At 65.5% G+C, this 57,391-nt stretch carries 51 protein-coding genes and 1 other RNA gene (2 of these 52 running past the window's edge); 25 read left to right on the top strand and 27 right to left on the bottom strand.

The genetic code is table 11. The features are described from left to right. The 3 genes from GPL20_RS19860 to miaA form a co-directional block, all read right to left on the bottom strand. Positions 1–928, bottom strand: partial view of a threonine dehydratase gene (locus GPL20_RS19860; RefSeq protein WP_157331192.1) — the 5' portion only. The gene continues 44 nt to the left of window position 1, outside the view; only the first 928 of its 972 coding nucleotides appear in the window; it begins with the start codon at positions 926–928; the stop codon falls past the left edge of the window. 154 nt (positions 929–1,082) lie between these two features. Beyond that, entirely contained in the window at positions 1,083–2,858 is a 1,776-nt protein-coding gene (locus GPL20_RS19865; RefSeq protein WP_157331193.1) for an acetolactate synthase 3 large subunit, read from the bottom strand. Positions 2,859–3,210: 352 nt separating this feature from the next. After that, positions 3,211–4,128: a tRNA (adenosine(37)-N6)-dimethylallyltransferase MiaA gene (miaA, locus tag GPL20_RS19870; protein WP_254126048.1), complete on the bottom strand. Its 918-nt coding sequence runs from the start codon at positions 4,126–4,128 to the stop codon at positions 3,211–3,213. 11 nt (positions 4,129–4,139) lie between these two features. On the opposite strand from miaA, the gene serB reads away from it, so the two are divergent. Then, positions 4,140–5,045 (top strand): phosphoserine phosphatase SerB, encoded by a 906-nt coding sequence (serB, locus tag GPL20_RS19875; RefSeq protein ID WP_157331194.1) that lies wholly within the window; start codon positions 4,140–4,142, stop codon positions 5,043–5,045. A gap of 95 nt (positions 5,046–5,140) precedes the next feature. Here serB and GPL20_RS19880 read toward each other — a convergent pair whose 3' ends face one another. The 12 genes from GPL20_RS19880 to GPL20_RS19935 form a co-directional block, all read right to left on the bottom strand. After that, a complete protein-coding gene (locus GPL20_RS19880) occupies positions 5,141–6,646 on the bottom strand; it encodes a Do family serine endopeptidase (RefSeq protein WP_157331195.1) in 1,506 nt (501 codons plus the stop codon). A gap of 144 nt (positions 6,647–6,790) precedes the next feature. Further along, on the bottom strand, positions 6,791–6,997 hold the full coding sequence (locus GPL20_RS19885; protein WP_157331196.1) for a DUF2065 domain-containing protein: 207 nt from the start codon (positions 6,995–6,997) through the stop codon (positions 6,791–6,793). Positions 6,998–7,069: 72 nt separating this feature from the next. Continuing rightward, positions 7,070–7,966: a protease modulator HflC gene (gene hflC, locus GPL20_RS19890; protein ID WP_157331197.1), complete on the bottom strand. Its 897-nt coding sequence runs from the start codon at positions 7,964–7,966 to the stop codon at positions 7,070–7,072. Further along, entirely contained in the window at positions 7,963–9,105 is a 1,143-nt protein-coding gene (gene hflK, locus GPL20_RS19895; protein ID WP_157331198.1) for an FtsH protease activity modulator HflK, read from the bottom strand. The genes hflC and hflK overlap by 4 nt, the downstream gene beginning before the upstream one ends. A 159-nt stretch (positions 9,106–9,264) precedes the next feature. Further along, on the bottom strand, positions 9,265–9,774 hold the full coding sequence (locus GPL20_RS19900; protein WP_157331199.1) for a dihydrofolate reductase: 510 nt from the start codon (positions 9,772–9,774) through the stop codon (positions 9,265–9,267). After that, on the bottom strand, positions 9,774–10,259 hold the full coding sequence (locus GPL20_RS19905; RefSeq protein WP_157331200.1) for a GNAT family N-acetyltransferase: 486 nt from the start codon (positions 10,257–10,259) through the stop codon (positions 9,774–9,776). The genes GPL20_RS19900 and GPL20_RS19905 overlap by 1 nt, the downstream gene beginning before the upstream one ends. Further along, positions 10,260–11,054, bottom strand: a complete 795-nt coding sequence (locus tag GPL20_RS19910; RefSeq protein WP_157331201.1) for a thymidylate synthase — start codon at positions 11,052–11,054, stop codon at positions 10,260–10,262. It lies immediately after the preceding gene. A gap of 171 nt (positions 11,055–11,225) precedes the next feature. After that, positions 11,226–12,206 carry a tripartite tricarboxylate transporter substrate binding protein BugD gene (locus GPL20_RS19915; RefSeq protein WP_157331202.1) on the bottom strand — a complete coding sequence of 327 codons (981 nt, stop codon included), beginning with the start codon at positions 12,204–12,206 and terminating at the stop codon, positions 11,226–11,228. 163 nt (positions 12,207–12,369) lie between these two features. Further along, complete coding sequence (locus GPL20_RS19920; protein WP_157331203.1) at positions 12,370–13,884, bottom strand: tripartite tricarboxylate transporter permease; 1,515 nt, start codon at positions 13,882–13,884, stop codon at positions 12,370–12,372. A 7-nt stretch (positions 13,885–13,891) separates the two neighbouring features. Continuing rightward, positions 13,892–14,653, bottom strand: coding sequence for a tripartite tricarboxylate transporter TctB family protein (locus GPL20_RS19925; RefSeq protein ID WP_157331204.1), 762 nt, complete (start codon positions 14,651–14,653; stop codon positions 13,892–13,894). Positions 14,654–14,748: 95 nt separating this feature from the next. Next, positions 14,749–15,279 carry a chromate transporter gene (locus GPL20_RS19930; RefSeq protein WP_157331205.1) on the bottom strand — a complete coding sequence of 177 codons (531 nt, stop codon included), beginning with the start codon at positions 15,277–15,279 and terminating at the stop codon, positions 14,749–14,751. Continuing rightward, positions 15,276–15,896: a chromate transporter gene (locus tag GPL20_RS19935; protein ID WP_157331206.1), complete on the bottom strand. Its 621-nt coding sequence runs from the start codon at positions 15,894–15,896 to the stop codon at positions 15,276–15,278. The genes GPL20_RS19930 and GPL20_RS19935 overlap by 4 nt, the downstream gene beginning before the upstream one ends. Before the next feature lie 83 nt (positions 15,897–15,979). Between GPL20_RS19935 and ssrA the strand changes: the two genes are divergently transcribed. From ssrA to GPL20_RS19975, 8 genes are all read left to right on the top strand, one after another. Continuing rightward, positions 15,980–16,349, top strand: a transfer-messenger RNA (tmRNA) gene (gene ssrA / locus GPL20_RS19940). A gap of 114 nt (positions 16,350–16,463) precedes the next feature. Beyond that, complete coding sequence (locus tag GPL20_RS19945; protein ID WP_157331207.1) at positions 16,464–16,982, top strand: SspB family protein; 519 nt, start codon at positions 16,464–16,466, stop codon at positions 16,980–16,982. An 88-nt stretch (positions 16,983–17,070) separates the two neighbouring features. Next, positions 17,071–18,504 (top strand): class II fumarate hydratase, encoded by a 1,434-nt coding sequence (gene fumC / locus GPL20_RS19950; RefSeq protein ID WP_157331287.1) that lies wholly within the window; start codon positions 17,071–17,073, stop codon positions 18,502–18,504. A 273-nt stretch (positions 18,505–18,777) separates the two neighbouring features. Then, a complete protein-coding gene (locus tag GPL20_RS19955; protein WP_027572510.1) occupies positions 18,778–18,966 on the top strand; it encodes a DUF4169 family protein in 189 nt (62 codons plus the stop codon). Then, the gene (locus tag GPL20_RS19960; RefSeq protein ID WP_157331208.1) at positions 18,963–19,214 is read left to right on the top strand and encodes a ribbon-helix-helix domain-containing protein; all 252 of its coding nucleotides are present in this window, start codon (positions 18,963–18,965) and stop codon (positions 19,212–19,214) included. Before GPL20_RS19955 ends, GPL20_RS19960 begins: the two co-directional genes overlap by 4 nt. 115 nt (positions 19,215–19,329) lie before the next feature. Next, positions 19,330–19,605, top strand: coding sequence for a FeoA family protein (locus tag GPL20_RS19965; protein WP_157331209.1), 276 nt, complete (start codon positions 19,330–19,332; stop codon positions 19,603–19,605). Positions 19,606–19,628: 23 nt separating this feature from the next. Continuing rightward, positions 19,629–21,500, top strand: a complete 1,872-nt coding sequence (feoB, locus tag GPL20_RS19970) for a ferrous iron transporter B (protein WP_157331210.1) — start codon at positions 19,629–19,631, stop codon at positions 21,498–21,500. A 288-nt stretch (positions 21,501–21,788) separates the two neighbouring features. After that, the gene (locus tag GPL20_RS19975; RefSeq protein WP_157331211.1) at positions 21,789–22,241 is read left to right on the top strand and encodes a hypothetical protein; all 453 of its coding nucleotides are present in this window, start codon (positions 21,789–21,791) and stop codon (positions 22,239–22,241) included. An 82-nt stretch (positions 22,242–22,323) separates the two neighbouring features. On the opposite strand, the gene GPL20_RS19980 is transcribed toward GPL20_RS19975, so the two are convergent. Further along, a complete protein-coding gene (locus GPL20_RS19980) occupies positions 22,324–23,082 on the bottom strand; it encodes an outer membrane protein (RefSeq protein WP_167533116.1) in 759 nt (252 codons plus the stop codon). 178 nt (positions 23,083–23,260) lie between these two features. Beyond that, on the bottom strand, positions 23,261–23,524 hold the full coding sequence (locus GPL20_RS19985) for a hypothetical protein (protein WP_157331213.1): 264 nt from the start codon (positions 23,522–23,524) through the stop codon (positions 23,261–23,263). A gap of 260 nt (positions 23,525–23,784) precedes the next feature. Here GPL20_RS19985 and GPL20_RS19990 point away from each other — a divergent pair, with 260 nt between their 5' ends. Next, entirely contained in the window at positions 23,785–24,282 is a 498-nt protein-coding gene (locus GPL20_RS19990) for a GNAT family N-acetyltransferase (protein ID WP_157331214.1), read from the top strand. Positions 24,283–24,343: 61 nt separating this feature from the next. Here the strand turns inward: GPL20_RS19990 and GPL20_RS19995 are convergent, their stop codons facing one another. After that, entirely contained in the window at positions 24,344–24,724 is a 381-nt protein-coding gene (locus GPL20_RS19995) for a winged helix-turn-helix transcriptional regulator (protein ID WP_157331215.1), read from the bottom strand. Positions 24,725–24,875: 151 nt separating this feature from the next. On the opposite strand from GPL20_RS19995, the gene GPL20_RS20000 reads away from it, so the two are divergent. After that, positions 24,876–25,265 carry a DoxX family protein gene (locus GPL20_RS20000; protein WP_157331216.1) on the top strand — a complete coding sequence of 130 codons (390 nt, stop codon included), beginning with the start codon at positions 24,876–24,878 and terminating at the stop codon, positions 25,263–25,265. 42 nt (positions 25,266–25,307) lie between these two features. Further along, positions 25,308–26,051 carry an SDR family NAD(P)-dependent oxidoreductase gene (locus GPL20_RS20005; protein WP_157331288.1) on the top strand — a complete coding sequence of 248 codons (744 nt, stop codon included), beginning with the start codon at positions 25,308–25,310 and terminating at the stop codon, positions 26,049–26,051. A 251-nt stretch (positions 26,052–26,302) separates the two neighbouring features. Here the strand turns inward: GPL20_RS20005 and GPL20_RS20010 are convergent, their stop codons facing one another. From GPL20_RS20010 to GPL20_RS20025, 4 genes are all read right to left on the bottom strand, one after another. Then, the gene (locus GPL20_RS20010) at positions 26,303–26,542 is read right to left on the bottom strand and encodes a hypothetical protein (RefSeq protein ID WP_157331217.1); all 240 of its coding nucleotides are present in this window, start codon (positions 26,540–26,542) and stop codon (positions 26,303–26,305) included. A 20-nt stretch (positions 26,543–26,562) separates the two neighbouring features. Then, positions 26,563–27,681 carry a DUF2336 domain-containing protein gene (locus GPL20_RS20015; protein WP_157331218.1) on the bottom strand — a complete coding sequence of 373 codons (1,119 nt, stop codon included), beginning with the start codon at positions 27,679–27,681 and terminating at the stop codon, positions 26,563–26,565. 377 nt (positions 27,682–28,058) lie between these two features. Further along, positions 28,059–31,676: an AsmA family protein gene (locus tag GPL20_RS20020; RefSeq protein WP_347340039.1), complete on the bottom strand. Its 3,618-nt coding sequence runs from the start codon at positions 31,674–31,676 to the stop codon at positions 28,059–28,061. Positions 31,677–31,815: 139 nt separating this feature from the next. Then, on the bottom strand, positions 31,816–33,075 hold the full coding sequence (locus GPL20_RS20025; RefSeq protein WP_157331220.1) for a cytochrome P450: 1,260 nt from the start codon (positions 33,073–33,075) through the stop codon (positions 31,816–31,818). A gap of 131 nt (positions 33,076–33,206) precedes the next feature. Between GPL20_RS20025 and GPL20_RS20030 the strand changes: the two genes are divergently transcribed. The 10 genes from GPL20_RS20030 (at position 33,207) to GPL20_RS20075 (ending at position 43,667) form a co-directional block, all read left to right on the top strand. Further along, positions 33,207–33,818 carry a TetR/AcrR family transcriptional regulator gene (locus tag GPL20_RS20030; protein WP_157331221.1) on the top strand — a complete coding sequence of 204 codons (612 nt, stop codon included), beginning with the start codon at positions 33,207–33,209 and terminating at the stop codon, positions 33,816–33,818. Between the two features lie 340 nt (positions 33,819–34,158). Then, the gene (locus GPL20_RS20035) at positions 34,159–35,112 is read left to right on the top strand and encodes a helix-turn-helix transcriptional regulator (RefSeq protein ID WP_246250754.1); all 954 of its coding nucleotides are present in this window, start codon (positions 34,159–34,161) and stop codon (positions 35,110–35,112) included. 98 nt (positions 35,113–35,210) lie between these two features. Then, a complete protein-coding gene (locus GPL20_RS20040; RefSeq protein WP_157331222.1) occupies positions 35,211–35,501 on the top strand; it encodes a hypothetical protein in 291 nt (96 codons plus the stop codon). 109 nt (positions 35,502–35,610) lie between these two features. After that, positions 35,611–36,828: an NAD(P)/FAD-dependent oxidoreductase gene (locus tag GPL20_RS20045; RefSeq protein ID WP_157331223.1), complete on the top strand. Its 1,218-nt coding sequence runs from the start codon at positions 35,611–35,613 to the stop codon at positions 36,826–36,828. 79 nt (positions 36,829–36,907) lie between these two features. Beyond that, positions 36,908–37,699 (top strand): acetoacetate decarboxylase, encoded by a 792-nt coding sequence (locus tag GPL20_RS20050; RefSeq protein ID WP_157331224.1) that lies wholly within the window; start codon positions 36,908–36,910, stop codon positions 37,697–37,699. Between the two features lie 32 nt (positions 37,700–37,731). Continuing rightward, entirely contained in the window at positions 37,732–38,904 is a 1,173-nt protein-coding gene (locus GPL20_RS20055; protein WP_157331225.1) for a DUF3734 domain-containing protein, read from the top strand. A 97-nt stretch (positions 38,905–39,001) separates the two neighbouring features. Next, on the top strand, positions 39,002–39,784 hold the full coding sequence (locus tag GPL20_RS20060; protein WP_157331226.1) for a 3-hydroxybutyrate dehydrogenase: 783 nt from the start codon (positions 39,002–39,004) through the stop codon (positions 39,782–39,784). A 52-nt stretch (positions 39,785–39,836) separates the two neighbouring features. Continuing rightward, positions 39,837–40,865: an HlyD family secretion protein gene (locus GPL20_RS20065; protein WP_157331227.1), complete on the top strand. Its 1,029-nt coding sequence runs from the start codon at positions 39,837–39,839 to the stop codon at positions 40,863–40,865. Continuing rightward, entirely contained in the window at positions 40,862–42,634 is a 1,773-nt protein-coding gene (locus tag GPL20_RS20070) for an MFS transporter (RefSeq protein ID WP_157331228.1), read from the top strand. Before GPL20_RS20065 ends, GPL20_RS20070 begins: the two co-directional genes overlap by 4 nt. Positions 42,635–42,713: 79 nt before the next feature. After that, positions 42,714–43,667: an MBL fold metallo-hydrolase gene (locus GPL20_RS20075; RefSeq protein WP_157331229.1), complete on the top strand. Its 954-nt coding sequence runs from the start codon at positions 42,714–42,716 to the stop codon at positions 43,665–43,667. Positions 43,668–43,740: 73 nt separating this feature from the next. Here GPL20_RS20075 and GPL20_RS20080 read toward each other — a convergent pair whose 3' ends face one another. Continuing rightward, the gene (locus GPL20_RS20080) at positions 43,741–46,326 is read right to left on the bottom strand and encodes an EAL domain-containing protein (RefSeq protein WP_157331230.1); all 2,586 of its coding nucleotides are present in this window, start codon (positions 46,324–46,326) and stop codon (positions 43,741–43,743) included. A gap of 245 nt (positions 46,327–46,571) precedes the next feature. Here GPL20_RS20080 and GPL20_RS20085 point away from each other — a divergent pair, with 245 nt between their 5' ends. After that, positions 46,572–46,970 (top strand): YybH family protein, encoded by a 399-nt coding sequence (locus GPL20_RS20085; RefSeq protein ID WP_157331231.1) that lies wholly within the window; start codon positions 46,572–46,574, stop codon positions 46,968–46,970. 43 nt (positions 46,971–47,013) lie between these two features. Continuing rightward, entirely contained in the window at positions 47,014–50,385 is a 3,372-nt protein-coding gene (locus tag GPL20_RS20090) for an adenylate/guanylate cyclase domain-containing protein (RefSeq protein ID WP_254126132.1), read from the top strand. A 108-nt stretch (positions 50,386–50,493) separates the two neighbouring features. Here the strand turns inward: GPL20_RS20090 and GPL20_RS20095 are convergent, their stop codons facing one another. Both GPL20_RS20095 and GPL20_RS20100 read right to left on the bottom strand, forming a co-directional pair. Continuing rightward, positions 50,494–51,780, bottom strand: coding sequence for an MFS transporter (locus GPL20_RS20095; protein WP_157331291.1), 1,287 nt, complete (start codon positions 51,778–51,780; stop codon positions 50,494–50,496). Between the two features lie 261 nt (positions 51,781–52,041). Beyond that, entirely contained in the window at positions 52,042–54,471 is a 2,430-nt protein-coding gene (locus GPL20_RS20100; RefSeq protein WP_167533120.1) for a bifunctional diguanylate cyclase/phosphodiesterase, read from the bottom strand. A gap of 286 nt (positions 54,472–54,757) precedes the next feature. Between GPL20_RS20100 and GPL20_RS20105 the strand changes: the two genes are divergently transcribed. After that, a complete protein-coding gene (locus tag GPL20_RS20105) occupies positions 54,758–55,924 on the top strand; it encodes an ABC transporter substrate-binding protein (protein WP_157331233.1) in 1,167 nt (388 codons plus the stop codon). Here the strand turns inward: GPL20_RS20105 and GPL20_RS20110 are convergent. Together GPL20_RS20110 and GPL20_RS20115 are read right to left on the bottom strand one after the other, a co-directional pair. Continuing rightward, positions 55,921–56,898, bottom strand: a complete 978-nt coding sequence (locus tag GPL20_RS20110) for a hydroxyacid dehydrogenase (protein ID WP_254126134.1) — start codon at positions 56,896–56,898, stop codon at positions 55,921–55,923. The genes GPL20_RS20105 and GPL20_RS20110 overlap by 4 nt on opposite strands. Before the next feature lie 10 nt (positions 56,899–56,908). After that, positions 56,909–57,391, bottom strand: the end of a protein-coding gene (locus GPL20_RS20115) for a TRAP transporter large permease (RefSeq protein WP_167533121.1). 1,371 nt of this gene lie beyond the right edge of the window; 483 of the gene's 1,854 nt are visible here — the last part of the coding sequence; the start codon falls outside the window, past its right edge — the gene reads right to left on this strand; it ends in the stop codon at positions 56,909–56,911.

Below are 57,391 nucleotides of genomic sequence, written 5' to 3' on the forward strand. Positions count from 1 at the left end.
GATCGAAATCGATATTGCCGCCGGACAGCACGAGACCGACGCGCTTGCCTGACAGCCTGGTCTTCTCCTGAAGCGCCGCGGCGAGCGCGGCCGCGCCCGCGCCTTCGGCGAGATTGTGGGTGTCGGTCCAGTAGGCCCGGATCGCCGCGGCGACCTCGTCGTCGGTCACCTGCACGATGCGCGAGGCGCCCTTGCGGATCAGGGCGAGCGCATCCGGGTCCGGAATGCGCGTTGCCATGCCGTCGGCGAGCGTGTTGCTGGTCTTCGTCGTCACGACTTTGCCTGCGGCGAACGACAATGCGTAGGACGGTGCTTCCGTCGACTGCACGCCGACGATCTCGGTCTTCAGGCCGAGCAGGTCCCGCGCCATGATGCAGCCGGAAATTCCCGAGCCCTGCCCGATCGGCGCATAGAGGACATCGAGATCCGGCGCAGAGCGGAACAGTTCGAGCGCATAGGTGGCGACGCCGAGCACGAGATCCGGATGGAACGACGGCACCATGTGCAGGCCGGTAAACTGGGCGCGCCGCTGCGCCTCCTCGGCGGCCGCCTGAAAGTCCTCGCCGTGCTCGACGAGCTCGGCGCCAAAGGCCTTCATCGCGCGGTTCTTCTCGACCGAATTGCCGCGCGGCACGTAGATCACCGCCGGCACACCATGGCGGCTCGCCGCGAACGCCAGGCTCTGGCCGTGATTGCCCCGCGTCGCCGAGATGATGCCCGGAATGTCCGGCCGTTCGCGCTTCAGCCGATCGAGATAGACCAGCCCGCCGCGCACCTTGAAGGCGCCGATCGGCGTGTGGTTCTCGTGCTTGACCACGATTTCGGTGCCGAGGCGCTCGGCGAGCAGCGGCCAGCCGCGCGCCGGCGTTGCCGGCACCGCCTGTCCCACGATCGCATGTGCGCGCTCGAGCTCCTTCAAGTCGAACATGATAGTCCTTCCGCCGGCCATCTCTGATAGCTGTCATCCCCGCGAAGGCGGGGATCCAGTATTCCAGAGACCCCTGAGAGTGATCGAGAGGCCGCGGCGTACTGGATCGCCCGGTCGAGCCGGGCGATGACAGCGGAGTTTGTGAACATCGCGCTCACACCAGCGCCTTGCCGGCGGCGAACGCCTTGGCCGTGGCCTCGTCGTTGGCCTGCTCGGGCAGCAGCATCTCGTTGTGCGCCTTGCCGGAGGGGATCATCGGGAAGCAGTTTTCCAGTGCGGCGACGCGGCAGTCGAACAGCACCGGGCGCTTGACCGCGATCATCTCCTTGATGGCGCCTTCGAGGTCGGCGGGCTTATGCACCTGGAGGCCGACGCCGCCATAGGCTTCCGCGAGCTTGACGAAATCCGGCAGCGCCTCCGAGTAGGAATGCGACAGGCGGTTGCCGTGCAGCAGCTGCTGCCACTGCCGCACCATGCCCATGTACTGGTTGTTCAGGATGAAGATCTTGATCGGCAGCTCGTACTGCACGGCCGTCGACATCTCCTGCATGGTCATCTGCACCGAAGCATCGCCCGCGATGTCGATGACGAGACTGTCGGGATGGGCCACCTGCACGCCGATCGCCGCCGGCAGGCCGTAGCCCATGGTGCCGAGGCCGCCCGACGTCATCCAGCGATGCGGCTCCTCGAAGCCGTAGAACTGCGCCGCCCACATCTGATGCTGGCCGACCTCGGTCGTGATGTACGTATCCTTGCCGCGCGTCAGCTCGAACAGGCTCTGGATCGCATGCTGCGGCAGGATGACGTCGTTGCTCTTCTTGTAATAGAGCGAGTTGCGGGCACGCCACTGCGCGATCTGCTGCCACCACGACTTGATGTCGGGCTTCTTCGCCTCCGCCTTGAACACCTGGAGGATGTCGCCGAGGATGTTGCCGCAGTCGCCGATGATCGGGACGTCGACCCGGATGTTCTTGTTGATCGAGGACGGGTCGATGTCGATGTGGATCTTCTTCGAGCCCGGCGAGAACGCATCGACCCGGCCGGTGATGCGGTCGTCGAACCGCGCGCCGACGCACAGCATGACGTCGCAATCATGCATGGTCATGTTGGCTTCGTAAGTGCCGTGCATGCCCAGCATGCCGAGCCAGTTCTTGCCCGACGCAGGGTACGCACCCAAACCCATCAGCGTGGAGGTGATCGGAAAGCCGGTGACCTCGACCAGCTCGCGCAGGAGCTTGGTGGCCTCGGGACCGGAATTGATGACGCCGCCGCCGCTGTAGATCACCGGGCGCTTGGCATTGGCCAGCAGCGACACGGCCTTGCGGATCTGCGTCGCATCGCCCTTCACGCGCGGCGCATAGGAGCGGTGCACGTCGGACTTGCGCGGCGGATGATAGGTGCCGGTCGCGAACTGCACGTCCTTCGGCACGTCGACCAGCACCGGACCCGGCCGGCCCGAGGTCGCGACATAGAAGGCCTCGTGCAGGACCTTCGCGAGATCGTTGACGTCGCGCACCAGCCAGTTGTGCTTGGTGCAGGGGCGCGTGATGCCGACCGTGTCGCACTCCTGGAAGGCGTCGTTGCCGATCAGATGCGTCGGCACCTGGCCGGAGATGCAGACCAGCGGGATCGAATCCATCAGCGCGTCGGTGAGCGGGGTCACCATGTTGGTAGCGCCGGGGCCGGAGGTCACCAGCGCAACGCCCGGCTTGCCGGTCGAGCGGGCATAGCCCTCGGCGGCGTGGCCCGCGCCCTGCTCGTGGCGGACCAGGATGTGCTGGACCTCGCTCTGCTGGAAGATCTCGTCATAGATCGGAAGCACCGCGCCGCCGGGATATCCGAAAATGTCGGTCACGCCATGATCGATAAGCGCACGGACGATCATCGCGGCGCCGGTCATCTGGTTCGGATCGTGGCTCTTGTCGCTCATTGACTTGCTCCGGATGCGCTGTTGTCAGCGGCTTCGTTCGTGTCGGGTTCGGGAAATAAAAAAGGCCCCGAAGAGGGCCCACACACACCGCCTGTCTTGTGGATGGCAGCTAGCCACCCCCGGCGGTGTGCCTGGGTACGACGGCGATAAGGAGTTTGGTAATAATGTTACGCATGGCAGGTGCCTGGCTTCCCAAAGGTTGCGCGAAACATAGCGGCCAAAGCCCGGATGTCAAGGCAATGCGGCCGTTCCCGCGCGATTTTGGCAGTGTAGCGGGGTTCCCGGGGTTCGGCGAGAGGTAAATTCGGGAACCGAGGCACAAAAGCGTGTCAGTGCAGGTCGCACGCGGCATTTACGAGGTCGCGAGCCAGCCCCTCGCCTCCTCCAGCTTCACCCATTCGAACTCGGGCAATTGATGCCGGAACCAGGTGAATTGCCGCTTGGCGTAGTGGCGGGTGTCGGCGCGGCCGATCCTGGCAGCCTCATCCAGACTGAGCTCGCCGCGCAGATGCCGGATCAAGGCCGGCACGCCATGAGCCTTCATCGCCGGCAGCAGCGGGTCGAGACCGCGGGCGGCGAGCCGCTCGACCTCCTTCAGCGCGCCGGCACCAAGCATGGCGTCGAAGCGGGCATCGATACGGGCATAGAGCTCGTCGCGCTCGGGGGCGAGAAAGACCGCGCGGAAACTGTCCTTCGGCAGCAGCGGTGGCTGGCCCTCATTGTGCCAGTCGAGCAGCGAACGGCCGGTGGCCTCGACCACCTCGAGCGCGCGCGCGATCCGGGTACGGTCGCGCAGGTTCAATCGTTCGGCGGCGCGCGGATCGCGGGTCGCGAGTTCCGCGTGCAGCGCTTCGACACCGTTCCGTTCCAGCCGCGCCCGCACGTCCTCGCGCAGCTCGGCGGGGATCGGCGGCACCACGGAGAGGCCCGCGGTCAGCGCCTTGAAATAGAGCCCGGTGCCGCCGATGAAGATCGGCAGCCGGCCCTGCGCTTGCGCCTCTTCCAGCGCCTTGGCTGCGTCGCTCACCCAGGCACCGGCCGAGAAGTTCACGGCCGCATCGACATGGCCATAGAGACGATGCGGAGCGCGCGCCTCCTCGCCATGTGTGGGGCGCGCCGTGATGATGCGGAGGTCACGATAGAGCTGCATGGAATCGGCATTGATGACGACGCCGCCCACGCGCAGGGCAAGCTCGAGCGCCAGCGCCGACTTGCCGCTGGCGGTCGGGCCTGCGATAAGCACGGCCTTGCTTGAATGCCCCTCGCTCACGAAAACCTCAAATGTCCCTCGTCGCCACGCTGATCTGCAACCCCGACAATCCCGCGCTCGACTCTACCATCGTCGACGGCGCCCGCGCCGTGCTGCCTCAGGCAGCTCCCGCGCACTGGCTGTTCGACGGGGTTGCCGTCGACATTCCCTTCGGCGCCGACAGTAACCTCGAAGGCGACCGCCACGCCATCGAGCAGCGGTTGCGAGAGCTCCGCAACGACCTGCCGATCGACGTCGTCGTGCAGCCAGTCGGCTTCCGGCGCAAGAAGCTTTTTCTCGCCGACATGGATTCCACCATGATCGGCCAGGAATGCATCGACGAGCTCGCCGATCTCGTCGGGATGAAGGCCCACGTCGCAGGCATCACCGAACGCGCGATGCGCGGCGAGATCGAGTTCGAGCCGGCGCTGCGCGAGCGCGTCGCGCTTCTGAAGGACCTGCCCGCCAGCGTTGTCGACGAGGTGCTGGCCAAGCGCATCACGCTGACCCCGGGTGGCCGTGAGCTGGTCGCGACCATGCGCGCCCACGGCGCCTATACCTGCCTCGTCTCCGGCGGCTTCACGCTGTTCACCAGTGCGGTCGCAGCCAGGATCGGCTTCCAGGAGAACCGCGCCAACGAGCTCGTCGTGCGCGAGGGCAAGTTCACCGGCGAGGTGAAGGAGCCGATCCTGGGCCGTGCCGCGAAGCTCGCGACGCTGGTCGATCTGATGGAATCGTTCGATCTCGACGACATCGACTCGGTCGTCGTCGGCGACGGCGCGAATGATCTGGCGATGATCCAGGCGGCCGGGCTGGGCGTGGCGTATCACGCCAAGCCCGCGGTGGCCGCGGCAGCCGCCGCGCGGATCGACCATGGCGATCTCACCGCGCTGCTTTATGCGCAGGGGTATCGGCGTGAGGAGTTCGTGGAGGGGTAGCCACAAGTCGTTCCGGGATGGTGCGCAAGCACCAGACCCGGAACCTCGAGATTCCGGGTTCGATGCTGCGCATCGCCCCGGAATGACCGATGTAGCTACTGCACGCTCAGCGCCACGAACCGCAGCTCGCCGTCGGCGTTGGAGACCAGCAGCAGCACCGACTTCTTGCCGTCCTTCCTGAGCTGGTCGACGCGCTTCTGGATGTCGGCGCCGCTCGAGACCGCTTCCTGTGCCACCTCGACGATGACATCGCCGGCGGAGAGGCGTTTCTCGGCGGCGTCCGAATTGGCGTCGACATTGGTGACGACCACACCCTTGACGCTCTCCTTGATCTTGTAACGCGTGCGCAGATCCTTGCTCAGCATTGCCAGATCGAGACCGAGCGCTTTCTGCGTCACCGGCTTCTCGGGCGCGGGCTCGTCGGTCTTCACCGCGGCCTGCACCTTCTCGGCATCCTGGAGACGGCCGAGCGTGACCTTCTTGGTCTCCTCCTGCCCCTTGCGGATGATGACGACGTCGACCTCCTTGCCGACCGCCGTGTCGGCGACGACGCGGGAGAGATCCTTGGGGTCCTTGACGTCCTTGCCGTCGAACTTGACGACGACGTCGCCCGGCTCGATGCCGGCGGGCTTGGCCGGGCCCTTGTCGTCGACGCCGGCAACCAGCGCGCCGCGCGCCGGCTTGATGCTGAGGCTTTCGGCGATCTCGTCGGTGACGCTCTGGATGCGCACGCCGAGCCAGCCGCGACGCAATTCGCCGAACTGGCGGAGCTGGTCGACGACGCCGGCGACCGTCTTCGACGGCACCGCGAAGCCGATGCCGATCGAGCCGCCCGAGGGCGATATGATCAGCGTGTTGACGCCGATGACTTCGCCTTCGAGGTTGAACAGCGGGCCGCCCGAATTGCCGCGATTGATGGCGGCGTCGGTCTGGATGTAGCTGTCATACGGCCCCGAGGAGATGTCGCGGTTCTTGGCCGAGACGATGCCGGCCGTCACGGTGCCGCCGAGGCTGAAGGGGTTACCGATCGCCACCACCCAATCGCCCAGGCGCAGCTTGTCGGAGTCGCCGAACTTCACCGCGACCAGCGGCTTGGTCGGCTTGAACTTGAGCACGGCGAGATCGGTCTTCTTGTCGACGCCGACCAGCTCGGCCTTGATCTTGGTGCCGTCGTTGAGGATGACGTTGATCTCGTCGGCGTCCGCAATCACGTGGTTGTTGGTGACGGCGACGCCGGCGGTGTCGATGATGAAGCCGCTTCCGAGCGAGTTGGTCTTGCGCGGCGGGTTGTTCTCGCCGCCCTTGCTGCCGCCACCGGGACCCCTGCGGTTCTTGAAGAAGTCGTCGAAGAATTCCTCGAAGGGCGAGCCGGGCGGCAATTGCGGCATGGTGTTGCTGCCGCCGCCCTTGGCCTCGACGGTCTGCGAGGTCGAGATGTTGACGACCGCGTCGATCACCTTCTCGGCGACGTCCGCGATTCCCTCCGGTCCGCGCGCATGAGCCGGTGTGCCGAACGCGCTGAAAGCACTGACGGCGAGCGCGGCCAGCCCAAGTCGCGCGCATTGGCGCAAGCGGGTCGGGGCAATGGTGGCAGCGGTCATAGTGATCTCCAGAGGATAAGGATTCGGCGTCCAGACTGCGCTCGAACGGGGGCACGGCGCAAGCGCGGAGCTTAACGGGCCTCAAGACCCGGATAATACGGCGAAAACCGGTCCTTCGCCTTCACTTTGACGTTGGCGCAACGGCTAGACCGGACGACGCATAACCCAGATCAGGATCAGGCCGGCTACGGCCGAACCGATCCCGACCGCCCGAAGGATATTGTCCGGCGTGGCGATGGCGCTCTTCATGGCCTTGCGCATCCAGGCCGGACTTGCAGCGAACATCAAGCCTTCGAGCACGAACAGGATGCCTAGGCCGATGAGGAAGTCGGCGAACGCAATGGACCTCATCGGATTGGAACTCCCGTTATGCTGTTCTTGTCTGGACGAAGGGCGGCAGGCCTGCTGCCGCCCTTGTCTAGCTTACGGCTTCGCCGGCGTCTCGGTCGCCGACTTGCCCGCCGGGTTACCGAAATACCGGAAGAAATCCGACTCCGGCCGCAGCAGGAAGCGGGTGTCGCTGGCGCGCAGCCCGTTCTCGTAGGCCGTCATCGACCGGTAGAAGGCGAAGAAGTCGGCGTCCTTGCCGTAGGCCTCGGCGAACAGGCGGTTGCGCTCGGCATCGCCGGCGCCGCGGGTCTGCTCGCCCTGCGAATTGGCTTCCGCGATGATCACGGTCGCCTCGCGGTCGGCCTTGGACTTGATCTCCTGGGCCTTCTGGCCGCCCTGCGCACGGAACTCCGCAGCTTCGCGCTCGCGCTCGGTCTTCATCCGCAGATAGACCGCCTGGCTGTTCTGCTCGGGCAGATCGGCGCGCCGGATCCGGACGTCGACGACCTGGATGCCGTAGCCGTCGGCCTCGCGATCGAGCTGGTCGCGGATGCGCAGCATCAGCTTCTCGCGGTCGTCGCGCACCACATTGATGAACGTGACCTCGCCGAGCACGCGGCGCAGTGCCGCGTTCAGGAGCGTTGTGAGCTGGATGTTGGCGGCCTGGATCGAACCGACGCTCTGATAGAAGCGCAGCGCGTCCTTGATGCGGTAGCGCGCGAAGGCGTCGACCACGAGCCGCTTCTGGTCGGACGCGATCGCTTCCTGCGACGGGTTCTCGAGGTCGAGGATCCGCTTGTCGATGTTGATCACCGAATTCCACGGCGCCTTGAAATGCAGGCCGGGCACGGTGACGACGTCGACCGGCTTGCCGAACTGGAGCACGATGGTCTGCTCGGTCTGCTGCACCGTGAACAGCGACATGTAGCCGACGATCACGACGAGCAGAAGGGCGAGCAGCGTGACGATACCTGTGACCGGAGACCTCATCGGCTGCCTCCGCTCGACTGCGGACCGGTCGTAGGCGCCCGCTTGGGCGCCAGTTCGGGAAGCGGCAGATAGGGCACGACGCCCTGGCCCGCGGGGCCGCCGTCATAGACGAGCTTGTCCGCGCCGCCGAGCACGCGCTCCATCGTCTCAAGATAGATCCGTTCACGCGTCACGTCGGGCGCCTTCTTGTATTCCTCGTAAACCTTCAGGAAGCGCGCGCTCTGGCCCTTGGCCTCGGCGACCGCCTGCTCCTTGTAGCCTTCGGCGTCCTGCAGGATCTTGGCCGCGCGTCCACGCGCCTGCGGAACCACCTGGTTGGCGTAGGTCTGCGCTTCGTTCTGCAACTGCTCCAGATTGGCTCGAGCGGCCTGCACGTCGCGGAAGGCGTCGATCACCTGCGCCGGCGGATCGACCTTCTGCATCTGCACCTGGGTGATGAGAATGCCCGCGCCGTAGCTGTCGAGGGTCCTCTGGATCAGCTCCTGCACGCCCTGCTCGATCGTGTTGCGGGCGCCGGTCAGGATCGGCTGGATCTGCGAACGGCCGATCACCTCGCGCATCGCGCTCTCGGCGACCGCCTTCACGGTGCCTTCCGGGTTCTGGATGTTGAACAGGAAGTCGCCGACGCCGCCGGCGTCGGGCTTGATGCGCCACAGCACGGTGAAGTCGACATCGACGATGTTCTCGTCACCGGTGAGCATCAGGCTCTCTTCCGGCACGTCACGGATGGAGCGGCCACGCCGCGCCGGATCGTCGATCAGCGTCATGCCGATTGAGGTGGTGTTGACGCGCAACGCCTTCGGCAGCAGCACGGTCTCGATCGGATAGGGCAGATGATAGTTCAGGCCGGGATCCACGGTGCGGACGTGCTTGCCGAAGCGCAGCACGACACCGCGCTCTTCGGACTGCACGCGGAAGAAGCCCGACAGCAGCCAGAACGCGAGGATGAGCAGAATGATCAGCGTGATGCCGACGCCGGAGAAATAGCCGCCCGGCATGATCTGCTGGAGGCGGTCCTGGCCGCGCCGCAGAAGATCTTCCAGATCCGGCGGCCTCGGCCCCACCGGTTGCGGGCCTGAGCCCCATGGTCCCTTTGGACCCGAGCCCCATGGGCCACCGCCCTGATTCTTCCACGGCATTCGACGTTCTCCTCGGCAGACCGGGACTAGAATTAACCCGGCCCGCATTGTCCGGTCCGGCTTTATAGGGGACCGGCAGGTCCCTTACAACGCAGCGCTGGCCGCCTTCCGAGCTATGCTCGGGCACGAAAAAGTCAATGTAAACATTGGCGAATGCGGTTAATTGGAGACCCGCCGACGATATGTCACATAGGAGAAGTCGGAGCTGTCGTCGGGTCCGGCGGGATGACGGATGCGCGCCGTCTCCTCCCATTTCGCCTTGTCGATGTCGAAATGCGTGTCACCCTCGGGGCGCGCATGCACTTCGGTGATTTCGAGGCGATCAGCGCGATCGAGCCACTGCCGGTAGATCTCGGCGCCGCCGATCACCGCGATCTCGGCGACCGAACGCCGCAGGGCATCGCCACGCGCGACCGCCCCCGCATCCGCAGCTGACGTGGTGACGACGGCACCGACGGCGCGATAGTCCACATCGCGCGTGATGACGATATTGGTGCGGCGCGGCAGCGGCCGGCGCAGGGTCTCGAAGGTCTTGCGACCCATGATCACGGGCTTGCCGATCGTGAGCGCCTTGAAGCGCTGCATGTCGGATTTCAACCGCCAGGGGATCGCGCCGGCGGCGCCGATGACGCCATTCTCCGCGATCGCCACGACGAAGACGATCTCCATCAGCTCGTGCTCCCGGCAAGCCGTGCCAGCGCAGGTCCGGTGACGCGGCACAACGTCCAATCGTCCATCATGACGGCGCCCAGCGATTTGTAGAATGCGATCGACGGCGCGTTCCAGTCGAGCACCGCCCATTGCAGGCGCGACCAGCCGTTGTCGAGGCATTCCTTCGCGAGATAGACCAGCAGCGCCTTGCCGAGGCCCCTGCCCCGATGCGACGGCCGCACATAGAGATCCTCGAGATAAATGCCGTGGCGGCCGCTGAAGGTGGAGAAATTCGCAAACCACACAGCAAAGCCGGCTGGCTCGCCGTTCCACTCGGCGATCGCGCAATGGAGTTGCGGCCTCTCGCCGAACAGCGCGCCCGCGATGTCAGCCTCGGTCGCCTCGACCTCGTGCGAGAGCTTTTCGTACGCGGCGAGCTCGCGGATGAAAGCCAGGACGAGGCCAGCCTCGTCCTGGCGCGCGCGGCGGATGTTGAGCGACATCTAGACCGCGACTTCCGCCTTGATGTGCGGATGCGGATCGTAGCCGACGAGCTCGAAATCCTCAAAGCGGAAGGAGAAAATGTCCTTCACGTCAGGATTGATCCGCATCACCGGCAACGGCCGCGGCGTCCGCGTCAGTTGCAGCCGCGCCTGTTCCAGGTGATTGGAATAGAGATGCGTGTCGCCGAGCGAATGTACGAAGTCGCCGGGCTTCAAGCCCGTGACCTGCGCGACCATCATCGTGAGCAGCGCATAGGACGCAATATTGAAGGGCACGCCGAGGAAGACGTCGGCGGAGCGCTGATAGAGCTGGCACGACAGCTTGCCGTTGGCGACATAGAACTGGAACAGCAGGTGGCAGGGCGGCAACGCCATCTTCTCGACGTCGGCCGGATTCCAGGCGGTCACGATCAGCCGGCGCGAGTCCGGGGTCCGCTTGATCATGTCGACCACGTTCGCGATCTGGTCGATGCTGCGCCCGTCGGCCGCAGGCCAGGAGCGCCATTGATGGCCGTAGACCGGGCCGAGATCGCCGTTGGCATCGGCCCACTCGTCCCAGATGGTGACGCCGTTGTCGCGCAGATATTTGATGTTGGTGTCGCCCTTCAGGAACCAGAGCAGCTCATGCACGATCGCCTTCAGCGGCAACCGCTTGGTGGTCAGCATCGGGAAGCCGGCGGACAGATTGAAGCGCATCTGGTGGCCGAACACCGAGAGCGTGCCGGTGCCGGTCCGGTCGGTCTTCTCGGCGCCGTCTGAAAGAATCCGCTCGAGCAGGTCCTGATACTGGTGCATGTGCCATAGAGCCTTTGGGGAGGCGGCGAACTTAACGGCGCCCCCGGCGCTGCGACAGCGGCGATTCGCTGCCCGCACTGATTATACCCGGAAAAATGAGAGGTCCGGGCGCAAACGACAAGGGGCGGAACCCGGCGTCCCGCCCCTCCCCTATCGGGTTGATCCTGCTGGCTAAGTTGCCGGCTTGAGCACCGGGGTCCACTTCGCGATCTCGTTCTTGACGAGGGTGGCCAGCGCCTCCGGCGTCCGATCCTTGGCGCCCGGGATGACGCTGCCGAGCTCGAGCAGGCGCTTCTTCACGGTCTCGTCGTCGAGCGCCTTGATGGCGGCGGCATTCAGGCTTGCAATGATCGCGGGCGAAGTTCCCTTGGGCGCGAAAATCGCGTTCCAGGCCTGGGCCTGGAATGCCGGCAGGCCGGCTTCCGCCGTGGTCGGTACGTTCGGCAGCGACGGATTGCGCTCGGGCGTTGCGATCGCATAGGCCTTGATGGTGCCGGCGTTGATCTGCGGCACGGCGTTGACGATCTGGTCGCACATGTAGTCGACCTGGCCGGCGACCAGCGCATTCATCGCGGGTCCGGTGCCGTTGAAGGGCACGCCGACCGGCTTGATGCCGAGAATGGAGTGCAAGAGCTCGCACGACACATGCGAGACCGAGCCGACGCCGGCATGCGCCGCGTTCACCTTCTCCACATTCGCCTTCACGTAGGTGACGAACTCCTTCAAATCTTTCGGCGGGAAATCCTTGCGCGCCAGGATCAGGATCGGCGTGCCTGCGAGCAGCGCGATCGGCTCGAAATCCTTTTCGGGATGATAGGCGAGCTTCGGATAGAGCGGCACGGAGGCGGCATGCGTGCCCATATGCCCGGTGATGAGCGTATAGCCGTCATTGGCCGCGCGCGCGGCGCGCGTCGTCGCGGTGGTGCCGCCGGCGCCGACCACGTTCTCGATGATGATGCTTTGCCCCAGCGTCTGGGCCATGTGCGCGGTGACGATGCGCGAGATCACGTCGGTCGGACCGCCGGCCGCGAACGGTACGATCATGGTGATGCTGCGCGTCGGATAGGTCTGCGCCTCGGCCGGCGCGACAAACGCACACAGCGAGGCGAGCGCTGCGGCACATGCGCCCGTGAGCGCGCGAATAACGGTCATCTCGATCCCTTTGTCGATCTCTTGTCGGCCTATTGGGCCACAAACAAAATGCCGGCCACAAGGGCCGGCATTTTCATTTCACGAAGCCGTCACACAAGTCGATTCGACTTCCGAATGCGGCGCGCCGACGCAGGCGCGGCGACGACGCAGGGCGCGTCGCCGCTCAGTTCTCGGACTCGGTGAACACCTCGTCGCGCTTGGCGCGCAGCACCGGCAGCACCGTGAGGATCAACAGGCCCGCCGCGATCGCAAGCAGCACCGCCGACAACGGACGCGTCAGGAACACGCTCCAGTCGCCGCGCGAGATCAGCAGCGCGCGGCGCAGGTTCTCTTCCATCAGCGGTCCAAGCACCATGCCGAGCAGCAGCGGAGCCGGCTCGAAATCGTGCTTGATCAGCCAGTAGCCGACGAGGCCGAACACGCCCGCGAGGATGACATCGACCGGCGCGTTGTTCACCGAGTAGATGCCGATCGCGCAGAAGATCACGATCGAGGGGAACATCAGCCGGTAAGGCACGCGCAGCAGCCGCACCCAGATTCCGACCAGCGGCAGGTTGATGATGATCAGCATCAGGTTGCCGATCCACATCGAGGCGATCATGCCCCAAACCAGGTCCGGCTGCTTCTGCATCACCTGCGGACCCGGCACGATGCCGTGGATGGTCATCGCGCCGACCATCAGCGCCATCACCGCGTTCGGCGGGATGCCGAGGGTGAGCAGCGGGATGAAGGAGGTCTGCGCTGCGGCGTTGTTGGCGCTCTCCGGCCCGGCCACGCCTTCGATCGCACCGCGACCGAACCGCGACGGATTCTTGGCGAGCTTCTTCTCGAGCGTATAGGCCGCGAACGACGCGATGACGGCGCCGCCGCCCGGCAGGATGCCGAGGATCGAGCCGAGCACGGTGCCGCGCAGGATCGGCGGCGTCGAGTCGGCCAGGTCCTTCCTGGTCGGCATCAGGCCGGTGATCTTCTGCTGGACGAGATCACGGTTCATCTCGGCGCCGGCGTCGAGGTTGCGGATGATCTCGGCGAAGCCGAACACGCCCATCGCCACCGTCGCAAAGCCGAGACCGTCGGCGAGCTCGGGAATGTTGAAGGCCATGCGCGAGGCGCCGGTTTCGATGTCCGAGCCGACCATCGACAGCAGCAGGCCGAACACGATCATGGCGATCGCTTTCAGCACCGAACCCTTGGCGAGCACCACCGCGAAGATCAGGCCGAGCACCATCAGCGAGAAATATTCGGCCGGACCGAACGCCAGCGCGAGCTTGGTCAGCGGCGCGCCGAGCACGGCGATGAGCACGGTCGCGACGCAGCCGGCGAAGAACGAGCCGATCGCGGCGATCGCCAGCGCCGGGCCGGCGCGGCCCTGCTTGGCCATCTGGTGGCCGTCGATGGCGGTGACGACCGATGTCGCCTCGCCTGGTATGTTGACCAGGATCGACGTGGTCGAGCCGCCATACTGGGCGCCGTAATAGATGCCGGCGAGCATGATCAGCGCGCCGACCGGCGGCAGTCCGAAGGTGATCGGCAGCAGCATCGCCACCGTCGCGATGGTGCCGATGCCTGGCAGAACGCCGACCAGGGTGCCGACGAGGGCGCCGATCAGGCACATCAGCAGGTTGATCGGAGAGAACGCGACGGCGAAGCCGTGAGCGAGGTTGGCAAAGATATCCATCACGCCCTCACTGGATCAGGAAACGCGGGTACATCGGCATCGGCAGCCCGAGCACGTAGGGGAACAGGATTGCGCAGCCGAGTGTCAGGCAGGCGCCGACGATGACGGCTTCCAGCCACCGCGTCTCGTGCGAGCCCAGCGCCGCGATCATGAAGCTTGCGAAAGCCGTGACCACGAGGCCGAGCGGCCGGATCGCCAGCGCAAAGAAGAGGATCGCGGCCATCACGAACAGCGGCCCCCGCCAGGAGTAATGCGAGAGCGCGGCGCCCTCGGTCAGGAGGCCCGACAGGGCGATACCGGCGGACAATGCGACCAGCAGCCCGCCGAACATGCGCGGCGCGGTGCCGGCGCCGAAGGAGAAGCCCCGCATGCCCTGCAAGTCGCTCCCTGCCCACAACGCGAACAGGGCGACCGCCATCAGGACGACGCCGCCGACATAGTCCTGCGCCGACCGGATCGTCATGAACAGCGTGAGGATCGCCACCACGAACAGCGGATAGGAGTAGATCAGCGCCAGCAGCACCTCGGACGACGCCTTCTTGGTGCCGCCGCCGACCGATCCGATCAATGTTGCAGGAGCACCGACGACCAGCGCCGTCGCATGGTTGGTCACGACCGTCGCCGGGCCGCGCCCCGCGCCCCAGCCGAAGATCGTCCCGATCGACCAGATCAATTCGAAAATCTGCGGCGCAATCGCCAGCAGACAAAAGCCGAGCGCCAACCGGGTGTTTCGGGTGGCCGTCGCTGAGTGGCCCATCGTGTCGGCCATGCATGTCTCCTCCGCGACCCGTAAGTCACGAGCACTGTTGTTCTAAATCGACTGGAACTGGATCCCCCGCCCCGACCATTGCCTAGCGATTTTCATCACACAATGCCAGCAAAACCCAACAGGCCGCCGCCGAGCAGGAGCCAAAGTGGATTGATGCGCGAGAGCGATGCAATCACCGCAACCATCGCGGTCAGGAGCAGTGCAGCAATCGTGTGATCGGTCAACCGGGCCAGGATCAGGGCACTCGCCGCCATCAATCCGATCGAGAGCGGAACCAGTGCAGCCTGAATCAGACCGGGCCAGCGCGATTGGCTGGGCCGGTTCAGGAGCCGGCTGACATAATAGGCAAGCAGCGCCGTCGGCAGGCACATGGCGAGCGTCGCCGCCAGCGCGCCGGGGATGCCGGCCACGGCATAGCCGATTAACGTGACGATAAGCACGTTGGGACCTGGCGAGAGTTGCGCGATCGCATAGGCGTCGGCGAACTGCTTGTCGGTCATCCAGTGATGCACCTCGACGGCGATGCGGTGCATCTCTGGCACCGCCGCCGCGGCGCCGCCGACCGCGAACAGCGACATCAGGCCGAAGGTGGAGATCAGCGCCCAGATCGGGTTCTCGGCGTTCATGCTGCTACCTTCCGCCGCAGGAAATAGGTGGCGCCGATACTCACGGGGACGGCGACCAGCAGCACCGCCTGGAGCGGCAGGCGAAGCACGCCGATGGCGAGGAAGACGCCGAGCATCAGGATGAGCGCGACAACGTCGATCCGCTTGAACAGCGGCGTCATCATGCGGAGCACCACCGCGATCAACAGCCCCACCGCCGCGCAGGAGATGCCGCCGAGACTGCGCCGGAGCACGTCGAGGTCGCCGAAATGGGCGTAGATGATCGCGAGCACGGTCATGATCAGCGTCGGCGGCAGCAACAGCCCGGCAAAGGCGGCAACGCCGCCCGCAAGCCCGCGCAGCCGCGCGCCGAACACCATCGACAGATTGACGATGTTGGGTCCGGGCAGGAAATGACAGAGCGCAAAGGTCTCGTTGAACTCGTCCGCGGTCATCCAGCGGTGCTGCTCGACGATGGCGTGCCGGGCAAACACCAGGACCCCGCCGAAACCGGCCAGCGACATCCGGGCGAAGGCCACGAACAGCGCGGCCAGGCCGGGCGGAACGTCCGCGAGATCCGGCCCCTGATCTGGTTCTCGATCTGGCTCTTGGGCGGCCGGTGCTGAATCCGTGGACATGTCAGGAGCTTAGAACGAGGGCCGCGACGCGGCCAAGACGGCCCGGAACCTATCCAAAGGGAACCGCACCTCCCCGCTCGAAACCTCTGTTTTTCGAAAGCTTTGCCCCCTATATTGGGGGTGCCGGTTTGCCGGCTATGGAAATAAACGGTCGTCGCAATAAACCATTCGGACCCGGGGGCGGTACCCGGCGCCTCCACCAAAGCCCACTCGGTGGGACCACCCAGGGCAGCGGGCTTTGGCGGGGGCGAAATAGGATCGACGAGGGCGTAAAGGGCGTACTTTTTCCCGGTATTGTTCCGCCGTTATCGGGCTACTGCAATAGTTGCCAACGACAACTTTGCTCCGGTTGCTCAGGCTGCGTAACGCAGTTTGAAAGACCACTCTAAAGTCCTAGCGGGTTAAGCTCCGCTAGGCGGGGTTCGGAGGCACCTGGCAACAGAAGCCTCCACTTGCCTTCTATTTCCTCCCCGGCGGGGACTCCTGCTGACCCGTCAGGCGCGGTACTATTGCGGCTTGGCGAGTCGGGCCGGCGGGGCCCAACTCCTGGAATGCAACAGGACCACCATGGCGACCGACCATATCCGATACGATGTGCTGGCCCGCGACGCGCTGCGCGGCGTGCTGCGCAAGGTGCTGACCGATGCCGCGTCCCATGGACTGCCGGGCGAGCATCATTTCTTCATCACCTTCGTGTCGAAGGCCGAGGGTGTGAAACTGTCGTCGCGGCTGCTGGCGCAATATCCCGAAGAGATGACGATCATCCTCCAGCACCAGTTCTGGGACCTGACCGTGCTCGAGGACCGCTTCGAGGTCGGCCTGTCCTTCGGCGGCATTCCGGAACGGCTGGTCGTGCCGTTCAGCGCCATCAAGAGCTTCCTCGATCCGTCCGTGAAATTCGGCCTCCAGTTCGACACCTCCGACGTCGCCGAGGTCGAGTCGGACAAGCTGCCCGCTGCTCCCGCGGCGTCGGCGGTCACGGTGCCCGCGCCGGCCGCTGAAACGGCGGAAGCCGCCGACGAGCCGACCCCGCCGAGCCAGGGCGGCGCCGAAGTCGTACGTCTCGATCGTTTCCGCAAGAAATGATCCAGATTGGGCGCGAAGCCGTCGCGCCGGCCAAACTGCCCATATAGAAGAGCACATGAACAGGCCGCGCGGCGTTTCGCGCGGCGGAATGGATGTGCTCATGGCCAAAGCTGCCCGCTCGAAGATTGCCCGCCCCTCAACCCGCATCGAGACCGACAGTTTCGGCCCCATCGAGGTCCCCGCCGACCGCTATTGGGGCGCGCAGACCGAGCGCTCGCGCCAGAATTTTCGCATCGGCACGGACCGCATGCCGATCGCGCTCGTGCATGCGCTCGGCATCGTCAAGCTCGCCGCGGCGCAGTCCAATCGCGAGCTCGGGCTGCTCGACCAGCGCCGCGCCGGCGCCATCATCCGCGCCGCGCGCGAGGTGATCGAGGGCAAGCTCGACGAGCATTTCCCGCTCGTCGTCTGGCAGACCGGCTCGGGCACGCAGAGCAACATGAACCTCAACGAGGTCATCGCCAACCGCGCCAACGAGCTGCTCGGCGGCGAGCTCGGCGCCAAGAAGCCGGTGCATCCCAACGATCACGTCAACATGAGCCAGTCGTCGAACGACTCTTTTCCCACCGCGATGCACATCGCGGCCGCGAGCCGTATCAATGCCGATCTGGTCCCTGCCCTCGGCGAGCTGCGCCGCGCGCTGCGCAAGAAGGAGAAGGAGTTCTCCAAGATCGTCAAGATCGGCCGCACCCATACCCAGGATGCCACGCCTCTGACGCTCGGCCAGGAATTTTCCGGCTATGCCGCGCAGGTCGAGAGCGGCATCGCCCGGCTCAAGGTCGCGGTGAAGGATCTCTATCCGCTGGCGCAGGGCGGCACCGCCGTCGGCACCGGCCTCAACTCGAAGCCCCGCTTCGCAAAGCTGTTCGCAAGGCACGTGGCCGGGATCACGAAGCTCCCCTTCACCAGCGCTGCCAACAAATTCGAGGCGCTGGCCTCCAACGATGCCTATGTGCTGGCGCACGGCGCCATCAATTCGGTCGCGACCGGCCTGTTCAAGATCGCCAACGACATCCGCCTGCTCGGCTCGGGCCCGCGCTCGGGGCTCGGCGAACTGATCCTGCCGGAGAACGAACCGGGCTCCTCGATCATGCCGGGCAAGGTCAATCCGACGCAGTGCGAGGCGATGACGATGGTGTGCTGCCAGGTGTTCGGCAACCACACCGCGATCACGATCGCCGGCAGCCAGGGCCATTTCGAGCTCAACGTCTACAAGCCCGTGCTCGCCTACAACATGCTGCACTCGATCCGCCTGATGGCGGACGCCGCGCGCTCCTTCACCGAACATTGCGTCAACGGCATCCGCGCCGACGAAAAGCGCATCGGGGAGCTGATGCAGCGCTCGCTGATGCTGGTGACCGCGCTCGCGCCGAAGATCGGCTACGACAACGCGGCCAAGGTGGCCAAGACCGCGCACGTCAACGGCACCACGCTGAAGGAGGAGGCGCTGCGGCTCGGCTTCGTCTCGGCGGATGAATTCGACCGGCTGGTGCGTCCCGAGAAGATGACCAGCCCCGGATAAGATTCCGAATTCCGATAGTCATCCGTAGTGATACGGACGCTCAACCCGCAGAAATATGCGGTTTTGGGGGCGGGATTTGATTACCGTCAATGTTCCGGTGGGGCGCCGTGCTACGGCAGCCCTACCGCCCTTGACGGGCGAATTCATCGTTTGATGGCCCAAGGGCCGATTGACGAGGACAAGCGAATGACGATCAAGTCTTGTGCGGCGCAACGTGGCGCCTTTCTGAATGTTTCATCTCGCCTGCAGAGGATCGGGTGATGGAGACGCGGCATGGGGAACGTCATCAACCTGAATCGTTTCAGGAAGCGCGCCGAGCGGGAAGCCTCGGCGAAGCAGGCGGACGCCAATCGGGCGAAGTTCGGCCGAACGAAGGCCGAGCGATCGGCGGAGGAGAAGCGGGCGGACCAGGCGAAGGAGCATCTGGACCAGCACCGGATCGATCGCGAGGAGCAGCCATGAAGTCGCCCGTCGTGAAACGGTCAATCGTCGTCGCCGGCCACAAGACCAGCGTCAGTCTGGAAGAGGCGTTCTGGAACGGGATGAAGGAGATCTCGGGCCTGCGCAACATGACGCTGTCCGAGCTCGTCGGCGAGATCGACAACAGCCGCCAGCAGGGCAACCTGTCGTCGGCGATCCGCCTGTTCGTGCTGGACTACTTCAAGAGCCGCGCCATGGCCGCGCAGCCGGAAAAGGTCCCGGCGCAGTAGGCGTCCGGGGCGTTTCCTCAGACACCCCGAGGTCTGCACTTTAAAATCACTCTAAGGTGCAGTTTCGGCCGACCCGCGCGCTTGACCTCAATGCCCTGCGTTGAAAATACAGGGCATGACTGACACCAATGACACGCGCTCGCATATGCCGCTGGGTCTCGCCCAGCGCGGCTATACCGGCGTCATCCAGCACCTCTCCGCCCGCGACGCGGGCTCGGCGCTCTCGGAGATCGAGCTCGAGAGCCGGCTGATCGAGCTCGGCTTCGTCGAAGGGGCCCGGGTCGAGGTCCTGCACGAGGGCATCGTCGGGCGCGACCCCATCGCCGTGCGGGTCGACAACATCACGATCGCGGTCCGCCGTCGCGAAGCCATGGCCATTATCGTCGCTTAGATAGCGGCAGGACGCGACATCCCATGGAATTGCCTCTGCTGCATCTCGCCCTGGTGGGCACGCCAAACAGCGGCAAGACCTCGCTGTTCAATGCCCTGACCGGCAGCCGGCAGAAGGTCGCCAACTATCCGGGCGTCACGGTCGAGCGCAAGGAAGGCTTCTTCGTCACGCCCCTGGGGCGCCAGGTCTCGGTGGTCGACCTGCCCGGTACCTATTCGCTGCGCGGCCGCAGCCCGGACGAGGAGATCACCCGCGATTTCGTGCTCGGCAAGGCCTCCGGCGAGACGGTGCCCGATCTCGTGCTGTGCGTGGCCGATTCCACCAATCTGCGGCTGACCATCCGCCTGCTGCTCGAGCTCAAGCGCACGGGACGGCCGATGGTCCTCGTGCTCAACATGTTCGACATCGCGACGCGTCGCGGCATCAATGTGGACGTCGAGCGGCTCGCCAAGGAGCTCGGCGTGCCCGTGGTCACCTCGATCGCGGTGCGCAAGGGCGGCACGGCCGACCTCCTGACGTTGACCGACGAGATCTCGGCGAGGCTCGCCGCCGAACCTGCGGAGAACAAGTGGCGCGCGCTCAGCGTCTCCGAGCTGCGCGCGACCCAGCGCGAGGCCGACCGCATCATTGCCGACTGCGTCAGCCTGCCGAGCCGGCCCGACACCTGGACCGCGCGGATCGATCGCGTGGTGCTGCATCCCGTCGGCGGCCTGATCGTGCTCGCGCTGATCCTGTTCGTGATGTTCCAGGCAGTGTTCGCCTGGGCGCAGCCGCTGATGGAGCTGCTCAACTCCGGCTTCGATGCGCTCGGTGAGTTCGTGCACGCCACCCTGCCCGCCGGCCTGCTCCAGAGCTTCCTTCAGAACGGCGTGATCTCCGGCGTCGGCAGTGTGATCGTGTTCCTGCCGCAGATCATCATCATCTTCCTGTTCATCCTGCTGCTGGAAGATTTCGGCTACATGGCGCGGGCCGCGTTCCTGATGGACCGCATCATGGGCGGCGCCGGCCTGCACGGCCGCGCCTTCATTCCGCTGCTGTCGAGCTTCGCCTGCGCCATTCCCGGCATCATGGCGACGCGCGTCATCGACGACAAGCGCGACCGGCTGACCACGATCCTGATCGCGCCGCTGATGACCTGCTCCGCGCGCATTCCGGTCTACACGCTGATCATCTCCGCCTTCATTCCGGCGAAGGACGTCTGGGGCTTCATCAACCTCCAGGGGCTCGTGATGTTCGGCCTCTACGCGGCCGGCATCATCAGCGCGCTGCTGGTCTCGTTCGTGATCAAGTTCTTCATGCTGCGCGACTACGCGCCCGCCCCCTTCATGCTGGAGCTGCCGGACTACAAGATGCCGCGGCCGAAATCGATCGTGATCGGCATCTACACCCGCGCCAAGATGTTCCTCTACCGCGCCGGCACCACGATCTTCTCGATGATGGTGCTGATCTGGTTCCTGGCCTCGTTCCCGCAGCCGCCGGCAGGCAGCACCGAGCCGGCCATCGATTTCAGCCTGGCTGCGATGATCGGCAAGGCGCTCGAGCCGCTGCTCGCCCCCGTCGGCTTCAACTGGCAGATCGCGGTCGCCCTGATCCCGGGCATGGCGGCGCGCGAGGTCGCGGTCGCGGCGCTCGGCACCGTCTATGCGATCGAGGGCGGCAAGGAGGCGGCCGAGCAGATCGGCCAGGTGCTGGCGACGAAATGGTCGCTCGCCACCGCCCTGTCGATGCTGGCCTGGTACATCTTCGCTCCCCAATGCGCCTCGACGCTCGCCGTGATCCGGCGCGAGACCGGAAGCTGGGGATGGATGGCCGCGACCTTCACCTACATGCTGGTGCTGGCTTATGCCGCGAGCCTCGTGACCTACAACGTCGCCGTCGCGCTGGGGGCGGGATAGCCTCCTCGAAACAAAAACTGCGAAAACAACCCCATGCACAGTAGACGGGGTTGTAAAATCAATGGCTTACACGTGGGCAAAAGACACCCGACCCACCGTAGCGCCACGCGCCGCGTTCCAGTTGCGCCGTCGGGCAAAACACTGGCACAATGGCATCATCGACGAATTGCCCGGATCCGAGATCAAGATTTTGGCACGCTTGATCTGAATCAAGCAGGTTCACGCAAACGAATCCAAAATGGCGCGACGTCGTCGCAACTGGGCCCTGGGGGGCACGGAGCGACCGAGATGCCGTTGTTGGCGTATTTCTGGAAGATCGGCGCGGCGCTGCTCGCGCTCCTGTTCGTTGCGGACTTTTGTCTGATCCCGTCCCCGGTCGCCGAGAAGACGGCCATGGACCAACCGGCCATACGCATTCACTCGGATCGCAAATGGCCCGAACGCGTGGTCCTCGATACCAGCATGCCGGTCGTCGTCGCGGCGGCGACTGATCTCGCGGCCGCGCAAGCCGCGGCTCCTCTCGACCGTGCAGAGTCGCCGATCATCCGGCCAGAGTCTCCGGCGGTCGCCAACGCACTCGCCATGGCGAGCACGGGTCCGCCTCCGCGCGAGGTCGTCGCCCGCAAACGACCGCACAAGTCCCAGCACGTTGCAATGAGGTCGAAGCGACACGCGCCGCCGCAGATGGTTCCGGCGGGGCGTCAGGAACAGTTCGCATGGTTTGGGTACAGGTACTGGTAACACGCGCAAACGTGCGCGCTACGCTTCCCATGAAAAGGCCCCGGTCGATGCCGGGGCCTGAGTTCACCGGGAAGACACAGGCTCAATAGCGAGCAGCGACCGGAGCACCGAAACCGCCGAAGCGGTAGTTCAACCGAAGCGTGACCATGTCCACATCCTGGCTGATCCCGCTGCCGGTGAGGGTGAACCCGCCGGGCGTGACCACGCCTGCGAAGCCGAAATTGTCACGTCCCATCCAGAGATGGTCGTACTCGATGCCGACCGACCAGTTCGGCGCAAAACCATATTCCCAGCCGACACCCAGGGCACCACCCCAGCGCGTATGACTTGCAGAAGCCAGGCCGACGCCGGTGACGTTGTTGAATATATCGAAGCGATTGCGGGTCACGGCGGCGCCGCCCTTCACGTAGAGCAGCGAAGCGTTCCATGCCCAACCGATCTGGGCTGTGAACAGCCCAATGGCGTCGATCTTGCCCGTCGTCGAGATCAACGGATCGATCAGGCTGACGCGCGTGTTCTTGATCTCGGCCCAATCGCCCTGCGCTTCCAGACCAAGCACAAACTGATTGGTTTGCCAGCGGTACCCGATCTGTCCACCGGCGAGGCCTCCGGAGCGGTCGGCGCAGCCACCTGCTAACGTCCCGGCGGGCGTTACGAAGTCGACGCAACCATGACTTTGCCCCCAGCCTCCGTTGGCCCCGATGTAAAATCCGCTCCAGTTGTAGACCGCCACCACCGGCGCCGGCGGCGGCGCCGCCTTGACGGGCATGTCGGCCGCCATGGCCGGAGCCGCCATACTCAGTGCCACGAAGCCGATCGCAGCAGTCGAAAACTTCCTCATGGTCTCGTCCCCTTTTTGTTTGCTCTTTCGTTCAAATTCGCCTGTCGCCCAAAGTGAGTTCTTATGCTGGCTAGCGTGCATAAGGTTCGCGAATATGAGAAAGCTTACGCGGCAGGGGACTCGGAGCCCGTATCAAAATGGCAACATCCAAGGGCCATCTCTATGTACCGTAGCGTGCTTATTCGATGCTCGGCGCTTCTGACGGCGGAGGACCCCCGCCATCGCTGAGCCATGCATGGATGTCCGACGCCGGAATGACCCGCCTGGGAACGTGAGGATTGATCGTACCTGCAAAAACAGAAAGGCCTTCATCGAGCTTTGCGCGTGCGAACAACTTGGCTTCGTCCTCGGTCGCAAACGTCCGCGTCTCGCGCGGACTGCGCTGCCTCGGCAAAATGCCACGCTGTCGAATTTCAAAGGTGACGTACCAGGTCGGGATCATTGCACCTCTCAACCAGCGAGCCTCCCAGGTTGTGGTGCGATCGTCATCCGCGGGCTTGATGCAGATCAAACCCCGCGCTTCGCACGGGCCGGCGGCATCCGGCACATTCTCGTCGAGGACGTGAACGAGATTGAGGTTGCCTGGGAGCAACGTCAGCCAATATGAAGGTGTCGCGCGGCGATGACGATCGGGACGCGTGAGCCGGTGCCACACACAGGACGACATCAAACGGCACGACGCATCGTAAAGGGCAAGGCAGGATGGAGCATTTCAGCACCGGGCGGCTGACCGCCGAGCGATTGCACGAGGCTCATCTCGCCGACCTCGTCGCGCTGCATCGCGATGCGGACGTGTCCCGCTATCTCGGCGGGGTGCGGACGCCCGAGGTCACGAAGACCTATCTCGCCACCAACATGGCGCATTGGGACCAGCACGGCTTCGGACTCTGGACGCTGCGAACGCAAGACGGGGCATTCGCGGGCCGCGCGGGCATCCGGCACATTCTCGTGGACGACGTCGACGAGATCGAGATTGCCTACGCGTTCAAACGCGAATTCTGGGGCCTGGGATTTGCAAGCGAGATCGCGAGCGCGCTGACGGACTTCGGGCTGTCACACCTCGAGCTGCCGTCTCTCATCGGCATCGTCTACACCGGGAACGGCGCATCGCGCCGCGTGCTGGAGAAGTCGAGCTATCTGCTCGAGCGGAGCACGATCCGTCACGGCGAGGACGTCGTGATCTACCGCAAACGGCGGTAACGACAGAACCATTTGACTGGCCAGACGTCATCATTCACCGCGACGACGCAGACCACGCTACTCAGCTGCCTTTGGGTTTTCGACCGCGTGCACCCGGTTTCGCCGGTACGCTCCTTCCATACTTGGTCCACCAGGCCGTCAGCGCCTCCATCGTGGGACCGAGCCCGCGCGCCTTTTCGGTAATCTCGTATTCGACCCGAAGCGGCACCTCCGCGAATACGGTGCGCGAGACCAATCCGTCCGCCTCGAGCTCGCGGAGCTGCGCCGTCAGCATGTGCTGGGTGATACCCGGGATCGCCTTGCGCAGCTCCCCGAAGCGGTAGATCCGCTGGTTGAGCAGCCACATGATCTCCAGCTTCCACTTGCCAGAGAGCAACGCGAATGCGCGCCGCATCTCCTCGTGCATGTTGATCTCTCGATTGGCCATAGTCTGCTTTTCCATACTTACTGCAAATTATTCATCCTACTTGCGAAAATCAATCTTACTTAGCATCTTCGACATAAGACGAAAGCGCGCGGACGAACGTCGCGCATCCAGACCAACGACGAGATGAAAGACAGATCGCCGCTGCAACGGCGATCAAAGCGACCTCATGGCTGCAATTTACACATACTGGATCAGCACGGCACTTCTGTGCCTGCTGTATCTCGCTTCCGCTTACATGTACGTCACCAAGGGAGACAGGGTCCGCCAGGTGCTCGGCGAGCTCGGCTACCCGTCCTACCTCGTGCCATTCATGATCGTCGTGAAGATATTGGGCCCGGTCGCGATCCTGTTGCGCTTTAGCATGGCGCTCAGCGATCTCGCCTATGCCGGCATCTTCTACCACCTGCTGTTGGCCGGCCTTGCTTATGTCGGCGTTCGGAAGCCGGGCGGCGCATTGCCGGCCGCGGTGGGCCTCGCGTTACTGGCCGCCTCGTTCGTCACGCAGAACGCTGCTCGCGAAGTCCCGTCGCCCTATGCGCAAGCGGCGACGTTCTGACGCGCGCCTGCACCATCAACAAACCATGGAAGGGATTTGAACATGAACCGCATTCAAGGCAAAGTTGCCATCATCACAGGTGCAGGACGCGGCATCGGCCGTGCCACAGCCAGCCTATTCGCAGCGGAAGGTGCGAAGGTGGCCGTCCTTTCCCGCACGCCCGCGAATGTGGACGCCGTCGTCGCGGAAATCGAGGCTGCCGGCGGCACCGCGATCGGAGTCGTTTGCGACCTCAGCGATCCCAGTCAGATCAAGTCGGCGGTGGACAAGGTGATCGCCGCCTATGGCCGGATCGATATCCTGGTGAACAACGCCTTCGACCCATCCGTGCCGTGCTCGTCCATCGTCGGTCTCCCGGTGGAGCAGTTGCAGCGCAATTTCGAGATGGGGCCAATCGCTTATCTGCGCATGATGCAGGCCTGCTATCCGCACCTGAAGGCGAGCGGAGAAGGACGCGTCATCAACTTTGGTTCGATGGCGGGTGTCATGGGCCTGATCGGCTATGGCCCCTACAACATGGCGAAGGAAGCGGTCCGGGCCCTGACCCGAACCGCCGCACGAGAATGGGGTGCCGACAGGATCACCGTGAACAACGTCCTGCCACTTGCGGACACGTGGGGACCCGACGCCGATGTGCCCGCGCCGTCCAACGCACTCGCCCGTTACGGTTCGCCGGAAAAGGACGTCGCACCGGCCGTCCTGTTTCTCGCGAGCCGGGATGGGCAATTCCTGACCGGCTACAGTCTCACCGCCGACGGCGGCGCGGTCATCGACGGCGCGCGCTAGCCATGACAGAGCAACTGACGGCGGCGCGAGCCGCCGGTCCTCCTGCGCGATGACGGCGACAGCACGCCACCGCGCACGAGGTTGAGCCCCCGAGTATCGCTGCTGACCAGAAGCGCGGTGCCTCCTACGCCGTCATTGCGAGCGCAGCGAAGCAATCCAGACTGTCTCCGCGGAAACGATTCTGGATTGCTTCGCTGCGCTCGCAATGACGATGAGGCCGCAGCCGGGTATCGCGTATCCCGAATGGAGCCCTACCTGAAATACCCCAGCACCAGATCCACGTCCGCGCTGCCTGCGACCGTGCCGTTCAGCTCGGCGTCGATGACGCGGCGGCAGGCTTCGATCGCGGCATGGTCGCCGAGGTCGTTGGCGGCTTCGAGCACGAGCCAGGCGGCGTCGACCGACGCCTTGTCCGGCGCACCGCCGCCGAGATCGGCGGCCGGCGCCTTGTTGATCTTCTTGCGAACCGCAGTGCCGAATTGAGGCAACATTTCAGATACTCCCCTCTGGCTCAGTGAACCTGAAGCTCGGGCTGACGGCCCGCATCGGCACCCGCGCTATTCTTGCGCGACTGGTAGAACTTTAGGATGCTGCGCGACGTCTCGATCTTGAGCCGCCCGAACTCGCGTTCGTTGTCCTGAAGGTCGCGCGCGGTGATCAGATGATCCTTGGCGCCGAGGAACAGCAGCGACATGGTCGTGTCCCAGGAGAAGTCGAGTGCCTTGCACAGCACCAGGATCATCTCGCGGTTGCGGTCCATCAGCGCACGCTCGATCACGTCGACCGGCAGCGACGACAGCAGCGACAGGCCGATCTGCACCTCGTCGAAGCGATGCTGGCGCGCATAGTTCGAGATCGAATCCTGGTTGAGGTTGCCCTGGCGGAACTGCGTCGTCACCACGCGCTTGGCGACGAAATAGCTGCGCGAGGACGGGCCGAACTTGGACTGCAGATCGCCGGTGACCTCGGTCACCGAGCTCTGGATCTGCGCCATCATCTCGGGGCGCTCGGTCCCGAGCCGGCGGCGGACGTCTTCCGAGGCCTTCGAGATCAGCTGCTGGAAGATGTGGCGCGGCACGTCCTTGCGCAGGCCGAGCTGCTCGGCGAGGATCGAGTCGCCCTCGGCGCGGCGGACCATGTGCAGGAGGCCCGAGCCGGAGAAGCGCGCACCCTCGTTCTTCGCAACCGAGGTCACGACCTCCTGGTTGCCGCGCTTGACCAGCACGTCGGTCACGGCCTCGCCGATCGACTTGCGCTGGGCGATCGCGAGCAAATGCGACTGGCCCTTGGTCATGGCGCTCTCGAGCAGCATCTTCTCGTCAATACGATTGGAATCGCGCAGCACGGGACCGGCGACCTCGATCTCATCGTCCAGCGCAAGCTTCTCGATGACGTTGAGCGGAGCGTGGTCGCAGGCCGACATCAGCTCCGAGAGCTGCGCACGAGCGGCCACCTCGATCTCGTCGGCGAGCCGGCCGATGACCTCGCCGAACATGCTGATCTCGTCGTCGCTGTAGCGGCCGGTGATCAGGATGTCGGTCGCATGCCACAACGCCTTCGCCCGACTTTCGTCGGTGCCGCGCGCGATCGCGTCGTCCAGATCCTGTAGCAGCGATTTCGCCCCGTCCATCTCGATACCCCAATTCTTGGCGCGCCGTCCCGCCGCTCGTGGCGAGACCGGATTCCTCAGACATCGACGTTAGAGATCAAACGCGAGAATTCGGTAAAATCGGCAAATCAGTTTTGCCGACTAAAATTCATTCAAATGCGAGGGATTGGATTTACCGGCGGGAGAGAGTTCCGCAGCCGCGCGGGATGACGAGGACTGCGAAGCTGCTCGGCCTTCATGGTTCGAGACGCGCCGAAGACGGCGCTCCTCACCATGAGGGTCTAAGATGTCGCCGAGTACCAGGACCTCATCCTGAGGGCCCGCCGAAGGCGGGCGTCTCGAAGGATGGCCACAACGACGCTGCCGGCCAAGCTCTTCGAATGGCGTTGCCTGCCGCCCTACGGATTCTGTGGCGTCAGCACCAGCGGCGGCTTTGGCTTGGGCTTTGCGGGCGGCGGGCCCGGGGCCGGCCTCACCTCGATCGGCGGCGGCAAGGGTGTGACCTGCTGGCTCGCGAGCGGCGGGCTCTGCACCGCGGGGGCCGCCTGCGGCGCTTTCGGCGTCGGCGCCGCCTTCGACTTCGGCGGCGCGCGGCGCGGATCGCGGCCGGGCATCGGCACGTCCAGCACCGACGGCTCGGGCACCGGGTCGGGCGAGACCAGCGTCGGCAGCGCGGCGGTGGCCGGCGGCGGCTCGCCGCGCTCGATCGCATCGAGCCGGCGCGTCTCGCGGTCGATGGTGCGCACCGCAAGCCAGGAGGACAGCGGCGCGAGGTCGATGGTGCGATTGAGCTTGTCGGGTGGACCTGCCGCGAACAGCTGGATCTCCGGCGGGGCGCCGGAGAGCCCGGTCATGATCGGCGTCAGGCTGGCGCGGATGTCGGCCTGGTCGGCGGGAATGTCGTAGCCGCCGGAGACGATGGCGCGGGCGTTCTTCGCCTCGAGCTGCGTCGCACCGACGCGCAGCCGTCCGTCGCGGATCGTGAACGGGATCTGCGCCGAGGACACGGCGATCGGCGCGGCCGACAGCGCGGGCTCGACGAGCTGCCGCAGCCTGTTGTCGTCGGCGACCTGGCCGCCGTCGCTGGCGCGGATGGCGATCTCGAAGGCGCGCGGATTGAGGCCGGCAATCTCGGCGGCGTCGAGCGTCACCGTGCCGTTGCCGGCGAGCGCGCCGGTCAGGGCCGCGACGCTGCGGCCCTGGCTCGTCAGCGCCATCTGCACCGAGGCGCGTCCCTTGGGCAGCGCGAGATCGCGGTAGCGCAGCGCGGTCGCATCGACATTGCTGAGCTCGATACGCGCGTTCAGCGCAAGACCATTGGCGCCATTGCGCGCGTCGAGGCTGGCCGACATCTCGCCGCCGCCGATCCCGCCCTTGAGGCCATCGAGCGCGAGCGACTGGCCGTCGCCCCTGATCATGCCGCCGACGGGGCGCAGCTCGATGCCGCCGGGCAGAGTCCCGCGCAGCGCCTGGAAGGCGATCCGGCCGCGCCAGCCGTTGACGAGCCCTGCGCTCAGCGGCTCGCCGGAATCGCGCCCGGCGGCGCCGATGGCCATCGCGAGTGCCGGCGCAAGATCGAGCGTATCGAGGCCCACCTCGCCATCGACGCTCTTCTCCTGATCGAGCGTCACCGTCAGACGGCCGCGCAGATGCGAGCCGGCCGTGCTGCTGTCGAGATCGTCGAAGGTCAGGCGATTGCCGGACAGGCCGACGCGGGCGGACAGGTTCACACTCTGCACCGACTTGTCGGCCGGCCTGGTCCCGAACAGCGGCGCCAGATTGACGTTGCGCACGCGCAGGCTCGCGCTGCCCTTGGATGCCGACCAGTCGAAGCTGCCCTGCGCATCCGCGTCCAGCCCGCCGCCGCTGAGCTTTGCATTCACTTGCAGCGGCTTCTGCCAGGCGCCGCTCGCCTTGCCCTCGAACTGCGAAGCGCCCTCGCCCGCGGCCGCCACCTGATCGAGGCCGAGCAGCGCCAGCAATGCGCCGGCCTGCGGCGCCGAGACCTTCGAGTCGAGCGTGAAATCGCTGTTGCGCAATCTGTCGATATCGATGCCGCCAATGGCGGCCGCCGGCGCCTGCGCGGCCAGCGTCGCGGTGGCTTTGAGCTGCGGCGCGTCGAGATCGAGCACCACGCGTGCATCGCTGCGATCGGCATGTTCGGCGTTCTTGTCGAGGCTGAGGTCGAGCTTCAGGCGCGTGGCGCCCGGCAGCGGCGGCGCGATCGCATCGAAGCGCGCGCGCACCGAAGGCGCAAACGGCTCGATCAGCGCAGTGAGCTCGCGCAGCGAGTTGGCCGACGATTTCAGCGCGAGCCGGCCGGTCGCCTTGGCGCGGTCGAAGCTGCCGCTCGCCTCCGTGGTGACGCCACCCGCCTGACCGAACCGCAACTGCTCCAGCGACAGCGCCGCCGGGCCGTAGCCGAGCTTCGCCGTGAACGGCCGCAGCTCCTGGCCGGCGGAGATCGCGCGGCCGATGTCGAGCGAGAGCCTGGCTTCCTCCGGCCATTCACCTTGCGGCCCGGCGAGCGCGCGCACAAAGCTCGCGGCGGCATCGAGATCGAGACGATCGGCCTTCAGCTCCGCGTTGATCCGCGAGCCCTTGCTCGCGCCGGTCTGCGCGAAGTCGATCCGTCCCTCGACCGCACCTCCGTCGATGTCGGCCTTCAGCCTGTCGATGGCGAGATGGTTGGCCGCAATCGTCACCTCGCCGGCGAGGCGCAGCGGCCGCGTGCTGCGGCGGTTGACCTCGCTGCGGCCCTGGAGCCAGGCCACCAGCGTATCGGGATCGGAGGATTCGACGCTGAGACGGCCGCTGAAACTGTCGGCACCGGGGGCCGCGCCGTTGAGCGAAAGCTGCGTCATGCCGGGGGCGCGCAGCTCGAGCCGCTGGAAGGTCCAGGACCGGCCGTCGGTCCTGAGCTCGGCGGTGATGTTCTGGAGCGGCCGCGCGCCCAGCATGATCTGGTCGGAGTTGAATTCGATCTGCGCCGGGATCGGCGCCTGCGGGATCGCCGCGAGACCTGCGCGCAGCGCCGGCAGGACGCGCAACGGCTCGGCATCGTTCCTGGCCGCCAGCTTGTCCGCATCGACCTGGCGCGCCGAAAGCACCGCGCGCAGCAGCGGCGAGGTGCCGAACCTGAGGTCGCCGACGCCGCCGAGCTTCAGCGCCGAGTCTTCAGGGCCAAAGCTCGCGTCGATCTGATCGAACTTCGCGCCGGCCGGATCGGCCTTGAGCTTTGTCGTGAGCTTCCAGGGCGTCGGTCCCGGCTCGCCCGCCTTCTTGACCGCGGGCACGGCGAGCGTCAGCACGCCGTCGAATTTCGGCAGGCGGTTGTCGAAGGCGAGCACGCCCTCCAGATCGGCGAGGATGGCGCGCTCGCCGGGATCGACGTTGAGGTGGAGACGGGTGGCGCTGCCGTCGGCGCTCGGGCCCGAGGAAATCCGGAACGGATAGCGGGTGCGGCCAACGGTGAAATTGCCGTCACCGCGCACCGAGCCGGCGAGCGAGCGGACATCGCCGGAGAAGACGATGTCGTTCAATTCCAGCGTCGAGCGGCTGGCGGCGTCATGCAGGGCGATGCGGCCGGTGAGGTTCAGCCGCTCGATCGCCAGCGAAGCGAGATTGAACGTGCCGCTCGCGGTCGACGGCAGGTCGACCCGCCCCTTGGCATCGAGGCCGAGATCCACCGCCATGCCGCCCAAGGTGAGCTCGGTGGCGCGCCACTCGCCACGCATCAAGGAGCCGAGGCTGAACTCGACGTCGAGCTTGTCGGCGCGCAGGCGGCCGAGATCATTGTTGCCGCCGAAGGTGACCGCGCGCAGCCGCAGCGTCGGCGCGGGCAACAGCCGCGCGTCCAGCTCACCCGCCACCCGCACCGACACACCGATGATCCGGGTCGCCTCTGCCTCGAACTGGGGCCGGAACTGGTTCCAGTCGACGAAGTAAGGCCCGATCAACGCGGCCAGCAGCGCAATGATGAAGGCAATCGCCAATCCGAGCAGCGTCGTCTGCACGGGTCTCCCCTCGGCCAAACCGGCACCCGGGCCAAACCTTGGCCCTGCAAACCTTGGCCTTGAGGCTTCAGGCGCGCCGGAACAGCCCCTTATATAGGGCGAAGTGTGGCGAAGTCACAGCGACTGTTGCGCGCGGAGGTTAACGCGCCCGGGCTCGCCAGCTCGCCGGTAGCCGCTTCAGGCCGCGCAGCACGAAGGTCGCCCGCCATTCCGGGTTCTCGATGTCGTCGATGCGCAAATCGGGCAGCCGCCGCAGCAGCGTCGCGATGGCGATCTCAGCCTCGATGCGGGCCAGCTGGGCCCCCAGGCAGAAATGGATGCCGCCGCCGAACGACAGCGGCTTGACGTTCGGCCTGGTGACGTCGAGCCGGTCGGGCCGGTCGGGATAGACCGCCGGGTCGCGGTTGGCCGAGCCGAGCAGGCACAGCACGGTCTCACCCTTGGGGATCTTGACGCCGCCGAGATCGTCGATGTCCTCCAGCGCGACGCGCCCGGTCATCTGCACCGAGGAATCGTAGCGCAGGAATTCCTCGATGGCGCCCGCCATCAGTTCCGGCCGCGCCTTGAGCAGCGCGAGCTGGTCCGGATTGCGGTGCAGCGCGAGCAGGCCGTTGCCGATCAGATTGACGGTGGTCTCGTGGCCGGCCACGAACAGCAACATGATATTCGCAGTCAATTCCTCGTTGGTGAGCTTGTTGCCGTCCTCCTCGGCCTGCACGAGCTGGGTGATGAGATCGTCTCCGGGGTTGCGGCGGCGCAGCTCGAACAATTGCTGGAAATACATCTGCGCCATCAGGTTGCGCGCGTTGCCCTGCTTGATCTCGTCCGGCGTCATGGGGACAGGATCCAGGATTCGCACGCCATCGCTCGAGCCCTTGTGGAACGCCTCGCGGTGCTCTTCCGGGATGCCAAGCATGTCGCAGATGATCGTGACCGGCAGGCGGAAGGCGAAATCCCCGATCAGGTCCATGTGGCCGCGATCGATCATCGCATCGAGCGTCTGATCGACGATTTCCTGGATCCGCGGCCGCATGTCCTCCACGCGCCGCGCGGTGAAAGCCTTCACCACGAGGCCACGCAATCGGGTGTGATCCGGCGGATCAGCCTGGAGCATCGTGTGGCCCAAATTCCGAAAGACCGGCTCCTCCATGATGTTCGGACCGTAGCGGCGCTTGGAGCGCTCGACGAAATCCTTGCCGAAGCGCTTGTCGCGCATCACGAGGCTGACATCGGCGTGGCGGCTGGCGACGAACTGGCCGAACGGCGTCACATGGATCGGGTCGATCGTGCGCAGCCGGTCGTAATGCGGATAGGGATCGCGGATGAAATCCGGCGACAGCGGGTTGAACAACGGATCGCCGCCGGCGCCTTGGTTCGCGCCTTGCACTTGCTCGTTCATGGAGACCTCAATCGGTTGCCGCATGACACGAATACGCCGATCGCAGCCCCACAGCCCGGCGTAACCATCCCTGGATCTTATCAAATCGATACATTGTTGTATCGAGTTGCATTCTGCCCTAGGCTACCGGAATGTCAAGGGTGAGAACCAGGCCGACCAGGGACGATACGCGCGACAGGCTGTTCGAGGCGGCCGCCCGCGTGTTCGAGGAGGACGGTATCGGCGGCGCCAGCATCGAGGCGATCGCGGCGGCCGCCGGCTTCACCCGCGGCGCGTTCTATTCCAACTTCAAGAGCAAGGACGAATTGATCATCGCCATGCTCGAGGACCATGTCGCCCAGTCGATCCGGCGCAACCTCGACATCCTCGCTCAGCACGACAATCTCGACGATTTCATCGCGGCATTGAGGACGATGGATCGCAGCAAGCAGGATCCGCTCGGCCGTTCGCCCCTGCTGCACATGGAGATGATCCTGTTCGTCGCGCGCGCCGAGAAGCGTCGCCCCGAGCTTGCCAAGCGCCTGCGCGCGCGGCGCAAGCTGGTTGCCGACATCATCGAGGCGACGCTGAAGGGGAACGGCAGAGGCCACACGCTGAACCCGCCCTGGATGGCCTCCGTCGTGCTGGCGCTGGAGGACGGTTTTCGCCTGCACCGGCTGATCGATCCCGAGACCACGCCGTCCGACAGCTTCCTGCGCGCCATCACGGATTTGCGGCGGAGGACGGGGCTGGCGTCGGAGTAGGCAGAATCGGACAAGGCATGTCCGCTCCGGGACCGAAGCCTGGTCGCGCTCCATCGCGATGGTCGCACAAGAGCCTGCCGCTGCAATCGCCGCAAAACGTTTTCACAAGCGATTTCAACGTAGTCTGGTGCCCTCCCGTGCGATTTCCGTTCGATAGCTTGCCAACGCATCGCCGGCCCGTCGTGCGTTTGCGAAAGCGCGCGCCGGCTTGAAGCAGGATCGGACAAAGCGCGGCCGCTTCAGGAAATACGCCGCGCCTTTGCGGCCATAGAACACGCGCCGACCCGTACAAATACGGACAATTGATCGAAATCCTGACGCGATCGAGAGGAGCCACGCCATGACCGGGAGCACCATGCGCAATGCCTCGCACAACGGCTTGCCACCCGCGGCCGGCGCACTGCCGGACGACAGCTCGACGTCCGACCGACGCGCCGCCGGCGCGGAGATGGCGCGCGTGCTCAGGACCGAACCATTTCGCATGGCGCTGGACTCCTCCGGTGCCGGCATCGCCCACTGGAAACATGATCCGCTACACGACATCGTCGAGCCCATGAGCCACCACGTCATCATGGCCTACAACGGCGTGATGCAGCGCATGGAACGGCGGTCGGGAAAGTCGGTCGCGATCGGCACGTTTCGTCCCGGGGTCCTGATCATCATTCCGGAAGGATCGAGCTCCCGATGGGACATTCCGAAGCCCGTCGATGTGGTCCAGCTCTATCTTCCCGATGCAACGCTGAAGCGCGTTGCGGACGAAGCCCGGACCACCGGACCGGCCGACCTGCTGGAGCGAACGGCGCATCCCGACCCCATCACATCGCGACTGCTCCTGAGCGCAGCGGACGCGCTGGAGGGCCATGGCGCGCTGGACAATCTGTTCCGGCATCAGCTGACCGATCTTCTGGCCACGCGCCTTCTGGCTGCGCATGCGGGGTCGCCGACCGCGTTCCAGCCGACCGTGGGCGGGCTGTCGCCGAAGGTTTTGCTCCGCGCGATCGAGCGGTTGCGCTCGGACAGCGATGCGGATGTCTCGCTCGATGCGCTGGCGTCCGATGCCGGTCTGTCGCGCTTTCACTTCTGCCGTGCCTTCAAGGAAAGCACCGGCCTGTCCCCGCATTCCTGGCTGCGCCAGCACCGGCTCGAAGAGGCCATGAAGATGCTGCGCGACAGCGACGAAGCGGTCGTCTCGATCGCGGCCGCGCTCGGCTATTCCTCGCAGACGGCGTTCGCCGCCGCCTTCCGGAAGCTGACCGGCGAGAGCCCGAGCGACTGGCGCAGGCGCCAGCGTTAGCAGCAATCGCGCTGTAGCCATGGCAATCGCTCTGGCGCAGCGGCAGATCCGATCCGTTAAACCATCATCATGTCCAGACCAATCGAGGGAGACTGGAGATGACCTGGAAAAACTTCATCAGCCGGCGGGTGATCGCGTCGCGCCGCAGGGGCCTTGCGACCGCAACTTTGTACGGACTCTCGCTGGCCGTTCGCTTCACGTCGGCAACGGGCGAGGAGGTGGAGATTCCGGCGCACTCCATGCACCCGGCATACCCGCTGCTGTCCATCATGACACGGGATAGCCCCGGCCTTCCCTACCAGGACTGGGGCCCGAGGGCGGCTCAGTCGGTCGTCTTTCGCGAGGGCTGGCCGTCGAGTTCGCCGCTGTCGCGCTGCGTAGCGCCTTAAGACCAGCGATTCATTTCACCTCTTCGTGCCATCGCCGAACGCTGCCCTGAGCCGAGCAGCGACGGCTCGCGCACGGACTTTCGAAACGCAGAGATCAAGGAGTAGACCCATGCGAATAGTCATCATCGGCGCCGGCTTCGCCGGCATGTATGCCGCCCTTTCCGCAGCGCGCCTGCGCGAGATCCAGGGCGTCTCGCCAGACCAGCTCGAGATCGCGCTGGTTGCCCCCGAGCCCACGCTCGTGGTTCGCCCGCGGCTCTATGAACCGAAGCCCGAGACCCTGACGGCGCCCCTGCTCGACGTGCTCGGGGCCATCGACGTCACCTTTGTGCAAGGCATCGCCGAGACGGTCGACACCAAATCCTGCATGGTGAAGATCGCCACCGCGAAGGGCACGAAGAAGACGCTGTCATACGACCGCCTCGTCGTGACCACCGGCAGCCGGCTGTTCCGTCCGAACATTCCGGGCCTTGCCGAACACGGCTTCAGCGTCGATTCACTCGACGATGCGATCGCGCTCGACAAGCACTTGCATGGCCTCGCCAGGCGGCCGGCCAGGAACGGGCGCGACACGGTCGTCGTCGCCGGCGGCGGCTTCACCGGCATCGAGGCGGCCACCGAAATGCCGGCGCGGCTTCGCGACATCCTCGGCGCGAACGCGAGGACCCGCGTCATCATCGTCGAGCGCAACAACGCGATCGCGCCCGACATGGGCGCCGGACCGCGGCCCGTCATCGAGGACGCCCTTCACAGGCTCGGCGTGGAAACCCGCCTCGGTGCCGGTGTCGCCTCGCTCGACGAATCCGGCGTCACCCTGTCCAGCGGCGAACACATCGAGACCGAGACCGTGATCTGGGCGGCGGGCATTCGTGCGGCGCCTCTGACGGCACAGATTCCCGCCGAGCGCGACAATTTCGGCCGCTTGCTGGTCGATCGCTGCTTGCAGGTGCCGGGCGTTCAGGGCGTCTTCGCGGCCGGCGATGCGGCGCGTGCCGCCTGCGACGACGAGGGCAATTACGCGCTGATGTCGTGCCAGCACGCGACGCGGATGGGCGCCTTCGCCGGCAACAATGCCGCGGCCGAGCTGCTCGGCCTTGCGACCAGGCCCTACCACCAGAAGGGCTACGTCACCTGCCTCGACCTCGGCGGAGCCGGCGCGCTGTTCACGCGCGGCTGGGAACGCGAGGTGACAATGGTCGGCGACGTCGCCAAGAAGACCAAGCAGGAGATCAACACCGTCTGGATCTATCCGCCGAAGGCGGAGCGCGCCGCAGCGCTCGCCTCGGCCGATCCGGAGCGTGTGACCGACGTGACGGGCTTCCTCTAGACCCTTCATGCAAAACGGGGCCGCGCCTCGCCGCGAGGCGCAGCCCGCTCACCCTGGATCACCCTGGAGCTCGACCACGATGAAACACGAGACCGTGCGCACCAGCGCATTCGCGATGCCGCTGACGAACCCGGCGTTTCCGCCCGGCCCCTACCGCTTCGTCGACCGCGAATATTTCATTATCCAGTATCGGACCGATCCCGAGGCGCTGCGCCGAATCGTGCCCGAGCCGCTCGTGCTCACCGAACCCGTTGTGAACTACGAGTTCATTCGCATGCCCGACTCAACCGGTTTCGGCGACTACACCGAAAGCGGCCAAGTTGTCCCGGTGAGTTACCAAGGCCAGGCCGGGAGCTTCGTCCACCAGATGTTCCTGAATGACCATCCGCCGATCGCCGGCGGGCGCGAATTGTGGGGTTTCCCCAAGAAGCTGGCGCAGCCGAAGCTCGCGGTCGAGATCGACACGCTGGTCGGGACCTTGAACTACGGCTCGGTCCGCATTGCGACCGGCACCATGGGCTACAAGCATCGCGCACTCGATGCCGCTGCCGAAGCGAAGAAACTCGGCGCCCCGAATTTCCTGCTCAAGGTCATTCCGCATGTCGACGGCACGGCGCGCATCTGCGAGCTGGTGAGGTTCCATTGCGAAGACATCACCGTGAAGGGCGCGTGGACCGGGCCGGCGGCGCTCGACCTCTGCGCGCATGCACTCGCGCCCGTCGCCGAGTTGCCGGTGCTGCAGGTGCTGTCAGCCAAGCATGTGGTGGCCGATCTCACCCTCGGGCTCGGCACCGTCGTGCACGACTATCTGTCGCCGGGCGTGTCCGAACGACGGCGTGCATCGAATTCCGAAATCTTGATCGCCGGCTGACAGGGTCGGCCGCAATGGAGGGAGTTCTGGCAATGTTGGACGTGACCCGGGAGCCAATCGATTCCGCGCAGCAGATCAAGCCGCTGCCTTACGATGTCGTTGCGCTGGTCCTTCAGGGCGGCGGCGCGCTCGGGGCCTATCAGGCAGGGGTCTACGAGGGCCTGCATGAGGCCGGCATCCGGCCGAACTGGCTTGCCGGCATTTCGATCGGTGCGCTCAACGCCGCGATCATCGCGGGCTCGCCCGAGGACGAGCGCGTCGAGCGGCTGCGCGAGTTCTGGGAGACCATTTGCGCCTTCTCGATCGAGTGGCCCGCGGGCGAGGGGCTGGCCAATGCCCTGCCCTTTGCATTCGACATCAGCTCGGTGCGGAACGCGCTGGCGGCGACGCGGGCCCTGGTCCAGGGCCAGCCAGGCTTCTTCAAGCCGCGCTTCCCGCCACCGCTCTGGTCGCCATTCGCGGGTGATGCGGCAACCAGCTTCTACGACACGGCACCGCTGCACGCGACCCTGGAGCGGCTCGTCGACTTCGACCGGTTGAACTCGGGCGATGTTCGCGTCAGCGTCGGCGCGGTCAACGTCCGCACCGGCAACCTGACCTATTTCGACACCGTCGAGCGCCGGCTGGGACCGAAGCATTTCATGGCCTCCGGCGCCCTGCCGCCGGGATTCCCCGCCGTCGAAATCGAGGGCGAGCACTACTGGGACGGCGGCGTCGTCTCCAACACGCCGCTTTCTCGCGTGCTCTCGGGCGACGCGCGCGACTCGCTGACGTTCCAGATCGACCTCTGGTCGGCCAAGGGCCGCGTTCCCTACGATATGATGGAAGTGTCGAGCCGTCAGAAGGACATTCAGTATTCGAGCCGCACGCGCGCCGTCACCGACCAGGTGCTGCAAATGCAGAAGATGCGTCAGGCGCTCCAGCGAACGATCGACAAATTGCCGGAGGCGGCGAAGCAGGAACCGGAGATCCGCACCATCGCCGATATGGCCCGCCATCGCTCCTACAACATCGTCCACCTGATCTATCAGACCAAGCTCAACGAGGGCCATTCGAGAGACTACGAGTTCGGGCTGAGCGCGATGCGCAGGCATTGGCAGAGCGGACTGGAGGACATCCGCCGCACGCTCTCCGACCGGCGCCGTCTCGACCCGCCGCCGCCCGAACTCGGGATCGTAACCCACGACATCCATCGCCGCGACTGAGCAGGCGCCGCCGGCCCGGAAGAAATGCCATGTCGAACATCAGGCCCGACATGAACGACAGCGCACGGCAACTGAACAATTGCAGAAAGGACATCCCATGTTGAAGGGCAAGGTCGCCATCGTCACCGGATCGACCAGCGGCATCGGGCTCGGAATCGCGCAAGAGCTCGCACGTCTCGGCTCCGACATCGTATTGAACGGCTTTGGCGACGCAAGCGAGATCGAGAAGATCCGCAGCGACGTCCAGCGCGAGCATGGCGTGCGCGCGCTGCATGACGGCGCCGACATGTCGAAGGGTGAGGCCGTGCGCGACCTGATCGAGGCGACGATCGAGCGGTTCGGTCGCCTCGACATCCTCGTCAACAACGCCGGCATCCAGTTCACCGCGCCGGTCGACGAATTCCCGCCGGCCAAGTGGCAAGCCATCATCGACATCAACCTGTCGGCGGCATTCCACGGCATCGCCACCGCCGTGCCGCAGATGAGACGGCAGCGCTGGGGGCGGATCGTCAACATTGCCTCCGCGCATGGCCTCGTCGCCTCGACGCACAAGGCCGCCTATGTCGCGGCCAAGCACGGGCTGGTCGGCCTCACCAAGGTGGTTGGCCTCGAGACCGCCGGCAGCGGCGTCACCTGCAACGCGGTCTGCCCCGGCTGGGTGCGCACGCCCCTGGTCGAAAAGCAGATCAGCGACATCGCCGCCGACAAGCACATCAGCCAGAAACAGGCGACGAACGAGCTATTGGCGGAGAAGCAGCCGTCGCTCGACTTTGTCTCTCCCGCGCAACTCGGTGGCGCGGTCGCCTTCCTGTGCTCGGCCGCGGCGGACCAGATCACCGGGACCGCGATCTCGGTCGATGGCGGGTGGACCGCACAGTAACCTGGAGCGCGAACATGGGCTGCAGTGATCATAGCCGTTGCAGGAGGGTGTCATGGTGCATCTGAACAAGAGGGCGATCGGCCTGTCGCTGTGCCTCGCTTCCGTCGCGGTCGTGGCCGCGGGGTTCACCTATGCTCAATCGGGCGAGACATCGACCGACAACGCCTATATTCGCGGCGACGTGACCTCGCTCGCGCCAAAGGTTGCGGGTTACGTCACCGCGGTGGAGATTCAGGACAACCAGGCCGTCCGGGCGGGTGACGTCCTGTTCCGGATCGACGACCGGGACCACCGCGCGCGGCTCGCCCAGGCCATCGCCAATGTCGAAGCCGCACGGGCCCGCCTGACCAATGTCGATGCGGAGATCCAGCTCCAGCATGCCCTGATCCGGCAGGCCGAAGCTCAAGGGCTTGCGAGCGTGGCCGAGAAGAACCTGGCGCGCAAGGCTTCCGACCGTCGCCGCGAGCTCATCCGCACCAATGCCGTCAGCCAGGCCCAGGTCGATGAAAGCGACGCGGCGCTGTCGAAAGCCGAGGCGGCGGTCTCCGCAGCGGAGGCGACGATCGAGGCCCAGCGGCAGCGCATCGCCGTCCTCGCCAGCCAGCGCGAAGCTGCCGTAGCTGCGGTGGCGCAGGCACAGGCCGCACGCGACCTCGCTCAAATCGATCTCGACAACACCATCGTCCGTGCGCCGGTCGACGGCGTCATCGGCAACCGCCAGGTCCGCATCGGCCGCCTGGTCGCACCAGGCACCTCCCTGCTCGATATCGTTCCGGTCGGGGATGTGTGGGTCGTGGCCAATTTCAAGGAGACGCAGGTTGAGCATATCCGGCCGGGCCAGCGCGTGCGCATCGTCGTCGACGGCTACAGGCACACGGCGCTTGACGGCGTGGTGGACAGCTTTGCTCCGGGCAGCGGATCGGCCTTCAGCATGCTCCCCTCGGACAATGCGACAGGCAACTTCATTCGGGTCGTTCAACGTGTACCAGTGAAGATCCGCTTCACCAGCAATCGGCTGCCCGGCCGGCTGGTGCCAGGCCTGTCGGCGCGCGTCGACGTCGATCAAGGAAGCGGCTCATGACGGCGATCCTCGCAGCGGCGCGCCGCGAACGACCCGCGGCGGGAGTCCTGTTCGTCGCGGGCATCGTGCTGGCCACGCTGACGGAGGCGATCGCAAGCACGGTTCTGTCGCTCGGGCGCGGCTACATCCTCGGCGACGTCCATGTCACGCCCGACGAGTTCGCCTGGCTCGACATCGGATACATCGCGTTGAAGCTGATCGGGTTCATGACCGCGCCCTTGCTGGTGCATCGTGTCGATCCTCGCCGCCTGATCATCGGCTCAACCCTGGTGATGGGCACAGCATGCGGTTTGACGGTCGTTGCAGCGCGGCTGGATCTGCTGATCGCGCTCCGCATCGTGCAGGGCCTCGCCGGCGGCATCCTGCTCGTCGCGGGCCAGGCGGCAATCTTTCACGCCTATCCCCGATCGCGCCAGCCAATCCTTCAGGCCTTGTTCGCGATGGGATCTGTTGTCGCGCCCGCGACGATCGCCCCAGCCCTGCAAGGCTGGTTGATCGACAGCCGGTCCTGGACGTGGATCTTCTTCAGCGTCGTGCCGCTGGCGCTGGCGGCTGCGGGCCTGCTGTTGATCGCCGACGGCCCGAAGCCTGTCGTGCAGCTGCGCCGCCCGCTCGACTGGATCGGCCTGGGATTGATCTCGGTCGCGCTCTTCTGTTTCTCCTACGTCCTCAATCAGGGCAGCCGTTGGGCCTGGTTCGAGGAGCCCGGCATCCTCTGGCTCACGGTGATCGGGGCGGCGGCGCTGCTGGCCTTTCTCGGCCGGCAGGTGCTGGCCGGGGGCCAGGGCCTGCTCGACTTCACCTTGTTCGAGTGCGAGGATTTTTGCTTCGCCTTCATCGTCAGCTTCGTTGCGGGCGCCGCATTGTTCGGCAGCGCGTTCCTGATCCCGTCCTTTGCCGTGTCGGTTCTGGCATTCAGACCGACCGACGCCGGCCTGCTTTTGTTGCCGAGCGGCGCGTTCTTCGTTGCCACGCTGCTGGTGGCCGCCTTCCTCATGCAGGTCCGTCGCGTCCCTCCCGTCGCCACGGTCCCCTTTGGTATCCTGATGATCACGGTTGCGATGTGGATGCTGTCCGGATCGACCAGCGAAAGCGGTGCACATGACATGATGGCCGCCATCCTCTTGCGCGGCCTCGGCCTTGGCTTCCTGTTCCTGTCGATCACCCTGATCGCCTTCGGCAACCTCAACGAACGCAACCGCGCCTTCGGTATCGGCCTCTTCAACACGAGCCGGCAGCTCGGCGGCCTCATGGGCGTCGCTGGCCTGGAGACTCTGATCGAGCACCACACTGCCGGCAACGTGACAGTGCTCGGCGCCAACCTTACCGCCGGCGTGCCTGCAGTCGGCGAGCGACTGACCTCGACTGCCGCGATGCTCGCCGCGAGGGGAATGGACGCGTTGGCCAGCCGCGCCGCCACAAGCCTGCTGGACCGCGTCCTCATCGGCCAGTCGACGGTGATTGCCTTCGACACGGCGTTCAATGCCGTTGCCCTGCTCTTTGTATTCGCCGTGCCCGTGCTGGTCACCATCAAGCTGGGGCTGCACCGATACGCTCAAATGCGCGTTGCGCAGTCACGCCGGACCGGAGAGCCAAGGATCACCGGCATCGCGATCTCCGTCGACGACGACCGGGCCGCAAAGAGACCCGACGCCAAGCAACCATCCTTCACGAGAACCGAGAGGCACGATGAAGACGCCCTCGCTCTGCAGGTTCGTAGCAATCGCTCGACAGCTACGGCAATCGCTCTGGGGCAGCGGCAGAGCTGATCCGTTAGACCATCACCATGGCGAAATGCCGGGTCTCCTCCAGAACTGAACGTCAAGACAGAGCGAAGGAGCTTTCAAGATGAACCAGACGATCCGCAACCCACAGGAGTCGAACATGAACCTGCACAACACCACACGCGCCGGCGGTCCGGCACCCCAAGAGCTGGTCCCGTCGCGCTACGCGCTGCGGATCGGCGAGATCGACGTGATGGTGATCAGCGATGGCGTGCTGACGCTGCCGGGTGCGATGCTGGCCCACAACGCCGACCCGGCCGTCCGCGCGGCCTGGCTGAAGGACATGTTCCTGCCGCCGGACGCGTTCGATTGGGCGCTGAACGTGGTCGTGGTGCGCAGCGGCAGCCAGACCATCCTTGTCGACGCCGGACTGGGATCCGACCCCGACCTGCACCTGCCGCGGGCCGGGCAGTTGAGCAAGCGCCTGGAAGCCGCCGGCATCGATCTAGCGTCCGTGACCGACGTGGTGCTGACGCACATGCACATGGACCACATTGGCGGGCTGCTCGTCGACGAGGTGAGGGAACGGCTGCGTCCAGACCTGCGGATCCACGTGGCGGCCGCCGAGGTCAAGTTCTGGGAGGCGCCCGATTTCTCTCACGTCTCGATGCCACCGGGCTTCCCCGACGCGCTGCGGGCGACCGCCAAGCGGTTCGCGAAAGAGTACCACAACCAGCTGCGCACCTTCGAGGACGAGCACGAGGTGGCGCCGGGCGTGGTGGTCACGCGCACCGGCGGCCACACCCCCGGGCACAGCGTGGTCCGCCTGACATCCGGCGGCGACCGGCTGACATTCGCCGGCGACGCCGTGTTCACCGTCGGATTCGATCACCCCGACTGGCACAACGGCTTCGAGCACGATCCCGAAGAGGCAGCGCGCGTTCGCGTCCGTCTCTTGCGGGAGCTGGCGGCGAACGAAGAGCTCCTCGTCGCCACGCACATGCCGTTCCCGTCCATCGGCCGGGTGGCGGTCGACGGCGACCATTTTCGCTGGGTGCCGGCCTTCTGGGACTACTGAGCACGCGTCAGATTAGAGGCGAACCGGGGCGCGGACTCATTGCGAGTTCGCGCCCTGGGTTCGACGCTGCCGACTAAGCCGACCGTTTCATCGCGTCGCGCCCCGCCGGCGCGACGTCGAGCCGGCCGAGCATCGCCGTCGCCTGCTCGGCGCAGTACTCGATGAGCCAGCGCTCGAATGCGACTGGAGGAAGCGCGGGCGAATAAAGGAAGCCCTGCACCACGTCGCAGCCGAGCTCGGCCAGCGTCCTGCGCTGGCCCTCGGTCTCGACACCCTCGGCGACGACGGTCATGCCGAGGCCCTGCCCGACACGCACCACGGCGGTGGCGATCGCCAGTGCGCCAGCATCCTTTTCGATGTCGCGCATAAAACTGCGGTCGATCTTCAGCTCGCGGATCGGCAGATGCGCGAGCCGGCTGAGGCTCGAATAGCCGGTGCCGAAATCGTCGACCGAGAGCCCGACGCCGAGCTTGCGAATCGCATTCATGGTCTCGAGCGCGGCCACGCTGTCCTGCATGAACGCACCTTCGGTGATCTCAAGCATCAAGGCGTCCGCCGGCAGATCGTGTTCGGCGAGGATGTCCTTGAGCCGCGCAGCGAGCGTGACGTTGCGGAAATTGATCGGCGACAGGTTCACCGAGACGCAGGGAATCTCGAGCCCGGCGCGGCGCCAGCTCGCCATCTGCCGGCAGGCCTCGCGCACCGACCACAGGCCGATCTGCTCGATCAGGCCACAGTCCTCGGCAAGCGGGATGAACCTTGCCGGCGAGACGTCGCCGAGCTCGGCATCGTGCCAGCGCGCCAATGCCTCGACGCCGTGGACGGCGCCGTCGCAACTGCGGATCTGCGGCTGGTAGCTGAGGCTCAGCGCGCCCTCGGCGATGGCTCGGCGAAGCGCTGCGATCAGCGCCAGCCGCTGCTCGGTGAGCCCATTCATTTCGGCGCTGAACAGGCGATGGGTGGATCGGCCGGCCTGCTTGGCCATGTACATGGCGGCGTCGGCCTGCTGCATCAGCGTATCGATGTCGGTGGCATGATCGGGATAGAGGCTGATGCCGATGCTCGCCGACATCTGCAGCTGCCGGGAGCCAAGCCGGAACGGCGCGGCCAGCGCTTCGGTGATGCCAGCCGCGACGCGCTCGGCGCGCTCGGCGTTGCGCTGCGGCAGCAGGATGACGAATTCGTCGCCGCCGAGTCGCCCGAGCATGTCTTCGGGCCCGATCTGCTCGCGCAGGCGCTGCGCGAGCTGGATCAGGAGCTCGTCGCCGGCGGCGTGACCGAGCGTGTCGTTGACGTCCTTGAAATGATCGACATCGAGGAAGGCCAGCGCGACGTGGCTGCCGGTCGGGCACGCGTCGATCGCAGTGGTGATCAGGTGCCGCAGCTGCGCGCGGTTCGGCAGGCCGGTGAGGATGTCGTGATAGGCGAGCCGGGCGATCTCGGCGCGCGCTTCCTTGCGCTCGATCGCAAAGGCGGCGAGATCGACGCAGGCCTCGACGATGCGCCGGTGCCAGTTGCTGGGCGCGCGCGGCTCCCGATAGTAGAAGGCGAAGGTCGCGATGACCCGGCCGTCCTTGGCCTTGACCGGGGTCGACCAGCAGGCACGCAGGCCGATCGCGAGCGGCATGGCCTTGTAAGGCTGCCAGCGCGGATCGGTGTCGAGATCGATCGCCAGAACCGGTTCGCCGTAGAAGGCCGCGGTTCCGCAGGAGCCGACGTCGGGGCCGATGGCAACGCCGTCCAGTGCGCGGGAATAATCGTCGGGCAGACTTGGGCCACCGAGCGGATGGACCAGGCCGGCGGCATCGACGTGAAGCAGCGAGCAGACGATTTCGGGCGCGATCTCCTCGACGCGGCGACAGAGCCGGTCGGCGATCTCGCCGATCGGAACCTCGTCAGCCAGCGCGCCCATGATGAGCTGCTGGAGCGAACGCAACTGCCTGGTCTCGGTGATATCGTCGAGCAGCGCGAAGATGTGCCTGAGCCGGCCCTTGCGGTCGCGAAACGCGTCGACCCTGGCGGAGACCCAGATCTCCTCGCCGTCCTTGGTGTAGATGAGGACCTCGGCTTCGCCGCCCGGACCGCCCTTGATGAGCCGCCTGCCGATGGTCGTCAGCAAGCTCCGCTTGGTGTGACGGCCGGCCAGGAGATCGGTCGCCCGGCGCCCTTCCGCCTCTGCCGCGGTGTAGCCGAACAGTGCGGTGAACGCCGCGTTCGTGTAGCGAATGTTCAGCCCGGGATCGGTGATGAGCACGGCGCGGTTGGTCTGGTCGGAGACGGCGTCGAGCAGCGCAATCCGCGCGCGGCGCTCGGCCTCGGCGGTGACGTCGCGCGCGAACACGACGTGATGGGTCACGCCGCCACTTGCGAGCGAGGAAACCGATATGGCCGCGCGGATCCGGCTGCCGTCGCGCCGCACCAGGCCGATCTCGTCGCGGAATTCCGCGACCGGATCGGCCTGAAGGCATTTGAGCGTGAGAAGGTCGGCGTCGCGGCCGAGCACGTCGGCGCGCGCAAGCTTCCAGATCCGCTCGGCCGCGGCATTGAAATGTGTGATGCGATGCGCGCTGTCGACGATGACGATGCCGTCGTCGGCGCGTTCAAGCGCAGCCAACAGCACGTCCGCAGTTTCTGTCAGAAGACCATCGGAGGCAGACATTGCGGGACCCAGAGGCATCGGGAAGATGCGCAATCAGCCTGACGCTAACGCTCTGATGGTGTCCAAGATGTTTTTGCAACCGCGTCGCGGTTCGCCGAGGCGCGACATGCTTAACGTTCTGCGAAAACCGAACGGGTATCTCGGCGCGTGCGGAACCTTCGGGTTCCCCACTTTCCAGATTTTCCCGCCGCTCAGTTGGAGTATGATCCGATGGTTTACCGAAGTTAACCTTGAGGGAGGGAATTATGACGAACTTGGCCCCCTCGACGAGCTTCGACGTCAGAGCCGAAATCACCGAGGCTTATGCCTCCTGGGATTCGGCATTCAACAAGGCTGACGCCAAAGCGATTGCCACAGCGTACGTTTCGAATGCAAAAGTGCTGCCCCCGACCCATCAAATCATATCGGGTCCAGCAGAGATCGAGACTTTCTTCGGCGGGCTTTTTTCGAGCGGATTCGCCGATCACAAGCTGACAATCATAGATGCGGGCGGCGACGAGAACGTCGTGTACGGCACGGCGAGATGGAGCGCCAACGGCAAGGGGGCGGACGGGTCCCGCCAAGCTGCCGGCGGGATTGCCACGCACGTGTTCGAGCGTCAGGCGGACGGTTCGCTGAAGCTGAGGTTGCATACTTTCAACTAAGCCGGCCGTACGCGTCGCCTGACACCAAGCGAGGAGGCGTCGCGTGAACATCGCGGAATGGCTTCGTGGCCTTGGGCTGGAACGCTACTTCCAGGCCTTCCAGGATGCGGAAGTCACGCCTGAGGTCCTGCCAGAGCTGACTGAGGACGACCTGCGGGAACTCGGTTTGCCGCTCGGCCCGCGCAAGACGGTGCTGAAGGCAATTCACGCACTCGCCGTGCCGAGCGGTCCCATACCCGTGAAGGTTCGCGCTGCGGCCGAACAGCCAAAACTGCCACTGCCGTCGGAAGCAGACCGGCGGCAGCTCACAGTCATGTTCGTCGATCTGGTCGGCTCGACTGCGCTCGCCTCGGGACGTGACCCTGAGGAGGTGCGGGACCTGATACAGGCCTACCACAACACGGTCGCGAGCGAGATCACCCGGTTCGAGGGTCACGTTGCCAAGTTTCTGGGCGACGGCGTTCTCGCTTACTTCGGCTGGCCGCGCGCGCATGAAGATGAGGCGGAGCGTGCGGTTCGCGCCGGGCTTCGGATATCCAAGGCGGTCGCAGCCCTTACCGAGCCGACTGGTGCAGCACTTGCCGCTCGCGTTGGCATCGCAACCGGTCTGGTCGTCGTCGGCGAACTGGTTGGCGAGGGAGAAGCCCGCGAGCGGTCGGTCATTGGAGAGACCCCAAATCTGGCCGCCCGCTTGCAAGGGCTCGCCGAACCCGGAGGCGTTGTAATCGCCGTTTCGACGCGCCGCCTTATCGGAGAAGCCTTCATATATCAGGACCTGGGGACGGTACCTCTCAAGGGTTTCCCTGGACCGGTGCAGGCGTGGCTCGTCACCGGCGAGGGCGCGGCCGAGAGTCGATTTGATGCCCAGCACGGGATGTCGACGACTGCTCTGGTCGGGCGCGATCAGGAACTCGCACTTCTCCTAGACCGCTGGGAACAAGCGAAAGGGCGAGAGGGACAGATCGTCCTGCTGGGCGGCGAACCCGGCATCGGCAAATCCCACCTCGTGCGCGCGCTACGCGACCGGCTTGCAGGCGTGCCGCACACACGCCTCAGCCATTTCTGTTCGCCGTTCCATACCAACAGCGCCTTGTATCCTATCGTGGGGCTCCTTGAACGGGCAGCGGGAATACGGCGGGAGGCCCCTTCCGAAGAACAGCTCGATAACCTCGAGGCGATGCTCACTCTTGCGACGGACGACGTGCGTGACAGTGCGCCGATTCTCGCGGACCTGTTGGCGATCCCGACAGGCAAGCGCTACTCTCCATTGGAGCTTAGCCCACACCAAAAAAAGGAACGAACCTTCCAGGCTTTGCTGGAGCAGATAAAGGGCTTGGCGGCAAAGCAACCGGTTCTTGCCATTTACGAGGACGTCCACTGGGCCGATCCCACCACGCTCGAACTCATTGATCGGGCTGTTGACGAGGTGCAGCGCCACTCGATCCTGATGGTTGTTACTTTCCGATCGGAATTCGTGCCGCGCTGGACGGCGCATGGACATGTGGCGGCAATCTTTTTGAGCCGGCTGGGGCGCAGGCAAGGTACTGCCGTGGTCGACCGGATAACCGGCGGCAAGCTGCTTCCGCAGGAGGTGCTCGAGCAGATTTTAGCCAAGACGGACGGCGTGCCGCTGTTCGTCGAGGAGCTCACCAAGACCGTCCTGGAATCCGGGCTGCTCAGGGATCGGGGGAGCTGCTATGAGCTTATGGGTCCTTTGCCGCCGCTGGCGATCCCGACAACGCTCCAGGATTCGTTGATGGCCCGTCTTGACCGGTTGGCACCCGTTAAGGAGGTCGCCCAGATCGCGGCCTGCATTGGGCGTGAGTTTGGACATAACCTGTTGAAAGCCGTAACGCCGCTCGATGAAGATGCCCTCCAGCGCGCCATCAATGAACTCCTGGAGGCGGAACTCATCTTCCGGCGTGGAGTGCCTCCGGATATCGGCTACAGCTTCAAACATGCGCTGGTACAGGACATCGCGCACGAGAGTCTCCTGAAGAGCAAGCGACAGCAGATCCACACGCGTATCGCCGCAGCTCTAAGAGAACATTATCCTGCCCGTGCGGAGATGGAGCCGGAGACGATAGCTTTACATCTCGCAGAGGCCGGCCTGGCGGCCAACGCGGTCGGCTATTGGCTGCAGGCCGGCCGAAATGCCGCCGGACGTTCCGCCAATCTCGAAGCAATCACTCATCTCACAAGAGGGCTGCAGGCGCTCAACGCCTGTCCTGAAGGGCCGGAGCGGGATCGCCAAGAACTCGCGCTTCAGACGGCAATTGGAGGTCCGCTGATCGCCATTCATGGCTACACGGCTCCTCAGCTTGGCACTGCCTTCAGCAGGGCTCACGCGCTCTGCCGCGAGCTCGATGACACAGATGCGTTGTTCGCTACACTCAGCGGCAAGTATATTTTTCATTTCGTGAGAGGCGACTACGGCGCCATGCAGAGACTGGTTGGCGAGGCACGCCTCGCCGCCGAACGCACCAGGGACACGGCGCTGGAATTGGCCGCGCATCGCATGGCGGCTCTCACAGCCATGCACGCGGGTGACTTTCCTGCGGCCCACTCCGAGTTCGAGACGATCTTGAGCCGCTATGACCCGGACACCCATCGGCCAGCGCCTGTGCACTATGTCCATGATCCGAAGGCCTCCGCGTTACCTTACCTGGCCATCGTGCTTTGGATCCTTGGCTATCCCGACCAGGCCCTGAGAACAAGCCGCGCGGCGTTTGAGTACGCTGCGGAGCTGAACCAGACGAACCTTACCGCCCACGTCGCGGTCTATGGCGGAGCGGGACCTGCGGAGCTGATGGGTGACGTGGCGGCGGTGCATGCGCACGCCGACGCCATCATCAACCTCGCCGATCAGCACAGCTTGAACTACTGGCGGCTGAGCGGCCTCATCCTTCGGGGCTGGGTCATGGCGCAGGAAGGTGACGCGGAGGGTGGCCTGGCGCTCATGCGCAAAGGTTTGAATGATCGAGACGGACTGGGAGCCAGCTGGTACCAGGTCCGCTACTTGTGCATGCTCGCATCAATCCATTTGCAACTCGGAGATGGCGAGAAAGGGCTCACGGCGCTGGCAGAGGCAAAGGACCTCTCCGCTCGCAATGACGAACATATGTGGGAGGCAGAAGTTGCACGCATCGATGGCGAACTGCGGCGCATTCGTGGAGCTCCGGCGGATGCGGTCGAGGCTTGTTTGCAAACTGCACTTGATGTGGCACGCAGGCAAGGTGCGAAGTCGTTCGAGCTGCGTGCGGCCATGGGTCTGGCCCGGCTTTGGGGCGACGAAGGCAGACTTATCGAGGCGCGAGCCCTCCTTGCCTCAACGTACGGATGGTTTACGGAAGGCTTCGAAACGTCCGATCTGCTCGCCGCCAGGGCACTCACCGCGGAATTGGCTGAGCTTTAGTGCTTATTTCGACGAGCCCGTCGTCGGCGCATTCGGGCGCGGCCAGCAGCACCTCCGGAGTTTCTGTCGCAAGGCAATCAGTGCGGAGGGAACGTATTCGGCGTCGGATCACGCCTGGAGCTTGTGCAGCCGGCCCGCTACCGCCCGCACCTTGCGCGGCGCGGCCTGCCAGATCGCGAGCGCCGACAATCCGCTCACGACCATCGCGATGCCGAAGGCGAGCGTATAGTCGCCGGCGCGATCATAGAGCACGCCGGTCAACCACGGTCCGGCCGCACCGCCGGCCAATGCCGCCAGCATGATCGTACCGAAGATGCTGCCCTGGTGCTTGCCCTGGAAGATCTCGAACACCACCGCACCCATGATCGAGGTGAGGCCGTAGCCGAGCGCGCCTTGCGTGAACACCATGACGTAGACCAGCCACAATGACGGCTGGAATTTCAGCACCATCAGCGCCGCGAAAGAGATCGCAAACCCTGCACAGCTGATCGCCCACACCCATTCCCGCCCGATCCGGTCGGAGACGTGGCCGAGCAGGATCTGGCCGGGAATGCCGAGCAGGCTGACGATGCCGAGCGCCCAGACCGCGACGTTCGGGCTGAAGCCGATGTCGAGCAGGAATTTGGTCTGGTGCACCTGCACCGCGTACCAGATGTAAAGGCCGCAGAAATAGCCGACCGCGATCCACCAGAAGCGCGCGGTCGCGACGGCGCGTTTCAGCGTCCAATCGGTATTGACCCAGACGGGATCGACGACGTTGGAAACTGGCTTTGCGGCGCCGGCGGCCGGCGCGGCATCGCCGTCTGCCTGGAGGCCGATATCCTCGGGGCGCTTGTGCAGGAACAGATTGATCGGCGCCAGCACGACCAGGATGAGCAGGCCCATCGCGGTGCAGGCGGTGCGCCAGCCGGCCCCTTCGATCATGTGCTGCACCCAAGGCAGCAGCGTCACCGAGCCGATGCCGACGCCGGCGAAGGCGATGCCGATGGCAAAGCCGCGCTTGCGGATGAACCAGTTCGGCAGGAACAGCGACTGGCCGGAATAGCCGAGACACACCGAGCCGGCGCCGACCATGACGCCGATGGTGACGTAGAGATGCCAGGGCGCGCTGGTGAGCGGCGCGAGCAGGAGTCCGCCGCCCATCAGCACGATGCCGAGCTCCATCACCGCGCGCGGGCCGGCGCGGTCCATCAGGCGCCCGATCAGCGGGCTGACCACGCCGGAGACGACGAAGCCGAAGGAGAAGGCGCCCGCGGTGACGCCGCGCTCCCAGCCGAATTCGGAGATGATCGGCGGAAAGAACAATGAGAAGGCGGTGCGCGCGTTGACGCCGATCGCCATGGTGACAAAGGTCACGGCGACCACGACCCAGCCGTAGAAGAACGGAAGCCGCATTTTTGTGTATTTCATCCCTGGACGGTCTTTCGGACCATCTGGGGATGTCCGGGTCAAGCGCTTTTCGCGCATGCCCGTTGAGCGGTGGACTTACCGCATTTGCGAGCGGTTTCCCTGCGGCCCATCCTTCTTGACGCCCGCTTCAGGCGGGCTCCTCAGGATGAGGACGGAGTGCGTGGCAACAGTCTCAACCGGCACCGATGCTGCTTAGCCTGATCCTGAGGAGCGCGGAACGCGCGTCTCGAAGGACGAGGCGTGCGCTCAGGCGGCGTCGAGCCGTGACGGTTTGACCGGCGCGTCGAACAGAATCCGCTCGATTGGCTGCGGACGTCCGAACAGATAGCCTTGCGCGAAGTTGACGCCGAGCGCCTTCAGCCGCTCGAACTCCTCGCGGGTCTCGACGCCTTCGGCGGTGACCGACATGTCCAGCCCGCGGGCCAGCGTCACGATCGAGGAGATGATGGCGGAGCTGCGCGGCTGATGCGTGAGGTTTCGGATGAACGATTTGTCGATCTTGATCTTGTCGAACGGGAACGCGGTCAGATAGCTCAGCGACGAGTAACCGGTGCCGAAATCGTCGAGCGCGAGCTCGACGCCGATGCTCTTCAGCCGCTCCATGAAGGCGTGGTTCTCGACCCCGCGCTCCAGCAGCACGGATTCGGTGATCTCGATCTCGAGCCGATGGGGCGGCAGGCCGGAATCGGCGAGCGCGGCGGAGATCACCTCGAACAGATCGGCCTCCTTGAACTGGATCGGCGACAGGTTCACGGCGACCGCGAGCTCGGAGGGCCAGCCGGCCGCGTCCGCGCAGGCCCGCCGCAGCACGAATTCGCCGAGCGGCACGATCAGTCCGGTCTCCTCGGCAAGCGCAATGAACTGGTCCGGCGGAATCAGGCCGCGCGTCGGATGCCGCCAGCGCACCAGCGCCTCGAAGCCGCGCCGCGCGCCGCTGAGGGCATCGACGAACGGCTGATAGTGCACCTCCAGCTGGCACCGCGCAATGGCGTCGCGCAAATCCCCTTCCAGCGTGTTGCGCGCCTCGAGCTCGGCCGACAGCGCCTCGTCGTAGATGGTGAAACAGTTGCGGCCCGCCGATTTCGAGCGGTAGAGCGCGAGGTCCGCCTTCTTCAGCAGCTGCTCCTGGTCGCCGCCGTGATCCGGCGCGATCGCGATGCCGATGCTGGTACCGATCTCCACGCGATGTCCGGGCAGCGGGAACGGCTCGGCCACGAGCTTGGCGATCCGTGCGGCCAGCTCGGTCGAGCAGGCGCGCTGATCCTCGCAAGCTTCCTGGATGATGGCGAACTCGTCGCCGCCGAGCCGCGCCAGCACATCGGTCGCGCGCACCGCGGATTTCAGCCGCTGCGCCACCTGGCGCAGCAGCGTATCGCCGGCGCCGTGACCGAGGGAGTCGTTGACGTTCTTGAAACGGTCGAGGTCGAGCATCAGGATCGAGAAGGCCGGGCCGCCGTCCTCCAGCCGGCCGTTGAGCTCGTCGAGCCGGGCGAGGAAGAAGGCGCGGTTCGGCAGCCCCGTCAGGATGTCGGTCTGGGCGAGCTCGAGCACCCGCCGGTTGGCCAGCGACAGCCGCCGCGAATTGCGGCTTGCGAGCATGAGATAGGTCGCGAGCGACAGCGTGAGCAGCATGCCGACGATGATGACCGCGACCGCGCGGTCGTAGGACGACTCCAGCGGACCGCCCGCCGTCGGCATCGCGCGCACCTGCCAGTCGCCATCGCCGATCTTGAGGCTGCCGGACCAGTGCAGCGCGCGCGCAACGTCCCGCATCGACTGCGGCGCCGTGGAAGCCGACGAATAATCCGGCCGCATTTCCGCCAGGCTGACGATCTGTCCCGTGAAGGGCGGATAGACGTTGACGCTGACCGCGGGGCTCGCGCCGGTCGTCACGCGTATGGACTGGATCAGCAGCGGCAGGTCGAAGATGCCGATGACGAAGCCCGCCAGATTGCGGCGCCGGTCCGCGACCGTGTCACGTGACGTTCCCTTGGCATAGACGGGAATGGCGACGAGAACGTCGGGCAGCCGACCGCCCTCCTTCGGTTCGTAGAGGTGCGTGCGAATGGCGGCGGTCCGGTCGTTGTCGCGCGCGCGCTCGAGGACCGCGCGACGTTCGGGAACCGTCGCGTAATCCATGCCGTAGACCGAGGACGTCTTCGGCTGGGTCGAGTAGAACACCGGGAAATATTCGTCGCTCTGCGGCGCAACGGCAAAGCTCTCGCCCTGGAGCGACTTGATGCGATAGCCGGACACCCCATCCGTGATCGCGGCGGCCTCGTATTCGGCACGCTCCTTGCGGTTCACGCGCGGCAGCCAGGCAATGCGCAGCATGCCGGGGTGACGCTCGAACAGCCGGGCGCTGAAGGTCTCGAATTCGCTGCGGGTGATTTCCTCATTGGTCGATTCGAACAACGTGCGCAGTGCGACGAGCCTGGAGATATACTCGTTCATGCCGTTCTGCATGACGATCGCTTCGGTTTCGGCAACGTTCTCGAACTCGATCCTGTTGACGCGGTCTTCCCAGCGCGCCACGGCGGCTGCGCCCACGACCGAGAACAGAAGACCGACGCCGACCGCGACGAGCGCAGGGCGATAGAGACCGAGCAGCGGCGCGGCACGCCACCATCCCGTCCCACGCCTCCGATCCTGATCGTTCTGATCGCGACCGCCCATCTTGATCCGCAAGTCCCCATCGCGCAGCGGCTCGAACTTCTGGTTGAGCCACCGGAACCACTATCGGACAAGGATCGCGGTTAAGAACTGCACAATTTTGACACCGGGGTGCGCCGCATTGCGCGGCTTAGTTAACGATTGCCCCTGCAAGTCGCGGCAGTCTGCCGGTAATTTGCCGGTTTTACCCGGAGTCTTACGGACCATCGATCAGGTTGCGGGTTAGCAACCTGTTCAGGCCGCAGAACTATCGTTTCCACAACGCATCCCGCATCCGGCAAACCATCTCATGACACGATCGCGATCCGCGACATACGTCGCCTTGACCATCGCATTGCTGGCAGCGGCGACGCTTCCAGCGAAAGGCGACGAGGTCGGCGTCAGCGACGATGCGATCCTGTTCGGCCAGGCCGCCGCGCTCGAGGGTCCCTCCTCCGCACTCGGACAGCAGATGCGGCAGGGCATCGTCGCGGCGTTCACCGAGATCAACGCCAAAGGCGGCGTTCACGGCCGCAAGCTCCAGCTGATCAGCCGCGACGACGGCTACGACCCCGACCGCTCGGTGGCGCAGACGCTGCGCCTGATCGAGGAGGACAAGGTGTTCGCGCTGATCGGCGCGGTGGGCACGCCGACCGCGATGGCGACAATACCGATCACCAGCGCCAGGAACGTGCCCTTCATCGGCCCGTTCACCGGCGCCGAATTCCTGCGCGACCTCGAGCTTGCCAACGTCGTCAACATCCGCGCGAGCTATGGCGCCGAGGCCGAAGCGTGGATCAAGCATCTCACCGAGGATCGCAAGTTCACCCGCATCGGCATCTTCTACCAGGACGACTCGTTCGGCCGCGACGGTCTTGCCGGGGTGAAGCGCGCGCTCGCCAAGCGCGGCCTCGAGCTCGCCGCCGAGGGCACCTTCGAACGCAACACCCGCGCGGTCCGCCCGGCCTGGCGGGTGATCAAGAGAGCCGAGCCCGAAGCCATCGTCATGGTCGGGACCTACGGTCCCTGCGCGGAATTCATCAAGCTCGCGCATCGCAGCGGCTTCAATCCGACCTTCGTCAACATCTCCTTCGTCGGTGCCAATGCGCTCGCCAGGGAGCTCGGCCCCGAGGGCGAAGGCGTCATCGTCTCGCAGGTCGTGCCGTTTCCCTGGGATCGCTCCCTGCGGCTCGTCGCCGACTACCAGGCGGCGCAGAAGGCGTTCGACCCGGCGCTGACACCGGACTTCGTGTCGCTCGAAGGCTATCTCTCCGGCCGCCTCGCGGCGGCGGCGCTGGAACAGGCCGGACCGAAGCCGACGCGCGCGAGCCTGTTGCGCGCGATCAACGATGTCGGCCGCTTCGACATCAGCGGCACCATCGTCACCGTCGGCATGCGCATGATCGACACGCCGCCGAAGGTGTTTCTGACCGTGATCCAGAAGGACGGAACGTTCAAGGCGGTGGACAGGCTTTAGGGCCGCCGCGTCCAGCGGTCCGCGTTGACGGCGCCCTGTGGCACCTCGCCTCTGACGATCGCTTCGACCTGACGCACCGTTTCCAGCGACTGGTATTCGATCGCCTGCGGCGTCAGGCCGCCGACATGCGGCGTGGCGATGACGTTCGGCAATTTCGCCAGCTCGGGCGTCGGCATCTGGTCGGGTGCGCGGCCGACGTCCATCGCGGCACCCGCAATCCGGTTCTCCAATAGCGCCCGCGCGAGCGCCGCTTCGTCGATGAGATTGCCACGCGAGAGATTGACGAAGACGGCATGATTCTGCATGCGCGCCAGCGCCGCCTCGCCGATCAGGTTCTCGGTTGCTTCATTGGCGATCGCAAGGCAGACGACGTAGTCCGACGCGGCGAGGAGCTCGTCGAGAGAGACATGCCGGATCGCAGCGTCGCTGACGGTCGCGAAGGGATCGGCGACCAGCACCTCCATGCGCAGCACTTTTGCGATTTCGGCAAGATAGCGCCCGATGCTGCCATAGCCGATGATGCCGATCCGGCTGCCGGCGAGCTGGCGGCCCATCCGCGCCTCGGGCTTGCGGCCGGCCTGGTAGGCTGCCGTCGTTCGCGACACGCCGCGGGAGAGATCGACCATGAAGCCGAGCGCGAGCTCGGCCACCGCCTGCACGAAGCCGGGGCCGGCGCGGGTCACGAGCACGCCGGCCTGCGAGGCGGCCTCGACATCGACGTTGCGGATGTCGACGGCACAGCGGACGAAGGCGCGCAGATGCGGCAGCTGCGCAAAGATCTCGCCGCTGCCCTCGGTCATGCGGTCGGCGACGATGATGTCGACGTCTCTCGCCGCGCGCACGAGGCCGGCGACGTCGAGCGTTTCATCGCTCTCGTGCAGGATCACCTCGGCGGTGGCGCGCAGACCGTTCAGGCTGCGGTCGCCGTAATAGTTGCGCCGCATCTCCGGCGTGTGCGCGAGCAGGACTTTCACGACAGACTCCTCAATATCCGAACGCCCGCGGCAGCGCGGTCGAGAGCCACGGCACGAAGGCGATGACGAGCAGGCAGAGGAAGAGGAGGCCGAGATAACCCATGATCGGCTTCACCGTCTGCTCGATCGGCACGTTGCCGATCAAGCAGGCGCCGTAGAGCCCAAGCCCGAGCGGCGGGGCGAACAGGCCGATGCCCATCGCGATCACCAGCACCACGCCGAAATGCAGGGGATCGACGCCGAGCTGCACGGCGACCGGCAGCAGCAGCGGCCCGAAGATGATGAGCGCGGCCGCGCCTTCGAGCACGGAGCCCATCACGATCAGCACCGCAATCGCCAGCAGGATGAACAACCAGACGCCGGAGGTCTTGGACAGTCCGAGCATGAAATCGCCGACCGCATGCGGCACCTGCTGCAAGGTCAGCGTGAAGGCGAGCGACTGCGCGGCGGCGACGATGAACAGCACGAGGCCCGCGCGCGTCGCCGCCTGGAC

The sequence above is a fragment of the Bradyrhizobium cajani genome (assembly GCF_009759665.1).
Classification (GTDB): Bacteria; Pseudomonadota; Alphaproteobacteria; order Rhizobiales; family Xanthobacteraceae; genus Bradyrhizobium; species Bradyrhizobium cajani.

Bases quoted from the DNA above. Each gene is read 5' to 3' on its own strand.
- GPL20_RS19885 (WP_157331196.1), bottom strand. From the start codon at position 6,997: ATGAGGTCCATTGCGTTCGCCGACTTCCTCATCGGCCTAGGCATCCTG.
- GPL20_RS20045 (WP_157331223.1), top strand. From the start codon at position 35,611: ATGCGAATAGTCATCATCGGCGCCGGCTTCGCCGGCATGTATGCCGCC.
- GPL20_RS19935 (WP_157331206.1), bottom strand. From the start codon at position 15,896: ATGTCCACGGATTCAGCACCGGCCGCCCAAGAGCCAGATCGAGAACCA.
- GPL20_RS19880 (WP_157331195.1), bottom strand. From the start codon at position 6,646: ATGACCGCTGCCACCATTGCCCCGACCCGCTTGCGCCAATGCGCGCGA.
- GPL20_RS20075 (WP_157331229.1), top strand. From the start codon at position 42,714: ATGAACCAGACGATCCGCAACCCACAGGAGTCGAACATGAACCTGCAC.
- GPL20_RS19920 (WP_157331203.1), bottom strand. From the start codon at position 13,884: ATGGATATCTTTGCCAACCTCGCTCACGGCTTCGCCGTCGCGTTCTCT.
- GPL20_RS19960 (WP_157331208.1), top strand. From the start codon at position 18,963: ATGAAGTCGCCCGTCGTGAAACGGTCAATCGTCGTCGCCGGCCACAAG.
- GPL20_RS19925 (WP_157331204.1), bottom strand. From the start codon at position 14,653: ATGGCCGACACGATGGGCCACTCAGCGACGGCCACCCGAAACACCCGG.
- GPL20_RS19900 (WP_157331199.1), bottom strand. From the start codon at position 9,774: ATGGAGATCGTCTTCGTCGTGGCGATCGCGGAGAATGGCGTCATCGGC.
- GPL20_RS20015 (WP_157331218.1), bottom strand. From the start codon at position 27,681: ATGGACGGGGCGAAATCGCTGCTACAGGATCTGGACGACGCGATCGCG.
- GPL20_RS19990 (WP_157331214.1), top strand. From the start codon at position 23,785: ATGGAGCATTTCAGCACCGGGCGGCTGACCGCCGAGCGATTGCACGAG.
- GPL20_RS20005 (WP_157331288.1), top strand. From the start codon at position 25,308: ATGAACCGCATTCAAGGCAAAGTTGCCATCATCACAGGTGCAGGACGC.
- GPL20_RS20000 (WP_157331216.1), top strand. From the start codon at position 24,876: ATGGCTGCAATTTACACATACTGGATCAGCACGGCACTTCTGTGCCTG.
- hflK (WP_157331198.1), bottom strand. From the start codon at position 9,105: ATGCCGTGGAAGAATCAGGGCGGTGGCCCATGGGGCTCGGGTCCAAAG.
- GPL20_RS19930 (WP_157331205.1), bottom strand. From the start codon at position 15,279: ATGAACGCCGAGAACCCGATCTGGGCGCTGATCTCCACCTTCGGCCTG.
- GPL20_RS19985 (WP_157331213.1), bottom strand. From the start codon at position 23,524: ATGATCCCGACCTGGTACGTCACCTTTGAAATTCGACAGCGTGGCATT.
- GPL20_RS19865 (WP_157331193.1), bottom strand. From the start codon at position 2,858: ATGAGCGACAAGAGCCACGATCCGAACCAGATGACCGGCGCCGCGATG.
- GPL20_RS20025 (WP_157331220.1), bottom strand. From the start codon at position 33,075: ATGAACGAGCAAGTGCAAGGCGCGAACCAAGGCGCCGGCGGCGATCCG.
- GPL20_RS20105 (WP_157331233.1), top strand. From the start codon at position 54,758: ATGACACGATCGCGATCCGCGACATACGTCGCCTTGACCATCGCATTG.
- GPL20_RS19980 (WP_167533116.1), bottom strand. From the start codon at position 23,082: ATGAGGAAGTTTTCGACTGCTGCGATCGGCTTCGTGGCACTGAGTATG.
- GPL20_RS20095 (WP_157331291.1), bottom strand. From the start codon at position 51,780: ATGCGGCTTCCGTTCTTCTACGGCTGGGTCGTGGTCGCCGTGACCTTT.
- GPL20_RS20030 (WP_157331221.1), top strand. From the start codon at position 33,207: ATGTCAAGGGTGAGAACCAGGCCGACCAGGGACGATACGCGCGACAGG.
- GPL20_RS19965 (WP_157331209.1), top strand. From the start codon at position 19,330: ATGACTGACACCAATGACACGCGCTCGCATATGCCGCTGGGTCTCGCC.
- GPL20_RS19910 (WP_157331201.1), bottom strand. From the start codon at position 11,054: ATGCACCAGTATCAGGACCTGCTCGAGCGGATTCTTTCAGACGGCGCC.
- GPL20_RS20060 (WP_157331226.1), top strand. From the start codon at position 39,002: ATGTTGAAGGGCAAGGTCGCCATCGTCACCGGATCGACCAGCGGCATC.
- hflC (WP_157331197.1), bottom strand. From the start codon at position 7,966: ATGAGGTCTCCGGTCACAGGTATCGTCACGCTGCTCGCCCTTCTGCTC.
- GPL20_RS19945 (WP_157331207.1), top strand. From the start codon at position 16,464: ATGGCGACCGACCATATCCGATACGATGTGCTGGCCCGCGACGCGCTG.
- GPL20_RS19995 (WP_157331215.1), bottom strand. From the start codon at position 24,724: ATGGAAAAGCAGACTATGGCCAATCGAGAGATCAACATGCACGAGGAG.
- GPL20_RS20065 (WP_157331227.1), top strand. From the start codon at position 39,837: ATGGTGCATCTGAACAAGAGGGCGATCGGCCTGTCGCTGTGCCTCGCT.
- GPL20_RS19955 (WP_027572510.1), top strand. From the start codon at position 18,778: ATGGGGAACGTCATCAACCTGAATCGTTTCAGGAAGCGCGCCGAGCGG.
- GPL20_RS20055 (WP_157331225.1), top strand. From the start codon at position 37,732: ATGTTGGACGTGACCCGGGAGCCAATCGATTCCGCGCAGCAGATCAAG.
- GPL20_RS19975 (WP_157331211.1), top strand. From the start codon at position 21,789: ATGCCGTTGTTGGCGTATTTCTGGAAGATCGGCGCGGCGCTGCTCGCG.
- GPL20_RS20070 (WP_157331228.1), top strand. From the start codon at position 40,862: ATGACGGCGATCCTCGCAGCGGCGCGCCGCGAACGACCCGCGGCGGGA.
- GPL20_RS20010 (WP_157331217.1), bottom strand. From the start codon at position 26,542: ATGTTGCCTCAATTCGGCACTGCGGTTCGCAAGAAGATCAACAAGGCG.
- feoB (WP_157331210.1), top strand. From the start codon at position 19,629: ATGGAATTGCCTCTGCTGCATCTCGCCCTGGTGGGCACGCCAAACAGC.
- GPL20_RS19915 (WP_157331202.1), bottom strand. From the start codon at position 12,206: ATGACCGTTATTCGCGCGCTCACGGGCGCATGTGCCGCAGCGCTCGCC.
- GPL20_RS20100 (WP_167533120.1), bottom strand. From the start codon at position 54,471: ATGGGCGGTCGCGATCAGAACGATCAGGATCGGAGGCGTGGGACGGGA.
- GPL20_RS20085 (WP_157331231.1), top strand. From the start codon at position 46,572: ATGACGAACTTGGCCCCCTCGACGAGCTTCGACGTCAGAGCCGAAATC.
- GPL20_RS19905 (WP_157331200.1), bottom strand. From the start codon at position 10,259: ATGTCGCTCAACATCCGCCGCGCGCGCCAGGACGAGGCTGGCCTCGTC.
- GPL20_RS20050 (WP_157331224.1), top strand. From the start codon at position 36,908: ATGAAACACGAGACCGTGCGCACCAGCGCATTCGCGATGCCGCTGACG.
- GPL20_RS20035 (WP_246250754.1), top strand. From the start codon at position 34,159: ATGACCGGGAGCACCATGCGCAATGCCTCGCACAACGGCTTGCCACCC.
- fumC (WP_157331287.1), top strand. From the start codon at position 17,071: ATGGATGTGCTCATGGCCAAAGCTGCCCGCTCGAAGATTGCCCGCCCC.
- GPL20_RS20040 (WP_157331222.1), top strand. From the start codon at position 35,211: ATGACCTGGAAAAACTTCATCAGCCGGCGGGTGATCGCGTCGCGCCGC.
- GPL20_RS20080 (WP_157331230.1), bottom strand. From the start codon at position 46,326: ATGTCTGCCTCCGATGGTCTTCTGACAGAAACTGCGGACGTGCTGTTG.
- serB (WP_157331194.1), top strand. From the start codon at position 4,140: ATGTCCCTCGTCGCCACGCTGATCTGCAACCCCGACAATCCCGCGCTC.